This is a genomic window from Citromicrobium bathyomarinum (assembly GCF_038594485.1).
GTDB classification, from domain to species: Bacteria; Pseudomonadota; Alphaproteobacteria; order Sphingomonadales; family Sphingomonadaceae; genus Alteriqipengyuania; species Alteriqipengyuania bathyomarina_A.
Genome location: NZ_JBCFZG010000004.1, coordinates 781132 through 838802, shown reverse-complemented (window position 1 = coordinate 838802; position 57671 = coordinate 781132). Strand labels below are relative to the sequence as shown.

The following is a 57671-nucleotide window of genomic DNA, read 5'->3' as shown; positions in this document are numbered from 1 at the left end:
CGCGAGCGCGGTTCTTGCCGAGAACGAGGATTTCGCCGCCTCGGTCGACAATATCCTTGCTGCGGTAACGCCCCGCACGCGGGTGGTACTGCTCGATAACCCGAACAATCCAACCGGCACGCACCTGCCCGATTCGGAAGTCGAGCGGCTCCACGCGGGTCTGCCGTCTGGCGTGCTGCTGGTGCTCGATCAGGCCTATGCCGAATATCTCGACGATGCGGGCGCGCCGGGCCTCGCGCTCGCGGGCCGGGCAGACAACGTGCTGGTCACGCGGACCTTTTCCAAGATTTACGGAATCGCCTCGGCGCGGGTTGGCTGGGCGACGGGAGCGCCGCACCTGATCGACGCGCTCAACCGTATTCGCGGGCCGTTCAACGTATCGGGTGCGGGCCAGGCAGGCGCGCTGGCGGCAGTGCGCGATCAGGACTTCATCCGCCATTGCCGAGACGCAAACGCTCAAACCCGCGCGGCGTTCGTCGCGCGGCTTGAATCGCTGGGCAACCGGGGCGTGCGCGCCTTGCCGAGCGAGGCCAATTTCGTGCTTGCAACCTTCCCCGACCAGACAACCGCCGAACGGGTCCGCGATGCGATTGCCGATGCGGGCTACGCGGTCCGCCACCTGCCCGGCCAGGGCCTGGGTGAGGCCTTGCGCATCACCATCGGAGGCAAGGACGACATGGCCAGGGTCGGCGACGCGATCGAGGCAGCGCTAGGGGCCTAGCGGGTCGACGGCTGCAAGGCGTTGATCGCCTCGCGCACCCTCGCCTCGATCTGTTCACGCGGCAGGCCCTTCTCGATAGGGGGACCGAAACGGTACGTGATCTGCCCCGGCCGCTTCAGAAACCCGCGATAGAGCGGCCCGCTGTTCACCGCGACGGGCACCACCGGCAGGTCGAGCAGCTTGTACAGCCCCGCGAAGCCGGAGACGATCGGCCCTTCGTCACCATGCGGCGTGCGCGTTCCTTCGGGGAAGATCAGGAAGGGGCGCCTATCCGCCTTCGCGCCCTTTGCCGCGCGCATGAGGTCGCGCAGCGCCTTCGCGCCCTCGTCGCGCGCAACGGGGATGAGGCCGTACTTGCGCGCCGCCCCGCCCCACACAGGTATCTCGAACAATTCCTGCTTGGCGAAGATAACCGGCTCTACGAACACACAGGGCGCGTCGATCGCTTCGAAAAAGCTCTCGTGCCGCATGGCGTATAGTGCAGGCCCATCGATCGGGCCGCCCTGCTGGATGATCCTGATCCGCAGGAGATGGCGAACGCACCAGCGGTGCAGCGCGCTCCATCCGCCCGCCACCCTGCGCACGGCCCGCGCACCCTGGAAAGGGATGATCAGAAGCAGAACCAGCGTACCCAGATAGAAGACGCTGTAGAAAGCGAGGCTGCGCAGCAGGTTCATCTCAGGACAGCAGCGGCCCCACCGTGCGGCTCACCAGCCACTTGTGATATTCCACGAACAGCATCCACAGGCTCGGCTCGCTACGCACGGCATCCTTCACGATCCTGACATTGTCGGGCAATTCGCGGCGCAATTCGGTGGCGGCGCGGCGCATGTGCCAGTCGCTGGTGACGAGACGCAGGCTCTCGATGTCGTTCGCCTCCGCCCATTCGCGTGTTTCCTGCGCGTTACCGCGGGTGTCGGTCGCGGCGAAGCCGAGGGTGACGCAGCAGGCCATGATCTTCTCGGGCACGTTGAACTGCGCGGCGAATTCGGCGGGCTTCACCTCGGGATCGACCCCGGTGACGAGCAGGGTATCCGCACTGTCGGTCTGCACGACCTCCAGCCCTCGCTCGATCCGTCCGGCGGAACCTGTGGGCACGATCACCGCATCGGTGCGCTCCATCGGCGCAGGATCGGGCAACCATCCGGCGAACCAGACGAAGCCCAGCAGCCACGCGAGCACCACGACGAGACCCAGACGCCAGATCAAAGCATTTTCCTAACCGCGGCAAGAACGGTGAAACGCGCGGTTGCGACCGCAAGCACCACACCCAGAATAGGGATCAGCGCGATCAGTATCCAGTCCACCCAGTCCAGACCGGCGCTGGCGATCATCCCGCTGTCGAGCGCGGCGAACTGATAGCCGAGCCCCAGAATGGCCGCGAGGCCGAGGACCAGCCCGACTGCCCCGCCGAGGATCGAATCGAACAGCACCGCCCGCTGGAACAGCTGCGCGATCTGCCCGTCGGTGCCGCCCAGCAGGTGCACGATCGCAATCGTCTCGCGGTTGTTACCGAGCGCACTGCGCGCCGCGAGGAACACCGCCGCCGCGCTGGTGACGGCCAGCAGAAGGACCAGCGCCAGAGCCAGGTATTGCAGCGACCTCAAAGCGCTGAACACCGGTTGCAGCCAGGATGACTGCGCATCGATCCGCGCATCGGGGGCGACATCGGCAAGGCGATCGCGCAACCGCTCCATCGCTTCGGGGGTCGCCCGCCCGCCCAGCCGCACGTCGATCAGCGCGGGCACCGGCACGGTTTCGGCATCGCCTGCAGTGCCGAGCCAGGGTTCGAGCAGCGCGTCGAGTTCCTCCTGCGGGACCAGACGGCTCTGCGCGACCATGTCCATCGACTGCAACGCCTCCTGCGCCGCATTCGCCTGCTGCGCGCGTGTGGTGGGATCGGCGTCGAGTATCTGGACCGTCGCCCCGCCCGAGAGTTCAGACCGCGCACCGCCCGCCAGATTGCCCAGCGACAGACCTGCGCCAGCCGCCAGCACGGTCAGCGCGACCATGATTGCGAGTACCCACGGCATCGGCCCGGCCAGCCGCGCCTGCGGGATCAGTGCGCGCGCCTTGTCGCCATCGAAAGTGGATTGCCCTGCACGCGCAGCGTCGGAGAGCGGAGGCTGGCTCATTGCTGCCCCTCGCTGCTCGCGGGCTTGCGCGGCGGATAGCGCAGCGCGCCGGTCGGGTCCGCCAGCCGCCCCTTGTCCAGCCGCATGATCATCGAGCTGCGAACGTTCTGCAGCAGATGCACATCGTGGGTCGCGACGATCACCGTCGTGCCCAGCCGGTTGAGCGATTCGAACAGCCGCATCAGCTTGAGCGCCATGTCCGGGTCGACGTTGCCCGTCGGCTCGTCCGCCAGCAGGATGTCGGGCCGACCGATCACCGCGCGGGCGATGGCCACGCGCTGCTTCTCGCCGCCCGAAAGCGTCTCGGGCCGCGCTTCCGAACGGTGCGCCAGCCCCACCCATTCGAGCATGTCGGACACCGGCTGAACCAGCTCGCTCTCGTCCACCCCCGCGATCCGCAGCGGCAGCGCGACATTGTCGAATGCGGAGAGGTGATCGACCAGCCTGAAGTCCTGGAAGACCACGCCCAGCCGCCGCCGGAACCCCGGCAGACGCGAACGCGGCATGGTGATCACGTCGCTGCCGAACATGCGGATAATCCCGCGCGACGGGCGCTGCGCAAGATACAGCAGCTTGAGCAGGCTGGTCTTGCCCGCCCCGCTCGCGCCGGTCAGGAAATAGAAGCTGCCCGGCCACAGCGAAAAGCTGACGTCGGTCAGGATTTCCTTGCCGGTCCCGTAGCGCAGGCCGACATTGTCGAAGAAGGCGACTTCGCCGTCACCCCCCGACATTTTCATGCCCCGCCATCATGCTGCCTCACGCGCTACCGACCCGTCCCGTGGTTAACGAGGGGCGATATAGGGCGCATTGCGTGTGGACAAAAGGCGCAAATCCGGCCCGTCCACCACCGGGGCGCTTGCCTCGCAAGCCTTGCACGGCGTAATGACATACTCACCATGATCCTTGCCTGCCCCGCCTGTGACACCCGCTATGCCGTGCCCGACAGCGCCATTGGTGCAGAGGGGCGGACGGTGCGCTGCGCGCGCTGCCGCCATAGCTGGTTCCAGGAAGGAAGCGAACTCGATCTGGAGACGCTGGAGCAGGACGGTTCGGCCAAGGTCGAGACCGCCCAGCGCCAGCCATGGCACGACGTTCCGCCGATCGGTGCCAGCGACGACACCGAGGATGACACGGCAGGCCGGTCGCAATTCGCTGCCGAACCGCCGTTTCGGCCGCGTCGCAATCCGCTCAAGATGTGGGGCATGGCGGCCAGCCTGTTCGCGGTGATTTCGGTCGGTACGATCGGTGCGGTCAGCTATGCGGGCCTGCCCGACTGGGTGCCCGTCAGCCGTCCCACCTTTGCGATGAACGAGCCCGATCTTGTGCTCGAATTCCCGGCAAGCCAGCAGGACCGCCGCACGCTGCCCGACGGCAGCGAATATTTCGGCGTCGCGGGCGAGATCAAGAATGTCGGGCACGAGACCAAGGCGGTGCCGCCGGTGCTGATCGTGCTGTACGATTCGCGCAACCGGAAGGTCTACAACTGGGAAATCCTGCCACGGCAGGGCCGCCTCCAGCCGGGCGAGACGCTCAGCATCAACGAAGCGATCACAGACCTGCCGAAATCGGCCAAATTCGCCGAGATCGGCTGGAGCCCTTCCTGACCGAAACGCGGTCTGCGGATAGGTGTTGCAAAGGCGCTTGCGAGGCGCGTGCACCCCTGCTAGTGCGCCGCTTCCTCACGGGGTCCGGTCGTAAAGGCTGATCCCGGATGCAGCCCGGACATGCGGGCTTGTGTGCGGTCGTGGCGGAACTGGTAGACGCGCAACGTTGAGGTCGTTGTGGCCGCAAGGCCGTGGAAGTTCGAGTCTTCTCGACCGCACCAATACCCCTTTTTTCCCTCCCCGGCCCCGGGCTGGCGAAGTGTTTCCGGCGCGCTTGGCACTGCCGTGCGCCATTTCCATCCTCATTGGCGCCGGCAGCAGTCGGAGGCGGGTGGTATCGGTCGTCCTCTCATGCTGGGAACCGTGCCCGTTTCAGGCATTCGCATCCTGATCGCCGGACAGCGATCGGGGATCAAAAGGCGGCGCGCGGAACCCGCGCGCTCCGCGCCGTCCCTCAATTACGGGTGGTGCCAAAGGCCTTGCCGGCCCACTCATAGAGCGCAAAATCTTCTGGCCTGTCGGCATGAATCCGCGTGCGAAGCTCCGCGTCGAGCGTGATATGACGGGCGATCATCTCGCCGTCCGAGGGATGCGAGGGCGATTTCAGCTGTTCTCCGCTCCCGGCTACGCGCTGGTCGGTCCAGTCGGCGGGGATGCCGATTTCGCCGCATAGAAAATCGAGACTTTCGGACAGCCGATCGGTGAACCCGACATGCCAGCAGCGCTCCAGCAGAGCCCTGGCCGCCTCCATCCGAGTGCCATCGTCGGTCATCATTTCGGGCGGAAGGGTGCGGGATGCATAGAACCCGACGATCGAATTCATATCGTTGGTCAGGAATTCGTCTCGATACCATGACACGAAATCAGCTTGCGTCGTGCCCCTGCTCTTCCGAAAATTGTACAGGGACACGCACCTCTCTGCCGGATCGCGCAGGAAGGTGATGTAACGCACGTCGCGCTCCCCGGGGACGAGACGGTGCGCGCCATAATTGAGGCGATGCCCCGCAAGTACCACGGCTTTCGACCGCTCCTCTTCCGGACGATCTGCGAATTCTTCCAGTTCCCTGTCGGCCCGGTAGCGGCGGCCCCAGTTCGAAAATTCAACAAGCTGCTCGTCCCACGTCAGGTAGCGTTCGAGATGCGCCTTGAACGTCGTGCCCCCGGTCTTGGGCATGTGCAGAAAAACCCAGAGCGGACCCGTCATTGCGCCACTCCATAACCAAAGAAGTCGAACAGCTCGCCGTGCTCAGCGAAGGCGGCATTCAGCACGGCCAGCTCATCGGCGGTCAGCGCGCCGATCGAGTCCGCGTTCATGTTCCGCAATGGTTCGTCATAGAGACCCTTCACCGCCACGCGCTGCGCAAGATCGATCTTGCCGAGTTCGGGGACCAGACGAAGGATGCGCCGACTTGCCGACGCGGGGTTGGCACACATGTCTTCGTATCGCAGCATCGCACCCTCCGTATCCGGGCACCCAACGTTCTCGCGCTGGCGTTCGAAGCAGCCGATGATGTGACTCGCCACCACCTCGACAAGGTTTTCTCCTCGCGACAGCGCTTGCTGTGCCCCCCGGCGAAGAATGCCTCCGGCTATCGCCAGCGGATCCCGTACCAGGAAAACAAAGCGGGCAGCAGGCAGCGCGCTGGCCAGTTCCCGAGCGAGAAACAGGAAGGGTGGCGAGGACATAACGATCACGGAGGATCCGACATCGTCTGCCTCGGCCGCGCTCATCCAGGCCGCCCAGCTGCGCGGCCAGTCGTGCAATGCCGGATCGGCAACCCGGGCCAGCCTGTCTGCGCTCGCAGCCCATATCAGGCGCGTACCTGTGCTCCGGGTCGAAGGACCGGGGAAGCCGGGGATGTGCTGTGCCTCGCGCGACAGGTGCCAGCATCCGCTCGATGCAGCGATGGCATTGCGTAACAGGGTCGAACCCGAATTGTTGGGACCGAGCACGACCAGGCTGGTTCGGACAGCCGCAAAGGCCATGGCAGCGGGGTTCGGCGAACCCGTCATCCTGCGCTGGTCGCAAGTCTGGCAAGATGCGCCTCGGCAACCATCCGCTCAAAGGCACGGTGCCATTTCGCAAGGGCGAAGGCGAACACCGGATCCTCGATCGCCCGTTCAACGATCCGATCGGGCTTCCAGGGTTTGCGTGGACCGCTGAAGTGAAACATGCACACCTCCTCGACGCTTCTACCCTGCAACTGCTGCGCCGCGATGCGATGCCCGATCGGCAAATTGTAAAACGGGTCGACAAGCGTCGCCTGCCGCGCGAGCTGGCGATTGAGCACGAACTGATCGGTGTGGTCTGTCTCCAGGCCCACCCACGCGGCCGGGTCGAGCAGGTCGAGAAGATCGTCCACGATTGTCCCGCCGAGCAGTTCTCGCCCGATCAGCATCATTCCGGCGTTGAAACTCGCGAGTCCGTCCGGGTCACCGGCGGCAATCGGCGCAAAGCTGGTCCGATCGCGTCGTTGGCCGGTCAGGGTCGCTTTGTCAGGCGCGGCGATGAACGGCTCCGGACGCCGGAACAGTTCTTCGAAATCGCCCGAAACTACGGTGTCGCTATCGAGAAACAGGACCTTGTCGTATCCGGTCAGTGCGAAGCTCTCCAGCGAGCAGAAGCGAAGCCGCCGTGTGTGCAGGTCGGGCCGGGCCTCGCACAGGGCGTCGATCCTTCGCATCAATTCGTCGCAAGGAGCGCGAAATTGCGTTGGACCCGCCGCCCCGATCAATGTGCGTCGATCGTCCGAAAGATCGGTCGCAATCACCACAGTGTCGCCAGAAAACCAGCGGTTCGACTGGCGAAACGACGCCAGCGCAACCGCGCTGCCGAGGGCGAAATCGTCTGACGATACCGTGACGATAGCGAACTTGTCGCTCATTGCGGCGGTGTCTCCCGAAACGTCCTGCCAAGCGCGTAATCCGCCGCGTAATGGTGCTCTACCAGTTCTCGCAACTCTGCGTCGGGTGCGAAGCTGGGCGGATAAGGCGCTGCGTTGACCCGTGGGAGAAGCGGCGGCGGCAGGCCGACCCGTTCGAAGATTGCCGCAAGATCGGAACTCAGCTTGGAATGGAGACCCAAGACGTTCACCATCAACTGCCCCTCGGCGTCGCATACGAAACTGGCCTGCTCGGACAAGAGGACGTGCTCGCGCCTTTTGTCGTCCGCCAGCAAGCGCTTCATCGCATCGAGCGCATCGATGCCGTCCCAGGCTTTATCGCGGTTGAGCAGGAAGAATGCCGAGACAAACCTTTCGAGCGGGTCGCGAAAAATCGCGAAGCTTGTCATCTCCTCCCACATGCCGGGCAGCAGCGCCACGCTGATAGTGCGTGCAGGGATGTGCCCATGACCGATGGAAGCGATCTGGGGCACGGGACATAACCGGGTTTCGAAGCGCGTGCACTGTTCCCAATCCGTCGCCGCCAGATGCGGGCGCAAGGCCGCGCGGACCGCATGCGATCCGGTGCGAGGCACCGCCACGAAGATGAGCCTGCGGGCGAAAGAGACGATCAAGATACAGCCTGCCGGTCGTACCCGAAGCGGGCCATCATAGCGCCGTGATCGGACACGATCCTCTCGATCTGGGCCTCACTCAACTCGTCCCGCCATTTGTCAGCGCGCCCCATTCGAAAAAAGCTCCCTTCGGTCACTTTCTCGTGGAAGCCCTTTTCCGCTTCAATGCTGCGCAGCGCCTCGAACCCGGTAGCTTCGACTGCCCGTGCGATCATGGCCCGGTCGGCATCTTCCCCGGCAAATTCCAAGATCGAGGCAAATTGCCTTTCGGGATCACGGAGCAGATCTTCGTAACGCAAGGTCAGCCGTGGAATCTCTTCCTGATCCTGCCAACTGGCGGAGTGGCTGCTCCAGCTGCCTATCCTCTGCGGTATGACCGTGGCTATCGAATCCGGTCGCCAGTCGTGCATCGCCGCCTCGTCCGCCATCAAGTCTATCGCGTGATCGATCGTATTGTTGAGATGATGCGCATAGGACGCGGCCACGGCACAGGGGTGGCGCACGATATGCACCACGCCGCGAAACGCGTCTGCCGCGAATACCGCGTCACCAGCATTGTTCCGGTAAAAGCGATCATGCAGTTTTACATAGGCCGGACCTTCCAGTCCTTCTGACACGGCCCTGTGAAATCCAGGGCGCAGAGCATCTATCGCGTCCAGCCCGAGGTCGGCCGAAGAAATGCCCGTATGGTCGTCGAACTGCTGCCTGACGCTCAACATCGCGGGAGCCGCCAGACGGCCGAGATCGCTCAAGGGGGCGCCTGTCGCAAACGCCGTCAGGAGACAGCGTATCCACGTATTGCCGCTCTTGGGAAAGGACGCGAGCAACACCAGCGAGGGCTCCGACGATAGCGCCGTTCTCATGCGGTCTCGTCGACGCGTTCGCCCTCGACGACCGGTTCGAAGCCAAGCGCCTCTTCCAGTAGTGCCGCCAGGTCTGCCGCAGGAGCCCCCCGGGCGGGGCGCACCAGTCGCACCATATGCGATTGCGCTGCCATCGCCGATACCATCCGGAACTGCAGCTCGTTGAGACCGAAGCCGTTGAGAAATTTCTTGCGGAAACTGTAGCGGAGCAGCCAATTCATGCGCTCGGCGGGTTCAAGCGGCTCGATGCGGGTCTGCCCGTTGCCGGCGACATGCAGGATTACCACCACCGCAACCGGCAACCTCGCGTCGCACCAGTTTTCCGGCACGACATAATATTTTTCCAGATCCCGCTGTGCCCTTCGAAGGCCGCTGATATCGTGACCGAAATATTCGGCACTGTCGGCCCACAGTCGGGAAGCGGGGAAGCCCGACGTCGCCATGGGGCGGCCTGCGGCATCGAGAGAAATGGGCGTTACGTCGTCGCCCATCATGCGATAGCCCCGCTGGACGAACGCGTTGGTAAGCGTCGACTTGCCTACTCCAGACGTGCCGACCAGCAACATTGCGCCGCGCGAGGTCTCGATCGCGCCTGCGTGCATTGGGAGCGTACGACGCTGCTGGAGAAGCGCAGCCAGCGCCGAGCCCTGCACATGGGGCACGGCGTCGGCCGGAGTGCAGCCCTTCGCGGGCTCAACAAGAATTCGCCGCCCGTCCTCGATCCGAAAGCGGGCGACGTCCGGCACGTCCAGCACCATCAGTCCGGGGCGGGCGATCCAGTTACGAAACCGCATCGCCTCTGCATCTTCCGGATCGCTCAGATGTTCTGCCAGCCGGATTTCGACATCGACCTCGTTGGATCGGCCAGGCGCGAATACCGAAAGCTCGATCTCCGACGCGATCTCAAGGCCGAAGGCTCGATAGCGATGGACAGTCAACGGGTGATGCCCCTCTCGGCGGTTGACGGTTGGCTTTCAAACACCTCGAAAACCAGATGAATGCGGTCCTGCGTACCTTCGTTTCGCACCGAATGCCTGGCGATATTGTTCACTTCGTAGGCATGTCCGAGCGCGAGATGGCGCTCTTCTCCGCCCGAACTGAACAGGGCCCCGGGGTTTGTCTGCACCGGCACGTGTATCTTGTGGGTCAGCAGGTTGGATCCGGCCCCATCGCGATGGGGGTCGATGACGTGTCCAGCCGCAAGTCGGGCCAGCATCACCTTTGGAAATTCGGGAGAAACGAAAGCATACTCTTCAATGGCCCGATGCATGATCGGCAGCAGGACGGGCGACCATACATCCCACGCTGGCGTGGAATAGAAATCGAGCGGGTTTCGGTTTCGGGGCGTGAATCTGAAGACGAGATGTCTCGTGTGGTGGAACACCGCGAAGTCGTTTTCCTTGCGCGAATCTTCCACCTTCCAAGTATCCTCGGAAATGCGGGCAACCAGCGGGACGAGTGCCGCGATATCGACCGGCCCGAGATCCCGGTAAGACGACGGTTTGCGTACCGGGCGCAAGGCCTGGATCGGTTGTTCGGTCCTGTCCGCTTCCACGCCTGCTCGCATAGCCCTGGTCATGTCTCGTCCGGCCGATCCGTCGTGGAAGTGGGTTTGTCGGGAAATTTCAAGAATTCAAGAGCTACCCGCGCCTGCGACTGCCCCTGCAGGTAGTCCCGCTGCTGGCTCAACCAGGCGTTCAGCGCGTTCATGTCGATATAGTCGGATCGGTTCACCAGGTTGCCGCTTTCTTGCAAGTCGGCATGAAGTCTCTTGATGGCCCCCAACAGCGGATCGGACAAATCTTCGAGCCGGACCGGCTCGAATTTGCCGGCGTGACGCTTCACCGTATCCGGAAGAAGATCGTCCATCGCGGCGCGCATCAACCATCTTTTCTGACCATTGCGAACGAACAGATCGGTCGGAATGGAGTAGACGAATTCGAGCACGCGGCGGTCGAGCAAGGGATAGCGGTATTCAATCCCGTGGCGCGCACCGCTGGCAGCCCACGTATTCAGGCGCGACTGGATTGCACCCAAATCGAAGAGATCGTTCATCGTACGTCTTACGCTGCTCTTGCGCACCGTTCGCTGCGGCAAGAACTGCGCGCGGCGTCGCAAAGCGGCGCTCGCGAAGCCACTGGGGGGGCCATCCCCCTCCTGCCGCAGGGTCTCACCTGCCAGCGCCCACGCGACGAGCGCGAATTGCCGGACCTTCCCTATGACCGTCGCGCTATCTAGATCGCGCCATAACCTGATCCAGCGCCCCTTTGCGAGCAGCTCCGTCCTGTATCCACGCCCTTCGAACGAAGCCCCCTGATCGCCGCCCCACCCCGACAGGATGACGTCGACACCCAAGCGCTGCGCCGCAAGTTGCACCGGCAGTTCGTTCAACAGGTTGCGGGGGTCGGGATGGCGGGTGACATCGCGCCGCAAAAGATCGTGGAGGACATCGGCCTCGGGCAGAGCCGCATGAAGATCTATATCCAGCGTGCGCTTCACCGACTCGCTCCATGCGGGTTCGGCTTCCGGCGCGGCCTTCGCATCCCGCCGATGCCACGAAAATCCCACGGGCTCTGAGGCTTTGCATTCGCGCAACCGGGGCACAGCAATCGCCGCGATTGCAGTGGAGTCGAGGCCACCGCTCAGATGAAGTCCGATCCGCTGCGAACCGCGTAAGCGATCTTCCACTGCCGCTTCGACAAGTTTGCGCAGATGCAGCGCATAATCACCGGGCGTAGGCAGCCGGATGCGGCCGCGCGGCCCGGGCTTCCAGTATCGCCATTTGCGCAGCGGTGCGCGTCCCGCCATCATCGCGTGGCCCCACGGCAGATTGCGTATGCCGCGATGCCAGGTGCGTTCGACGGGGACATATCGACGCGCAAGCAACCGGGTCAGCACCACATCATCGTCCAGCCGGTCGTCCACTCCCGGCAGAGCCAGCAATATTGCCGGGTCGCTAGCGCACGCGATCCATCCCGCCCCCTCGGCATAGAAAAGCGGCCGCGCGCCCACATGATCTCGGGCGCAGAACATCTGACCGGAAGAAGGGTCGAAAACGACGAAGGCATAGTCGCCGAGCAGATGCTGCGGGCACGCCTCCCCCCATTTTCGCCACGCGGCGAGGATCAGTTCGGGATCGCTTGGCATGGCGGGGGAATCTGAGGAGCCGAGTTCCGCCAGCAAATCGTCTCGCGCATCGATCCGCGCATCGGCAAGAACGATGACATCATCGCTCTCGGCGATCCCGGAACCGCGAGGCGCGCTCTGCGCGAAAACGAAGTCTCCAGCAGCGCGCGCGTCGCCAAACGGGCCAAGCCCCGATTCACTCAGGGCTTGGGCGATTGTCGCAACGAGGTCGGGCGGGCGCGTTGGCCCTGGACCGAGAAAGCACATGAAGGGCTGCAGGCTTCGATCCTCCGGCAATCCGAGGCTGCCCGGCAGGTCTCGGCTAGATCACGCTCAGCCCTCGAAGAGGTCAGGAAACGACGTAAAAAAGATCATCCTGATCGTCGACATCCCCGATCCCACCACGCGTGTGCGTCAAGGGAACCACATTGCGGATTGCAGGTGCGGACCACTCCGCGCGTTTCGCACCCTTGCCTTCGTTAACAATCTTGCTGGACATGATTCGGGCTTCTTTTTTCGTGTCTTACTGCGCCACATTAACACAAACATGGTAGCACGCAAGAAGACAAAACGTCATGTGCTGCATTGCGCCTTCCTATCGATCTGCGATTGGCAGGAAGAGAAAAGCGGGCCCTTTCGCGAAACCAGTTTCGCCACGACGTTGAATTTAAGCGACAACCGCATACTCTTTTCGCCGTTCAAGACGGAGTACAGAAGTGTCTACAAGATCGTCGACACTCAATGCCCCACCATTCGTGCGCCACGCCGGGACCACGCTTCGCATGGCGGGAGCAGATCAAGCCTTCCCCACTCGACCTCGCGCGCAGCAACTCAGGCCGTCACGCATCGATCTTGAGGAGGCCAAGACCCTTCATTTCTTCGACGAAGCGGCTCGAGTCCGAACCGCACTGCGCCCTCTCCACCTCATACGCCTGGCAAAGCGCGTCACATAGCTCGCCAAAGGTCTTCGGCTGTTCCAGCAAATCCCAGATACGCGCAGCAGTCTTGTCGATTTCATAATAGGTGCCGGTGTCGATATTCATGATCATCACGCGGTCTTCGACCTGGCTCGAAAGCGCAGTTTCTTCCCGGGCAATAACGGCATCTTCGGCGACCATCGGTGGACTGACCCTAGCTAAGCGAAAAGAGGCCTCTGCTGTCACGGATTGAGAAAGCGCACAAGGCCTGCAATGACGCCGTCAGGGAAGCGCAGCAGGTTTTGCACTATGGGCGAATCGGATACCTCTGAATGGCCGGAGGGGGATGGCGATGATGTCGAGGGAGCAGCCACGATGCAATTCGATGCGCTGATTGCCCCGGTCGATCGAGACACCTTCATCGACCGGTATTTCAACAGGGACATGCTGTATCTCCCCGGTGAGGCGGATCGCTTTGCCGGCCTGCTCGACTGGTCCGATCTCGATTATCTGCTGGAACATAACCGGCTCGAACCGCCGCGCCTCAGGCTCAGCAGAGCAGGCAAGCTGATTGACCCCTCGCTTTATACCAGAGAACGGCGCGGCGCGCGCGATCTCGACGCGGGTGCGACCAACATGCTGTTGCGGCAGGGCGCGACGCTGGTGATCAGCTACGCCGAGGAATTGCTCCCATCCCTGCGGGCGCTTGCCGATGAAACCGAGCAGCTGTTCGGCGCGCATGTGAACATCAATATCTACGCCGGATGGGGAACCGATAACGGCTTTGCCCCGCACTTCGACCATCACGACGTACTGGTCTTGCAGGCACGCGGACGAAAGCGCTGGCGTGTGGCGGACGGAGACTACACCAGACCCACCACGCGCTACCGCAACAGCCCCTGCCCGCTACCTGAAAAGTTCGGGTTCGACACTATCCTCGAAAGCGGCGACGTCCTGTATCTCCCGCGCGGATGGTGGCACGAAGCGACACCACTGGGCGAAGAGAGCCTGCATATCACCGTCGCGATATCCTGCCCGGTCGCGCGCAACGTGCTCGACTGGCTTGCCCCGCGCATCGAACAGGCGGCGATCGGCAGCGCGGCGGTACCACCTCCCAGCCGTCCGGAGGCAAGGAAAGCCTACTTCGCCGACTTGCTGCGTGCCATCGAAGCGCAGTTCGATGGAGACATTTCCGAAGACTTCGCCCGCTCTCGCGAGGCGGAACGGCCCGCCGCGCCGCGTTTCAACCTTGCAGGCATGGGCGAAAGCCCTCCCACGATCGATCGCAACACGATCATCACTCTCGCCAGTGAGAGGCGCGTGGATGAGCGCCGCAAGGACGGGGCGATCGAATGCGTCATCGTTGGCGGGCGGGAGTGGCCGTGCCACCCGCCGTTCCTGCCCGCGCTTCGCCTGCTGCGCAGCTACCGTGGAACAAGCTTCGGCGAACTCGCTGCCACGCTGGCCGATCCTGCACAGGAGAAAGCCTTGCAAGGGTTCGTCCAGATGCTGGCAGCGGGTGGCGCTGTGTTTCTGGAGCCTGGCGAGTGACAGCGAACTGGTCGCGCCTGCAAACCTTCGCAAGGATGGAGCCGCGACGACGCGCGCTGGTGCTGGAGGCGATGGCCATGCTGGGGCTTGCGCGCGCGTGGCTGGTCCTGTCCCCCTTCCGCAATGTCGCCCGGACGCTGGGCTCGCCCACCTCCACCGATGAGCCGCAGCTCCAGCTCGAGAGTCGCGCCAGTCTCGCCGCAGCAAGGGACATCCGCTGGGCGATCGCACTGGCCGCCTCACGGGTGCCCTTCCGCGCGGTCTGCCTGCAGCAGGCGGTCGCCGCCAAGCTGATGCTGCGCCGTCGAGGCATTCCCGCAACCGTCCGGTTCGGCCTGGCACCCGCCATCGCCCCGGACACATTGCCACGCGCCCATGCCTGGGTCAGCGCGGGCAAGGTCAAGGTCGCCGGCTTCCCGATCGAGCCGGCCATGGTGGTCGTCGCCCGCTTCGACTAGCATGGCGCTTGTCAGGCGCATGGTCACCGGCGTACTGAATGAACGGGATTGATCGTTAAATGAGGGCGCGCAGCTGAGGCTGAGGCGATCATGCGGAGGGCATTGTGGATCGGTTGACTTTACGCCCGCCGGGCTTCGCGGGTTCGCCAGGCATTGCCTGGCGCAGGATCGTGCTGGCATCGATCCTGACGTTGATCGTAGCGCTCTATTTCTGGACCCAGTCGCGCTACCCGGCACTTGATACCAAAGCGATGATGGGTGGCGACACGCCCATTGCAGGCATCTCCTTCGATGTGATCGTAGAAATCCTCCCCACAGATGGCTGGCTGTGGGACGTCATCGGAAACACGCTGAACTGGGCCTATACCAACTGGAAGGGCATGACATTCGGATTCATGTTCGGCGCTTGCGCACTGACCTTGCTTAGCCAGATCCAGCGGCGCAGCTTCCGGCATCCCATTGCAAATGCCTCCCTCGGCGCTGCGATCGGCGCACCGCTGGGGGTTTGCGTGAACTGCGCCGCACCGATCGCGCGTGGTTTGCACGAAGCGGGATTGCGGCTGGAAACCACGCTCGCGGCAATGATCGCGTCACCAACGCTAAACGTCATCGTGGTCTCCATGTCCTTTGCGCTGCTGCCATTCTATATGGCGACGGCAAAACTGGTCGCGATGCTTCTGTTTATTGTATTGGGCATTCCCCTGATCGTGCGCTTTGCGGGCAAGGACGTGGCCACGCAGAGAGAAGCGCTCGAACTGACGCAAGCAGCGATCGGGCAGGAACGGCGCAAAGGATGGTTCCAGCGTCTTGAGACCATCCGGGAAATGGATCCGACCGCCCCCGCTGGTGAAGGATGGCTCGGTGCGTTGCGTTGGCTGGCTGAAAGCTTCGCCCGCAACCTCGTATTTATTGTGGTCGCCACCCTGCCGCTGATGTTGCTTGCGGGTACGCTTGGAGCAATCGCGATCACCTTTCTACCTTTCGATAGGATCGCTGATTGGATCGACTTCGGCGGGTACGGTTACAAGTTCGCGATGATCGTGCTGATCGCAGTAATCTGCATCTTCCTGCCCGTCCCGATGAGCTTCGATGTGGTGCTCGCCACCATCCTGATCGCGTCGGGTTGGCCCGCGATTCTCGTCATGCCGCTGCTGCTGTGCCTCGGGTCTTTTAGCGTCTATTCCTACCTCGTCATCGGGCGGGCAGTCTCTTGGCGGCTGTCCACGAGCGTAATGGCGGCTCTGGTCATGTTGGCCATCGCGACCACCGGGGTCGCCTGGCGCTTCGACGTGCAAAAACGTGAATCGGCCACCGCGAACAACATCGCCTATCTCAAGACCGGTCTGCAGCTTTACGATCCTCCCGCCGCAAAACCCGTCGGCGCGACGAAAGAGCAGATCGCCGCACTCAAGCGGGGGGTGCAATCGCCCCCGGCTCCGGCGGACCTGCTGGTCGATAACAGCGGCCCCGGCACCGTCACCGCCACCTTGCGGTCGCTGGGGTCGCATGGATCGACCGGCGGGGGGACGCCGTTCACGCGCCTGCCCGGCAGCGATATCGGGCTCGACCTTGCTCCTTCACTGTCGGGGCTCGAAGTGCTTGAACCCTATACGATGTACTGGGCTGCGGCGGCTGGCGACATCGATGGCGACGGATGGACCGATGTTGCGTTGGCCAATCCGCCGAGCAAGGGCGGCATTGCGCTGTTCGCCAACGTGGGCGGCCGGTTCCATCGCCAGATATTGCAGCTGGACCAGATCGATCGGCATTTCGTGAACGCGGTCGCGTTCGTCGATCTGAACAATGACGGGAAATCCGATCTCTTCGTCTCGACCTATTTCCATGGAGCCTGGGTCTTCTGGAATCGCGATGGCTTCTCCTCGGATGCGGCGACCGCGCTGGACAATGGCGATGCACCAATGGTCGGCGCGCCAGGTTTTGCCGACCTCGATGGCGACGGGAATCTGGATATTCTGGCGGCCAACTGGTCGACAGGGACCAATGGCAATAACCACCTGCCCTTCCTGCTTTCGTCGCGCGATCGCATCATGTGGAACGATGGCGATGAACGCTTCACCTCCCAACTGCTGGAAGGCCTGCCCGGGGAATCGCTGACCTCGCTGATCACCGATGTCGACGGTGACGGGCGCCCCGATCTTCTGATCGGGGACGACGTATCGACGTCCGACAAGGTCTATCTGAACAAGGGAAGTCGCAAGTTCACGCTCCTGCGCAAGCAGGACAAGCTCATTCCCTACCTGACCAATACCACGATGAGCCTCGACATGGGCGACGTCGACAATCGTGGTATGGACACGCTTTATGCCGTTCAGATCGCGTTCGAGCACAAGAAGGAACAGTTCAATCCCGATGTCACCTATTGCATCGACGACCTTTCGATGGAGATCGACAAGACTGCCTGTTTCGCCATCGTGAAAGATCGGTCGCAGGCCTATCGTTCGGCGAGCGCCCAGTATTCGGATTGCGACAAGATGGTCGATCCACGCTATCGGGCGATGTGTGCGGCGCTCAGCATGATCCGCCGGTCGGGCTACAAATCGGATCCCACTGCTTGCGATAACCTGCCCGCCCAATGGACCGATATCCGGGCGCAATGCCTGAGCGCCAACGGCCAGAGGGTGCCCAATGGCAAGAAGCTTATCGAGAAAGCCGGCTATGTCGGCGGGGTACGTGGACGAAACGTGCTGCTGCACCGTTCGTCTTCGGGCGGAGATTTTGTCGACCAGACTCGCTCCCGCAGCGTCGCGCAGCCGGGTTGGGCGTGGAACAGCAAGTTCGCTGATCTCGACCAGGATGGCTGGCAGGACATCTTCGTCGCGTCGGGCTTCCTGACGCATCGCAGCGTTCTGCCCTCGACCTATTACCGCAATTCCGGAAACGGCAATTTCGAGCGGGCCAGCAAGGAATTCGGCTTCGAAGACGAGATTCCCAGCACCAGCTATCTGCTGCTCGATTTCGATCGTGACGGGGATATGGACCTGATCCGCCCTTCGGCGATCAGCCAGCCGCTTGTGCATCGGGCGGACGGAATACGCGGCGGATCGCTCTGGGTTCGCCTCGACGATAGCATCGGCAACCGCAGCGGCGTGGGCGCAACCGTGCGCGTGCGGATCGGCAAGACCTGGCTCACCCGCGAAATTCGGCAGAGCGGCGGCTTCGCGTCGGCCGATCGGCCCGAAGCCCATTTCGGTCTAGGGGCTGCGCGCAAGGTCGATAGCGTGGAGGTGCTTTGGCGCGACGGGTCCAAAACCATGCTGAAGGGGCCGATCCCGGCCAATAGTGAATTGACCGTTCGCCGGGCGAAATAGGCGCTATACAACCACACTGCGCGTCGGGCTATTCGGCCCGGTTCGCAGCGGGATCGTCCAAGAGAAATTTAGCCAGAGCGCGATCCCTGACCACTTCCCCTGCGAGCGAGCGATCGCGCAGGCCCGACAGCAACTGCCATGCCCGCTTCATCAGCCAGTGGGGATAGCGCAGCCATAAGAGGCGATCTTCTATCCGCCCCCCGCTCGTCGCCACGATGCCGGCGCGCGACGGCATGAGAGCTCGCGCGAAGGCTTTGTCGATGCCGGCCAGACGACCGGCATCATCCCGGGCTTCGCGCACCATCTTGCGCTGGTGCACTGCCCTGGACGGCTGGACGAGCAAGCCCTCGGCATGGTCGACGAGGGTTTCTGCCACCAGCGGAAGATGCGCGCTGTCCAAGCCTAGCCGCTCTGTGTCGGCTCCATGCCGCTCAAGCAGTTGCAGCACGAGCGCGAGTGTGGGCAGCAAGCCGAATTGCTCGGCCCTCTCGTAGAGCTCGCCCAGCCGATCCACCCTCCTCTCGATCAGCATCGCGACGTCGGCGAGAAGCAACGGGCCGCAATCGAACAGCGACTTGGGGCCTGCGTGGAGGAGGAGGTGAAGAAATGTAGCACATGGAGCGCTGACTGGTATCGGGTGCCCCCCCAGCCGCACATGCTCCACACTATCGCGTACGAAGGCAGCCAGCGATGCGGTATCGATCGATGGCAAGGCAGCGAGATCGTGATGCAGTTCGACCGCGAGCCCACTCGCGGAGTGGATCAGCGCGGGCTGCTGATACCCCCGGTCAAGCGCCGTCTCCAGATCGCCCGGCAAAGCGTGGAAACCCAGAGCGGTCAGCGCGTCGCGCGCTGCCACGGACCGGTCGCGGGGGATCAGGATATCCAGATCGCGCATCGGGCGCACCGCAGGCTCGGCAGCGACACTCAGGCGCAGCGCCGCCCCCTTCAGGAAGACATGCGGAACATTCGCTTCGGACAGCGCACGGCTCGTGCGGACGATGCCGCCTTTCAGATCCAGCCAACGCACCTGCTGGGATGCAAAGGACTGCGCACATTCCTCGGAAAAAACCGGGGGGAATGAAGGGCCGATGCCCGAGCGCTGGCGTAGATGAAGCAGCGGTCGCAACCGATATTCGCGCGCAACCTGTGCAATCCAGTTCCATTCCGCCTGCGTCAGCTCCGACGCAGGCTCATCGTTCGAAGCGCAGAGCCAGCTGAAAAGCTGGCTATGGGCTCTTCTCGAAGCTTCGTCCATCCGCCTGTCAGGCATCGACGCTGCGGCGCGGCTGCACTGCCGCAGGCACGATCTTGCCCCCTTCCAGCCGCTCTATCCGGTCTGCGATCCCGCGCGTGTCGGCGCGATGCGAAACAAGCAGGATGGCTGGCCGATCGGACCACTGACGCAGCCTTTCGAAGATCTTGGCACCGCCGTCTTCATCGATAGCGCTGGTGGCTTCGTCGAGGATCAGCAGAGCATGGCGCCGGATCAGCCCGCGCGCCAGACAGATACGCTGCCGCTCGCCGCCGGAGAACGCCTGACCCCTTTCGCCCACCCGCGTATCCAGACCTTGCGGGCTGCGCGCCAGCAATTCCTGCGCGCCGGCCATTTCGAGTGCCGTCATCATCTCAGCGTCGGTCGCGTGGGGGGCGCACCATTGCAGGTTTTCGCGAAGGGTCGTGTCGAAGAGGAAGGGATCTTGCGGCAGATAGGCGAGGGAACGCCGCCACGCCTCCCAGTCGGCATCCGCTTGCAGAATGCGCCCCTGACCGATGATGGTCCCGTGAGCCGGAGGCATCAGCCCGGTAATGAGATCGAGCAGTGTCGTCTTGCCCGATCCCGAAGGAGCATCGAGTGCGACGATCTCGCCTCGATCGATGCTCAGGGAAGCACCCCGCAATATCCAGTCGTCCGCTTCGTAAGCGAACCAGAGATCCCGCGCTTCCAGCAAAGGTCCTGGCGGATCGTTACCAGGCGCGCTTTCGAGTGTGGCCGGCTCGACCCTGGGCTCCGGCCGATCGAGATCGGCTGTGAGCGAGCGGAGCGCATCGAGCGCTGCGAGCATGTTCGCAGTAGACTGCGACGTCTGCATCAGGGCGAGCGTAGGCCCTGAGATCCGCGTGAGGATCAGCGTAACGACGATCAGGCGCGGCAGATCGAGCGCAAGGCCGAAGTAGCCGATCAGCAGCATGGCGACCACCGCAAGCGCTGCGAAGCACTGGAAGGCCGCCCGCACCTTCGACTGCGATGCGACGAAATCGAGCTGCCACTTGCGGGCATCGCGCATCACACCGTCCATCTGATCGACGAACCTGCCCTGCGCGTCGGACAGGCGCGCTAGCTTCTGACCGGCCATGAAATTTCCGAGCACGTTGTGGACCTTGCGACCCGCGCTTGAATTGCGCCGCCCGAGCATCGCGGCGAGGCGCGAGATCGGAACGATGAAAACGCCTGCGAGCACCAGCAACGCCAGCGCGATACCCAGCATGATCGGCGCGATCACGGCGATGGCGACCAACTGCGCGAGGATCATGGTGATCTGGACCACTCCCATCAGGGTCTGCTGGGTGCCCGACGACAGCCGGCCGATGTCGACCATGATCGCATGCTCGATATCCGTCCGCCGCTTGCCCATCAGCGCCTGCCAGGGCGCGGCAGAAACCGCGATCATGGTGCGCCGGCGCCAGTGATCGACGAATTCGAGGCTCAATCGCCGCAGCATGATATCACGCTTCCATTGGAGGAAACTGCGCATGGTAATCAGCGCGAGGAAGGCAGCCGCCAGTGCGATCGACAGGGAAAACGGCGTTGTCAGACCGAAGGCCTCAAGCCCGCCCAGCACTTTCGCGGCAACGCCCGTGTCCGGCTTGCTGAGCAGAATTTGAAACAGCGGCACAAAGGCGACGAAGCCCAGCCCCTCCAGCGCGGCGGCCGCCCCGACCAGCGCCAGCGCCAGCCATAATCGCGTACCCGCGAACGCGCGCAGTTCGCGCAGGTAATACTGCAGGCCGCTCATACCAGTGTGGTGGATCGTTCACTTCGCAAGACAAAGCAAGCTTGGAAAGGGGGGCATTGGCGGCAATCGTCTGGGGCGTCCCTCCCGCCCGACATTGGTGAGGTCTGCTTTCAGACCGGCAGCGACCCGCGTAATGCCGCCATGTCCGACTCGACTTTGCAGGAGCAGCGTGATTGAATCCTCGTTCGAACAGGGGGAGATTTCATGCGCGATGTCCGAAACACAGGCGGCGTTTCGCGACGTCGCGCGCTGGGAATGGGTGTCGGCGCGTCATTGTCGTTCGGCAGTGGCAAGGCTCTGGCGCAGCAGGCCATCGGGCAACCGCTGATCGGCAATCCCGCGCTTCCCGAAGTGCCGCAGTCGCGGATGCGATGGGCGATCGTCGGGCTCGGCACCTTCGCGGTCGGGCAGGTCATTCCCGGGTTTGCCAGTGCCCGCCATTCGCGGATGACCGCCTTCGTGTCGGGCAATCGCGCCAAGGCCGAAGAACTGGGTTCGCGCTACGGCGTCTCGCAATTCTTCGGCTACAACAATTACGACGATATCGGCGATGCGGACGATATCGATTGCGTCTACATTGTCCTGCCGGTGGGCCTCCACGCCGAATACACGATCCGCGCGCTGGAAGCCGGGAAGCACGTGCTGTGCGAAAAGCCAATGGCCTCGACCAGCGCGGAATGCGAAGCGATGATCGCGGCGGCCAGGGCCAACGACCGCAGGCTGGGCGTCGCCTACCGCGTGCATTTCGAGCCGAACAATGTCCACGTGCGCGACCGCATCGCGAACGGCGATCTGGGCACGATGCGGTTCGTTTCGGGCGATCACGGGTTCGATGCCAACCCCGACTGGCCACCGCACAAATGGCGGCTGGAGAAGGAGCTCGGCGGCGGAGGCTCGATGTACGACATCGGCATCTACGGCCTCAACACGTCGCTGATGATGGTGCCGGACGATACGCCCGTTTCGGTCAGCGCAGTCTATTCGACGCCCGAGGGCGATCCACGTTTTACGGAGGTCGAGGGCGGGCTCGAATACCGGCTACGCATGGCCAGCGGGATCAGCCTCTCGGGCTCGTCATCCTATTGCTGGAACCCCTACGTATCGCGTCAGCGCTATTTCGGCAGCGAAGGCTCGATCGAGATGCAGCCCGCGACGACCTATTACGACAATACCATCCGGCTGGAGGAAGCGGGCAAGCCGCCAAGCGAATATATCGCGGGCAACCCGATCGACCAGTTCGCCGCGCAGCTCGACGGGTTCTCGCAAGCCGCGCGCAGTAGCACCGAGCATCGCACTCCCGGCGAGATGGGGCTGCGCGACATCCGCCTGATCGAGGCAATGTACCGCAGCGCCGATCAGGATGGTGCCGTCGTCAGGCTTTAGAGCCCGGTCCGTCAGGCGTGGAAGCTGGCGTCCTAGAACGCCAGTTCCATGCTCTTTCCGCGATAGGTGGCCGTCTGCCCCTCGGCCTGATCGAACACCGCACCAGCCTCGTCACCGGTGTGCAGCACCACGGCGATCTCGCGGCTGTCGGCCATGCCGGGGAAGCGCCCCTCCCTCGCCCCGATGGTGAGGCGACGGGCTGCATCGTCCCACGCCATCGGAATGCGGGCGAACTCGCCGCGCGCAAAGCCCATATCGGTGCCCTGGTCCTCGTAGAGCGAGAAAGCGCCATCGGCTCCGGCGAAGACATGCACGGTCAGCGGCCCTTCCGGGTTTTCGCCGGTCCACTCCACCACCGGCCCCATCGGCACGATCGACCCGGCGCGCACGAACAGCGGCATCCGCTCACGCGGTGCGGCGGCGGTGATCGTCTGCCCGCCCGCGAGCTTGTTACCGGTGGCGACATCGTACCAGTCGGCACCCGCAGGCAGGTAAACCTGCCGCTCGCGCGCCTCGAACTCGGTTACGGGAGCCACCAGCATCGCCGGACCGAACAGGTACTCGTCGTCGATCTCCCAGGTCGCACGGTCGGCCTGAAAATCCATCACCAGCGGACGCATGATCGTGCCCGCATCGAAATGCGCGTCGGCTGCGAGCGTGTAGATATAGGGCAGCAGGCGATAGCGCAGGCGATGGTAGTAGGTCAGCCCTTCGAGCATCGCAGGATCATCCTTCGCGATGATCGGCGTCTCGCGATACGGATATTCGCCATGGCTGCGGAACAGCGGGCTGAACGCGCCGAACTGGAACCAGCGCAGGTACAGCTCGCGAAATTCCGGCATCTCTGCGGGCACTTCGTCGGTATAGCGCTGCTCCACAGCGAAGCCGCCGATATCGTGCGTCCAGTTGGGAATGCCCGATAGCGAGATATTGGTGCCCGCGCTGATCTGGTCGCGCAGGTCATCCCACCGCGCCACCACATCGCCAGACCACAGCGCGGCAGAGGCACGCTGAATCCCACCGAAGCCACTGCGGGTGAGGATGAAGGGGCGCTGATCGGGCTGCACTTCGCGAAGTCCGTCCGCCACGCTGATCGCCTGCATCAGGCCGTAGCTGTTGAAGATCGCCGCACCCGGCGTGTCGGTCGCGGCGCTGTACATCTGTCGGGCGCGCTCTTCGATCGAGAGGTTGGAATGCCAGTCGGGCTCGGTCGCATCCATCCACCACGCATCGAAGCCCATCGGCACCAGCGATTTGCCGATCTGGTTGAAATATATCTCGCGCGCCTCTGCCGGATAGGGATCGTAGAAGGTGTTGGCGTAGCCCGCCCCCACCCAGTCCTTCTGCCCCGCTTCGAGCGGACGGCGATAGAGGTAGCCTTTCGCGTCCAGCTCCTTGGCGTTCTGCGTATCCGGATAGAACTTCGGCCAGACCGAAATCATCACCCGGCCGTCCATATCGTGGACCGCATCGACCATGCCCTCGGGGTCGGGGAAGCGCTTGGGATCGAAGCAGTTGCAGCCCCACTGGTCTTCGGGCCAGTAGAACCAGTCCTGTACGATCGCGTCGATCGGGATCTCCGCGTCGCGGTATATCTCCATGACATCGACCAGCTCGTCCTGCGTCTGGTAGCGCTGGCGCGACTGCCAGAAGCCATAGGCCCAGCGCGGCATCATCGATGCTTCGCCGGTCAGGCGGCGATAGCCCGCGACGAGCGCATCCATGTCGTCGCCGGGCACGACGTAATAGTCGATCGCCTTGCCCGCTTCGGAGGCGAAGCTGACCGAGTGGCGGTCTTCGCTGGGCAGCGGATCGGCGTGATACAGCGCGATGTAGCCCTGGTTGGGCTCCCACTCGACGCGCAGGTCGACCGGCTCTCCGGCGGTCAGCTCCAGCTCGAAATTATGATACCAGGGGTTCCAGTTCTGGCGCCAGCGGTCGAGCACCTTCTCGCCATTGGCGTAAACGGTGACGTAGCTCGACGAATAGAGCCGGAACTCGTGCTTCCCTGAGCTTTCCGGGGTATAGCTGCCGGTCCACACAACGCGCTGCGTCTGCACCGCATTGCCCTGCGTATTCTGGCCCGAGGTTGCGGCGACGGTGTCGGCCTTGGCCTCTTCGGGCCAGCGCTCCTGATCGTCGAGGAACTGGTAGTCGATCACCGGCTCGGTGCGTTCGAGCGCGAGGCGATCACCCAGATAATACTGCGCGCTCCAGTCGAGCGCGAGTTTCTCATACGGGTGCGGGTCGCCGACGCGCGTGATCGAGGCATTGTCCCACAGAATGCCATAGCCACGCGTCGACAGAAGGTAGGGGATCGCGGTCGCGATGTTGTGCTGGGCGAGTTCGACGTCCTCGCCATTATAGTTCATCTGACGGTTCTGCTGCTGGCCGAGACCGTAGAGCCCTTCGTCGGTCCCGCGATTGAACTGGACGCGCGTCTTGAACCATTGCTGCCCTTCGAGCGTGACCGGATCGATCCGCCGCGACCGGGCATATTCATCGAGCAGCAGCTTCCCCTCTGCATCGCGCACGGTCAGTTGACCGTCGGCCAGCGCAATCCTGGCGGAAGATTGCGGGGTGGTGAGCGTGACGGAAGCGTCGTCCACATCGACCTGTGGCGAACCATCGGCCTCGGCCACCACCATCGCGGTCGGCGGCGCGTCGGGCAGCACATTGGCCACGGTCACCCGGAACGTGCCGTCGGCGTAGGCGAGCACCCGCACCTTCTGCCCCGCGTCGGTGGTGACGATGGTGCCGTGCGGTACAACCTCTGCCTCTCCGGCCAAGGCTGGCGCTGCAATCGCGAGCGTTGCCGTTGCGAATGTGACGAGCCGCATGATCATTTTACCTTACTCCGTGTCGGGATCGCTGCGGGCGCAATCGAGCCCCGTCCCTCTCCATCGATGGTGACCGATGCGCGGCCACGAATATCGCCGGACGCACTGCCGACCATCAGTTCGATTTCTCCGGGTTCGCTCACCCATGCGCCATCGCGCGACCACAGCGCGAACTGGTCTGCCGAAAGGGTGAAGGAGGCCTTGGGGATCGCATGTTTCATCGCGGTCTCTTCGATCAGTGCTCGACCGGTGCCGCCGCCCCGCGCGGAGTGCGTATCCGTTCGACCAGATCGCCGATCTGTGCCGGAGGTGCGGCGGTGACGCGGCTGACCAGCAGGGCGACCGCGAAATTGATCAGCATGCCGATCACGCCGATCCCCTCGGGCGAGATGCCCAGCAGCCAGTTCTCCGGCACGTTCGCCGCCGGGTTCCACAGCTTGAACCAGGCGATGTAGAAGAAGGTGAAGCCAAGCCCGCTGACCATCCCTGCAATCGCGCCCTCGCGGTTCATCCGCTTTGTGAAGATGCCGAGGAAAATCGCCGGGAAGAGCGAGGAGGCAGCAAGGCCGAAGGCGAAGGCCACCACCTGCGCGACCCACCCCGGCGGATAAATCCCGAGCAGGCCCGCAACCACGATCGCCGCTGTCGCTGCCAGACGCGCGGCGAGCAGCTCGCCTTTCTCGGTGATGGTAGGCCGGAAGGTGCGCTTGAGCAGGTCGTGGCTGACCGCGCTGGAGATCACCAGCAACAGTCCCGCTGCGGTTGAAAGCGCTGCGGCAAGTCCGCCCGCCGCAACCAGTGCAATGACCCACCCGGGCAGGTTGGCGATTTCCGGATTGGCGAGCACCATGATGTCACGGTCGACATAAACCTCGTTGGCACCGTCTGCGGGAGCATTCGAAAGCACCCGCTCGCCATGCTTCCCGCGCTCACCGGTATAGGCGGGCGCGCCTTCGAAGGCATCGCCCGGAGCGATGTCCATTGCCCCGTCGCCGTCCTTGTCGCGCCATGCGATCAGGTCGTTGTTCTCCCAATTGCCGAACCAGCCGGGGGCGTCGGCATATTGTGTCTGATCGATCGTCTCGTTGAAATTGAGCCGGGCAAAGGCCGAGACGGCAGGAGCAGTGGTGTAAAGCAGAGCAATGAACACGAGCGCCCATCCGGCCGAGCGGCGCGCGTCCGAGACCTTCGGCACGGTAAAGAACCGCACGATCACATGTGGCAGCCCGGCAGTGCCGACCATCAACGCCGCGGTGATGCAGAACACGTCGATCGTCGATCGGGTGCTGGCGGTATAGGCGGCGAAGCCCATGTCGACGAGCGACGCGTCGAGCTTTTGCAGCACGTACATGCCCGAACCGTCGGCTACTTGCGATCCGAGCCCAAGCTGTGGGACCGGATTGCCGGTCACCAGCAACGAGATGAAAATCGCGGGCACGAGATAGGCGAAGATCAGCACGCAATATTGCGCCACCTGCGTGTAGGTCACACCCTTCATCCCGCCGAGCACCGCGTAGACGAACACGATGCCCATCCCGATAATGACGCCAAGATCCACCGGCACTTCGAGAAAGCGCGAAAAGACGATTCCGACACCGCGCATCTGGCCTGCAATATAGGTGAAGCTGACGAAGATCAGGCACACTACCGCGACGGTCCGCGCGACCTTCGAATAGTACCGCGTGCCGATGAAATCGGGCACGGTGAACTGGCCGAACTTGCGCAGATATGGTGCCAGCAGCAGCGCGAGGACGACATAGCCGCCGGTCCATCCCATCAGGTAGACGCTGCCATCGTATCCCATGAAGGCGATGAGGCCCGCCATCGACAGGAAGCTCGCCGCGCTCATCCAGTCGGCGGCGGTTGCCATGCCGTTGACCACGGGATGGACTCCCCCGCCTGCGACATAGAATTCGGAGGTCGAGCCAGCACGCGTCCACAACGCAATCCCGATATAGAGCGCGAAGCTTGCCCCGACGAAGAGGTAGATGAGCATCTGCGTGCTCATTCGGAAACGCCTTCGCCGGTGGGCTGCGATTCGTCGTCGTCGTCGAGCGCGTAGCGCCGCTCGAGCCGATGCATCGCCCAGCTGTAATAGAAGATCAGGACGATGAAGACGTAGATCGAGCCTTGCTGGGCGAACCAGAAACTCAGCGGATATCCGCCGATCATAAAGCGGTCGAGAAAGTCGCGGAGAAGGATTCCGGCGCCGAACGACACGGCGAACCAGATCGACATCAGGATTGCGAGCAGCTGCAAATTGGCGCGCCAATACGATTTGGTAGCGCTATCATCGCGATGAGCCATCGATTCACCCTCTCCCCAGAGCGCCTGCGATTTATATGATATCACTTGTGTCGCGCTCAACGCCACAGCCTAAGACGTGCGATCGCATTGGGCAACTCCCGATCGTCGCACCAACCTAGGGCAAATATGGTCCGTGGGAGAATTCCCCCTTGCCCGCAGAGGCAATTGAAGGGATGATAACGCTCCCATAGAGGCACCGTGGCACAAAGCCGCGCGAGGGAGAGGAAAGAATGACCGACTGGAAACGCTTGGCGAGTGGGCTCGCTCTGGCATTGGCAGCAACCGCATGCGCCACGGGGCCAGATGCAACCATCGGCCAATCGTCCGACGGCGCGTCGAAAATGCAAGACGGCAAGGCCGTTGCACATCCTGACATCTGGCCTGCCTACGAATACCCCGTAGTCCTTCCCAAGTCAGACACCACGATGGTGGCCGATCTCGTTGCCAGAATGACGCTCGAGGAAAAGATCGGCCAGCTTGTCCAGGCCGATCTGTGCTGCGTCACGCCCGAGGATGCGAAGAAGTATAACCTCGGCTCCATTCTCGTCGGCGGCAACAGCGGCCCCAACGGCAACGACCTCTCGCCCGCGCCCGACTGGCTGGCGGCAGCCGATGCGTTCTACAATGCTTCGGTCGACAAGTCCGACGGCGGCGTCGGTATTCCGATCATCTGGGGCGTGGACGCTGTGCACGGCCATGCCAACATCATCGGCGCGACAGTCTTCCCGCATAATATCGGCCTTGGCGCGATGCGCGACCCCGACCTGATCGAACAGATCGGCGCGGTTACCGCCAAGGAAATCCGCGTCACCGGGCAGGAATGGACCTTCGCCCCGACAGTCGCGGTGCCGCAGGACTTCCGCTGGGGCCGCGCCTACGAAGGCTACTCCTCCAATCCCGAGCTTGTCGCGTCCTACGTCGGCGCGATGGTGCGCGGCCTGCAGGGCCCGCCGAGCAACAACGACATTCTTGCCGGTCCGCACGTGATCGCCTCCACCAAGCATTTCCTTGCCGATGGCGGTACCGACGGCGGCGTCGACCAGGGCGATAGCTCGGTCACCGAAGAGGAGCTGCGCGACGTCCATGGCGCGCCCTACGGCCCGGCTATTGGCGAAGGCGTGGCGACCGTGATGGTCAGCTTCTCCAGCTGGCAGGGCAAGAAGATGACCGGCAACAAGTCGCTCGTGACCGGCGTCCTGAAAGACCGGATGGACTTCGGCGGCTTCGTCGTGTCGGACTGGAACGCGCACGGCCAGGTTGAAGGCTGCACCAACGAAAGCTGTCCGCAGGCGCTGATGGCGGGGGTCGACATGTACATGGCGCCCGACACCTGGAAGCCGATCTACACCGACCTGCTGAAGCGCGCGCGCAGTGGCGAAATCCCGATGGCCCGGATCGACGACGCAGTGACGCGCATCCTCGACGTCAAGGCGCGGCTCGGCCTGTTCCATGCCGGCAAGCCGTCCGACCGTTTGCTCGCGGGCGATTACGACCAGCTCGGCTCGCCCGAACACCGCGGCGTGGCGCGCGAGGCGGTGCGCAAGTCGCTCGTGCTGCTCAAGAACCAGGGTGTGCTGCCATTGAAGCCTGGTGGCCGGCTGCTTGTCGCAGGCGATGGGGCCAACGATCTTGCCCGCCAGTCGGGCGGATGGACGATCAGCTGGCAGGGCACGGGCATCGACAACAGCCACTTCCCCGGCGCAACCTCGATCTGGACAGGGCTCGAAGACGCAGTCGAGGCAGCGGGCGGCAGCGCGCAGCTTTCGCCCGACGGCAGCTTCACCCAGCGCCCCGATGCAGCAGTGGTCGTGTTCGGTGAGACGCCCTACGCTGAATTCCAGGGCGACCGCGCGACGCTGGCGCTCGATCCCGAACTCACCGGCCCTTACGAAACGATGCGCAAGCTCAAGGCGCAGGGCATTCCAGTGATCGCGCTGATGCTCACCGGGCGTCCGCTCTACGCCAATCCTGCGCTCAATTCCGCCGATGCCTTCGTGGTCGCGTGGCTGCCCGGCAGCGAGGGTGAAGGGGTTGCAGACGTGCTGGTGGGCGATGCCAGCGGCACCCCGCGTTTCGATTTCACCGGCAAACTGCCCGCCGCCTGGCCCCGCACTGCGGACATGAAGGACGGCGCGCTGTTCGATTACGGATACGGCCTGACTTACGCGAGCCCGAGCCGAGCATGGTCTGCCCTGCCCGAACTGGATACAAGCCAACTCGCGGGCGATAGCCGCCTGTGGTTCAGCGCCGGCGCGCCTGCTGCCCGCTGGTCGCTGCTGGTCAATGGCCAGAACACCGGCGAACAGACCCGCGTCACCACGGTGCCGGTAGAGGCCTTGGGCGGACGGGTCCGCGTCACTGCCGAGAACTTCATTGTCCAGGAAGGCGCACGCCGCATCTCGATCGACAATGGCACGGCCAGCGTGGCCCTGCGCAATTTCGAACCGGTCGATATCGCCAAGGAAACCAATGCCGACATCCTGTTGCTCGCGACGATGAAGGTGTGGGACGCGCCCGACAGCGCGATGCTCGGTTCGATCGGTCCGGACAGTGAGGGCTTCTCTTCGGTCAAGCTTCCGGAAGGCAACCGGTGGGTGCGCTACGGCATCCCGCTCAAATGCCTGCGCAACAAGGGCGCGGACGTGTCCGAACTGACCGAGCCGTTCGTGCTGACGACCACCGGCAAGACCGACTACGCAATCGGCGAAGTGCGGCTGGGCACCGATGCAGAGGTAATTCTGCCCTGCTCCTGATCTACGACGATTGAACGACGCGAGGTCCGCGTGACCTCGCATCGATTGCCATCCCCATCACGCGCCCTTCTCGCGTGATTCCAGCCCGCGCAACGACCGATGGTCATGCGCGGGCTGTTGCGTTGCTGGCGTGGAAACCCCCCATACTAACCCGGACGAGCTCTCCACCGAGAGGGTAAGGCCTGACTGCAGCGTGTGCGGCGCCCGCCACAAAACGCAACGCATGGCCCCGGTCCCCGACCGAGGCCATGCGATGTCATTCAGCGCTCGGCAGAGGGCGGGCCATCACCCGCCGCCCCTGCCGTTACTCAGTGCGTAGAAGCCGCTTCTGCTGCCCGGACCGTCTGCGCCCGACCCGCCGAGAAGGCGAACAGGCACAGCAGCGCGTAGCAGATACACGGGATGATGAAGGCGAAGGTGTAGTTCGTCTGACCCGAGAGAACGCCGACCGCGAATGGTATTGCTGCACCACCCACGATCCCGGTGCACAACAGCGCGGACGTCGCCTCTTCGCTCGCGCTCGACCGTTCGAGCGTAAGGGTGAAAATCACGGGGAACATGATCGAGTTGAACAGGCCGATCGCCAGCGCGACATAGCCTGCGGTCACGCCGCCGACGAAGAAGATATAGAGGCACATGGCGCAAGTGATGGCGGTGAAGAGCGCCAGCAGGCGGTTCGCCTTCACGAAATAGAGCAGGCCGCTGCCGATGAGCCGCCCGACGAATGCACCGCCCCAGTAGAAGCTTACCAGCGTGCCAGCCTTCTGGAGGCTGATGCCCCAGGTGTTCTCGCTGTTGAGGAAAAGCGCCATCTGCGTGCCAATGGCCACCTCTGCCCCGACGTAGAGGAAGATCGCGCATGCACCGAGCAGCGCCCAGCGCGAGGAGAATGCCTCGCCGATCAGCTGGGCGATGTTCTTGCCCGAACCGATCACGGGTGCCGCGCGCTGCACGGTCTTGCGGGCGAGGAAGAAGAACAGGAAAAGCAGGATCAGGAGCCCGCAAATCCAGAAATAGGCGCGGTCGATGCCTGCCAGCGCGTTGTTGCGCACCTCGTCGGTCAGCGCGACGCCGTCGACGACCTCGACACCCGACAGGAACAGGCTTGCCCCCAGTGCCGGGCCGATAATCGTACCGAAGCTGTTGAAGGTCTGCGCCAGCGTAAGGCGGAAGTGGCTCTTTGCCGGATCGCCAAGCGCCGCGGCCAGCGGATTGGCAGCGACCTGCAGGATGGTGATGCCACTCGCCAGCACGAACAGGCCAAGCAACACAAGGTTGTAATTGGCGATATTGGCCGCGCCGAGCATGATCAGGCACGCCACAACCATCATTGCGAGGGCCACGAGAATGGACGGAACCGCGCGCCATTTCGCGATGATCGCGGCCGCAGGAAAGCTGACCAAACCATAGGCGATGAAGAAGGCGGAGGCGGATAGCTGCGCCTGTGCATCGCTGAGCGTGAAGATGCCCTTCACCGCCGCGACCAGCGGGTCGATCAGGCTGGTGATGAAGCCCCATGCGAAGAACAGCGTAGTGACCGCAATAAACGCGGCGAGCGTGCCGGACCGACGACTCATTTCTTTCCCCTCAACCCCTCGGCGCTTTACCCGCCGTGCCTTATCATGTTAGCGCTACCCGACAGCGGTCACGTAGAGCCGACTAAGGGGAGATGCCGGATGAGACGTTCCATGACAATGGGATTATGCGCAATTTCGTTGATTGCGTGCAGCACCGCTGGACAAAGCGTTGCTGCCATTGAGAACGTTTCCACAGCTTCGTCGCTTCCTGTCGGCACCTGCATCAACATGGGCAACATGCTGGAGCCGGAAAAAGAGGGCGCGTGGGGCGGTGCCCTGATCGTTCCGGAGGACTTCGCGCGGATCAAGGCGGCGGGCTTCGACACCGTCCGCATTCCGGTGCGCTGGCACAACAAGACTCAGCAGCAGGCACCGTGGGCGGTCGATCCGGCGTGGATGGACCGCGTGCAGACCGTCGTCGACCAGGCGCTTGCCGCCGATCTCAACGTCATTCTCAACAGCCACCATTTCGACCCGATCTTCGAAGATCCGGCCGGGGTCGCCGAATGGCACGGCGCGGTCTGGAAGCAGATCGCCGAGCGTTTCGCGGACTATCCGGAGGATACGCTGTGGTTCGAACTCGAGAACGAGCCGCACGATAAACTCGACAATTCCAACCTGATCGAAACACTGGCCCCGTCCTACGACGCGGTCCGCGCAGTCAGTGCAACTCGTCCGGTGATTTACGGCGGTCAGAACTGGAGCGGGGTCGATTCGCTCGCCACCCTGCCCCTGCCCGACGATCCCAATGTCTATCCCACCTTCCATTATTACGAACCGTTCGCCTTCACGCATCAGGGCGCAGACTGGGCTGGGCCCGACATTCCTCCGCCGGGTCGCACCTTCCCGACGCAGGAAGATCGCGCAATGCTGGCGCGGGATGCAGCCAAGGTCGCCGCCTATATCGAGCGCACCGGCAAGGTCCCCTTCATGGGAGAAACCGGCGCGTACGACAAACATATCTCCACGCCCGACCGCGTTACCTATCACCGCACGGTTCGCGAGGCTTTCGCGTCGACAGGCATCGGCATGTGCGCCTGGGCCTACGCCAACACATTCCCCTTCTGGGATCGCCAGAGCGGCAAATGGCTGCCCGGCATGCGGGCCGCGATGGGCCTTCCCGAAGACGACTGACCAGCAAGGAGCCTGACATGCGTGCTCGCCACATACTTTCCGGCCTCGCCCTCCCCATGCTCATGCTCGCGGCCCCGCCCGCAGCAGCACAGATCCCGCCGGAATTGCAGGCCTTTGACGAACAGCTGCCCGGCGACCTGATCAACGACCCGCGCGATATCGTGTGGCCGACCCAGGGGACTGCGCTCGACGTGAAAGGCGTGCAGAGCGCCGATATCCCCGGTGGGGGTGCCGCGCGCAGTTACGAGGTGAAGACCAAGGGACCCGAACTCTGGTCCAGCCAGACCCACGTTCCGCTGCTCGCCCCGATCGAGCGCGGTGACACGGTCACCGTCGGCTTTTACGCCCGCACCGTCTCCGCCGACACGGCGGACGGCAAGGGGCTGCTAGGCGTGCGGGTGCAGGAAAACGCCCCACCCTATGGCGGCTTCGGCGAGAAGACCCTGTCGATCGGCCCCGATTGGGAGTGGTACGAAGTAACCGGCACCGCGAACCTGCCAATCAAGCAGAAAGACGCCACCATCGCATTGCAGTTCGGGGCCGCGAAGCAGACGATAGAGATCGGCCAGACGATTGTGGTCAAGGGTGCGGCCTCGATTCTCGGGGCCCCTAAGGCAGCGCAAGAAAAGCCGGTGGCAAACGACGAGCCGCTGATACCCGCACCGCTTGTCGGGGCTGGCACGCTTCTCAATCAGCCCGATATGCGCAACTGGCAGAATTCGGCGGTGGTCGGAACCATCGAGGCGCGCGAAGAGCCGGGCATCTGGCTCGGCCACGCGACGCGCTTCTCGCTTACCGAACTCGGCCAGAACGACTGGGATCTCGTCGCGGGCATTCCGATCGAGCAGGACATCGCAGCGGGTGACAAACTGCTGATCGCCATCGCCGCCAAAACGGTGAGCGCGCAAACTCCCGATGGGAATGGCCTGGTCGCCATGCGCATTCAGGACAACACGCCGCCCTACGACGGTTTTGCGGAAAACATCTTCAAGGTCGGCCAGAAATGGCAGCTGATCCGGATCAACACCGTCGCCCCGCGCGACATCCCCGCTGGCTCCGCTCAGGTGGCGCTGCATTTCGCCGCGGAGGTCCAGTCGATCGACATCGGTCCGGTCTACGTGTTCAAGACCGACTGATCAGCGTTCTCCCGCGACCGCGTAGGGGCCGACCACCAGCCCGGTGAACAGTCCCGCGTGGATCGAAGCGAGCGGTTCGACGTCGATCTGCGGCGACTGCTGCCAGTCATCTTCGTCGCGACGGCGCCAGCTCGCAGTGGCAGTGCCCCCGCGCAGCGCCAGGCGCAGCTGTGCCTCGTCGCCATCCCACGGGGTGCTGTAGATGACTGCGCCACGCTCCGCATCCTCCGGGTCCTTGCGCAGCCGAACGACGATCCGGTTTCCTTCGCCCGCATCTTCGATACCGACGGTCAGGAAGTGATCCTCGTCCATGAATGCAAGCAGGCCTGCGAAGTCGCCCTCGCCTTCGCTCGCCAGATCGACAAAGGTTGTGAAGTCGGCCGAATGATGACGCATCCGGCGACCCATGAAGGCAAACCTGTCGAGAGTGCCGGCCGCCTTTGTACCGGGCACGAGTTCCAGCTCTCCGCGCTCGAAATCGTGCGACATCTGCGATTCGCCGGTGGGGCTGCGCATCGTCATCCATTCGTCCGACAGCGACACCTGATCGAAGTCGTCTCGCCAGGATGCAAAATCCGCGCCCGGCGAAACGGGCAGATCGGGTGTGGCGACCAGCGGCGGCACGGCCTCGCCCGGGTCGAGGAAGCGCGGCCAGCCATCGACCCATTTGAGCGGTAGCAGGAAGGTTTCGCGACCCAGCAGGGTCGATTGCCCCGCGAAGGGGCGCGTTCCCAGGAACAGCCCCCACCAGCTACCGTCGTCGAGCTGCACCATGTCCGCATGGCCGGTCGCCTCGACCCTGTCGGGCCGATCGGGCGCGAGGTCGCGCTGGGTCAGGATCGGGTTGACCGGGCCGGGAACGTAAGGCCCGTCGATGGAGCGCGACCGGTAGATCGTCTGCGAGTGCTGGTCCGCCGTGCCGCCCTCGGCGGTGAGCAGGTAGTACCAGCCATCGATCTTGTATATGTGCGGACCCTCCGCCCAGATCGGATTTTTGGACGGATCGACACCGCCATCGACCAGCAGCGTCCGCTCGGGCTTCACCTGCATCGCCGCCTTGTCGAATTCCTGCAGCCACAGAGCGCGGTGCCCCTCGTAGCGCGGCGTGCCCGGAGGTGCGTCGTTGTAGACGATCCACGCGCGATCACCCTCGAAGTAGAGCGACGGGTCTATCCCGCCGAAATCGAGCCACGACGGATCGCTCCACGGCCCCTCAGGGCGATCGGCGGTGATCACGAAATTATCGCCGCATTCGATGCACGTGTTGACGATCCAGAAGCGGCCATCGTGATAGGAAATCGCCGGCGCGAACAGCCCGCGGTCGGTTGCCAGACCGCTGAAATCCATCTGGCCCGGCCGGTCGATTGCGTTGCCGATCAGGTTCCAGTGGACAAGGTCGCGACTGTGATAGATCGGCAAGCCCGGAAACCAGACGAAGGTCGAGTTAACCGCGTAGAAATCGTCGCCAACCCGCACGATCGAGGGGTCCGGCTGGAAACCCGGCAGCACCGGATTGCGATAGAAACCCTCGGGCGTCGGCGGCGTTTCGTCCAGCCCCTGATACTCGACATAGTCGAAAGTCGCGCGCGGTTGAGCCGCGATCGAGGCCGGATACAAGAGCGCCAAGCAGCCCATCACGGGCATCGACCACTGCTTCAAACGTATCGACACCCCGTCCACTCCCTTTATCCTTGCTCCCGCCAATCGGCGTCCATATGGTAGCGCTCCCACAGGAGAGGGCAAGAGCCACAACATGGCCTATGATCTGAAGGCAATTCTACCCGCGGATTTCGCGGAAGGTCGGTTTCTTGGGCGCGCTCTGGCGCCCGAAGGACCGGTGGTCATCGCCATTCGCGGTGGCGTCATTTACGATCTCACCTCGTCCGCCGCGTCGGTCGCCGGCGCGGTTGCGCGGCGCGAATTCGATGGCGGCGACGCCATCGGCCCGGTGGCCGACGGCCTGCCCGAAGGCTGGCAACTGCTCAGCCCGATCGACCTGCAATGCATCAAGGCCAGCGGCGTCACCTTTGCCGTCTCCGCCATCGAGCGAGTGATCGAGGAACGCGCACGGGGCGATGCGGGCAAGGCGGCAGAGATTCGCGCGGGGCTGGAAGGCAAGATCGGGTCTGGCATCCGCTCGGTCGTACCCGGATCGCCCGACGCACAGCAGCTGAAGGATGCGCTGATCGAACAGGGCATGTGGTCGCAGTATCTCGAGGTTGCGATCGGTCCGGACGCGGAGATTTTCTCCAAGTCGCCTGTGCTTTCCTCGGTCGGGCACGGCGCGCAGATCGGTGTGCGGTCGGATTCGAGCTGGAACAACCCGGAACCCGAGGTCGTGCTGGTGTCGGACGCTCACGGCGAAGTGGTCGGCGCGACGCTCGGCAACGACGTCAACCTGCGCGACTTCGAAGGACGCTCGGCGCTGCTGCTGTCGAAGGCGAAGGACAACACCGCATCCTGCGCGATCGGACCGTTCATCCGCCTGTTCGACGACGGCTTCACGATCGACGATGTGCGCAAGGCGGATGTTGAACTGACCATCGACGGCCCCGAAGGATACCGGCTGGAAGGGCGCAACCTGATGGCCGAGATCAGTCGCGATCCGCTCGATCTGGTCGCGCAATCGCTATCCGAGCATCATTACCCCGATGGGTTCGTGCTGTTCTGCGGTACGCTGTTCGCGCCCACGCAGGACCGCGACGAGCCCGGGGCAGGCTTCACCCACAAACTCGGCGATGTGGTGACGATCAAATCCGAACGGATCGGCACGCTGAGCAACACCGTGACGACATCGCGCGATGCCCCGGCGTGGACCATGGGCATCGGCGAATTCATACGCAATCTGGCCGGACGCGGCCTGGTCGAAAAGGTCTGAAGCATGGCGACCTCTCGACTAGATACAACGCATGCCAGACAGGAAGACGGCCACCGGATGAGAGAAGACAAGCTGGCACCGGACGACAAGACTGCGATCTATCCCAGCTTGCGCGGCAAGCGAGTGATCGTCAGCGGTGGCGCTTCGGGGATCGGCGAAGGGATTGTCGAAGGCTTCGTGCGGCAAGGTGCGGCAGTCGCTTTCGTCGATGTGCAGGAAGAATCGAGCAAGGCTCTGGTCGATCGGCTGTCTGATGCGCCGATCAAGCCGATCTACCAGCAGTGCGACATCACCGATTGCACCGATTACGGCGCGAAGATCGCCCATTTCGTCGATCAGCTTGGCGGCTGCGACGCCCTGATCAACAACGCCGCCAACGACGACCGCCACAAGGTCCTCGACGTGACGCCCGAGTATTGGGACGAGCGGATGTCCGTGAACCTCAAACACCAGTTCTTCGCCGCCAAGGCCGTAGTGCCGGCCATGCGCCAAGCGGGCGGCGGCAGCATCGTGAACCTCGGCTCGATCAGCTGGCATCTGGGCCTGGAAGACCTGTCGATCTACCAGACCGCCAAAGCCGCGATCGAGGGGCTGACCCGCAGCCTGGCGCGCGAGTTGGGTCGCGACAATATCCGCGTGAATACGATCGTCCCGGGCAATGTCAAAACGCCGCGGCAGATGAAATGGTACACCCCCGAAGGCGAAGCGGAGATCGTGGCCGCGCAGTGCCTCGACGGGCGGATCCAGCCTGCCGACATTGCGGCGATGGCCATGTTCCTCGTCTCGGACGACGCACGCTTTTGCACCTCGCACAATTACTGGGTGGATGCTGGATGGAGATAAAGGCCGATGTTCGCCGCGTGATCGACGCGCAGAGCCAGCTTGGCGAAGGCGTGCTGTGGGATGCGCAGCGCCAGGTCGTCTGGTTCGTCGATATCAAGCGACACCGGCTGTGGCACTATGACCCGGATACGGGCAGCAATTGCTTCACCGAGGCGCCCGGGCAGATCGGCTGGGCACTCCCTGCGGAGGGCGGACTGCTGCTGTGCGGGCTGCAGGACGGGCTTTACACCTTCGACCCCGAACTCCAGACCTTCACCAAACTGATGAGCGTGCCCGGCGAACCGGCGGGCAACCGCCTCAACGATGCCTGCACCGATCCGTGGGGCCGCGTGTGGTTCGGCTCGATGGACGACAGCGAAGGCTCGGCTTCGGGCAGGTTCTACGTGTTCGACCGGGGCGAGATTCGCGCCGCCGGGCCCAGCGGAATTGCCATCACCAACGGCCCCGCCGTGAACCGCGCGGGCGACCGCATCTATTTCACCGACACCACCGCGCAGAAGATCATGGTCGCAGACCTGTCTCGCGATGGCGTTGGCGAGGCGCGGCCCTATGTCGATACGGGCGCGCTGTTCCCCGACGCGTATCCCGATGGGCCGGTGGTCGATGCGGAGGATCACGTCTGGACCGGCCTCTATGTCGGCAGCAGCGTGGCCCGCTTCTCACCCTCGGGTGAGCTGGTCGCGACGATCGCCATGCCCGCGCGCGACATCACCAAGATGGCCTTCGGCGGCCCTGAATTCGCGACTGGCTACGTCACCACTGCGACCAAGAACATGGAGCCCGGAGACATGGAGAAGTACCCTTACGCAGGCGGATTGCTGGCGTTCGATGCGCCGGTCAAAGGCTTCGCCCAGCCGCTGGTGAAACTGTCGTGAGGCGCGCACTCGCGCTCGTCGCGCTTCTCGCCAGCGCCAGCGCCCCAGCCCTCGCCGCACCCCAGCCCGGTGCCGCCTATGGCGATGGCATGGTCCTGCAGCGCGGCGAGCCCATTCTGATCTCGGGCAGCGCCGCCCCCGGCAGCACGGTCGAGGGGATGCTTGGCACCGACACGGCGCGCGCCATGGCGGGCAGCGACGGAAGCTTCACACTCTCATTCCCCGCACGCGATGCCACCCTCGATGGAATATCGCTGACCTTGCGTGATTCGACCGGCGAAACCGTGCTCCACGACATCCTGATCGGCGATGTCTACCTGTGCTCGGGCCAGTCGAACATGGAGCTGACAGTCAACCGGGCGCTCAACACCTGGAACGAACTGCGCCTCTCCCCCGACGACGGGATCAGGTTGCTCAAGATTCCCAATACGACCGCGCCCGTACCGCAAACCAAGTTCTCCGAACCCGTCGCCTGGCACGCCGCCGACGCCGACAGCGTCGCCGAGTTTTCCGCCGCCTGCTACTACATGGGCAAGCAGCTGCGCGCCGATCATCGCGACGTGCCCCTGGGGCTCATCCATTCCAACTGGGGCGGCAGCGCCGCACGCGCATGGTTCACGCCCGAAAGCGTGGCGAACATGTATGGCGACGAGGCGCTGGCGCAGCTGCGGCTCTACCAGCGCGACCCGCTGGCTGCGGCGCAGGCCTTCGTGCCGCAGTGGTACGACTGGTGGCGCGCCAACGATAAGGGCCGCGAACCGTGGGCCGACAGTTCGATGCTCGACTGGAAGCCGATCCCCAAATTCTCCTTCTGGAACGAATGGACCGGCACCGGGCTCGATACCAACCCACAAGCCAACGTCTGGCTGCGCCAGACCATCGACCTGACCGCGCAACAGGCTGCGGGCGAAGGCGCTCTGGCAATCGGCGCGATCGACGATCTCGACCTGACATGGGTCAACGGACATCCGGTCGGCTACACCTTCGGCTGGGGCGTGGAGCGCACCTATCGCGTCCCCGCTGAGTACTTGCACGAGGGCGAGAACGAGATCCTGATCGCCGCCAACAACATGTGGGACACCGGCGGTTTCTTCGCCGGACCGGATCGCCTGTCGTTCACTCCGGCCGGTGGCAGCGCAATCCCGCTGGGTGCCGACTGGGAGTACTCGATCGGCACCGTCGCCGGGGTACCACCGCGCGCGCCCTGGGATGCCAATGCCGGCCTCGGCGTGATGCACAACTACATGATCGCTCCGCTGGGTCCGATGCGGCTGAAGGGCGTCGCATGGTATCAGGGCGAGGCGGATGTCGGCCAGCCCGACTACGACGCCAAGCTGCGCGAGCTGTTCGCGGGCTGGCGGCGCCAGTTCGGCCCGCAGACGCGGATGCTCGTGGTCCAGCTGGCCGATTTCGGCGCACGGCACAGCGAACCGACGGCGTCGGGCTGGGCGCAGTTGCGGCAGGATCAGCTCGATGGCGTCGCGGCGGACAGCAACGCCGCACTGGTCACCGCGATCGATATCGGCGAGCCGAACGATATCCACCCGGCGAACAAGAACGATCTGGGCAAGCGCCTCGCCTACGCGGCCGAGGGCAAGGCGATGCCGATGCCCAGGAGCGCTTCGTTCTCGGGCGACAATATCCTCGTGACGTTCACGGGGGTAGAAGGCGATCTCCAGGCGCTCGGCGGGCCCTACCCGCTCGGCGTCGAAGTCTGCGGCAATACGCAGGAAAGCTGCCGCTGGGCGGTGCCGACACTTGATGGACAGCGGATGGTGATCGGCGTGAACGATGGCCAGCCTGTCTCGCGTGTGCGCTATGCATGGTCCGACGCGCCGATCGTCAATCTGTACGATGCGCGCGAGATCCCAGTCCCCGGTTTCGAACTGCCGGTGACCAAGTGACCATCTGCCGCCGCGGATTTCTCGCAGGGAGTGCCGCGCTGGCCGGAGCGGCGCTGCTCCCTGCCTGCGCAACCATGCCCCAAGGGCGCAGCAGCTTCGTCCAACGCAGGGGCACCGCGCTCATGCGCGGGGAAACGCCCTACCGCATCGTCGGCGCGAACATGTGGTACGCCGCCTGGCTCGGCGCCGATGCACCCTACGGCAATCGTCCGCGCCTGATCCGCGAGCTCGACCGACTGCAGGCGATGGGCGTCAACAACCTGCGCATCATGGCCTCCGGAGAAGAGGGGCCGCTCAAGAATTCGATCAGGCCGGGCTTCACCGGACCGAACGGAACGCCCAATGCGGCGCAGTTCGAGGGGCTCGATTTCGCCATGGCGGAGATCGGCAGGCGCGGGATGACGGCGGTCCTCGTCCTGTCCAATTTCTGGGAATGGTCGGGCGGTCTGCAGACGCTGCTGTGGCGCGCCACGGGGCAGTACATGGACATGGGCGACCCCGCGCACCCGTGGCCTGCCTTTGCCGATGCTACCGCCGCATTCTACGCCAATGAACAGGCGCGCACGCTCTACAATGCCCACCTGCGCCGGATGGTGACGCGCACCAATTCGGTGACCGGGATGCCCTACGCGCAAGACCGGGCGGTGATGAGCTGGCAACTCGCCAACGAACCGCGCCCCGGTGGCAGCGACGCGGCGATCGCGCGCAACGCGGATGCCTATTACGACTGGATCGACGATACCGCCGCGCTGATCCGCTCGCTCGATCCCAATCATCTCGTCAGCCTCGGCCATGAGGGGACGCAGGGCGCGAACGGCCAGGAAGACGTGGTGCTGCGCGCGCACCGGAACATCGACTACCTGACCGCGCATATCTGGCCGCTCAACTGGAGCTGGGTTGCGGGCGACGATCTTGCGGGCACCTGGCCCAGCGGCAAGAGCAAGACCGCCGCCTATCTCGATGTGCACGAGCGGCTGGCGACCACCCTCGGCAAACCGCTGCTGGTCGAGGAATTCGGCTTCCCGCGCGATGGGGAGACCTATTCGCCCGACACCAGCACCGAGTTCCGCCAGCGGTTCTACCGCACGATCTACGACGCGGTCGAAGCGAGCTGGGCCGCCGGAGGCCCGCTGATGGGCTCCAACTTCTGGGCGTGGAACGGCGAAGCACGGGCACAGCACCCCGACGCGCATTTCCGCGACGGCGACCTCGCCTACATGGGCGATCCGCCGCACGAGCCGCAGGGCTGGTACGGCAATTTCGATAGCGACGAAGGCATGCTCGCGCTGGTCCGCGCGCATGCGGAGACCGGCGGGCTTACCTGACACACTGATCGGGGGTTCACCGAAAACTCCGCCCAACCCGAATAACGAGCTTTTCCAGAGACCTGCGGGATTATACACGCGGCGAAGTGTCACCTTCCGCGCGCGTGTCACCTCCACAACCAAGACCTTCCGCCCACCGAGGCTGCTTATCCAACGAATTCAAAGACCGGATGAAGGATGGCAGCGAGGCGCGAAGTAGGAAATCTGTTTTGCAGCAGTAGCTGCCTTTTCCAGCTCGCGTGATCGACGAGGACTGGCGGCCTGAACGCGCACCCGCTCCTCAGTGATTGTGCCGCGGCAGCTTTCTCGACGTGCCGCGGTACTTGAGCGCGAAGTCCATCACCCCGCCCTCGCCCAGCTGTCCGGTCTTCTCGCGGAATAGCTCTTCCCAAGGCGTGTTGTGCGTGGGCGTTTCGGGAATACTTTCTTCGGCCAGCCGCCGCTCGATCTCCGCCTCGTCGACAGCTGCGTTGCAGGTGCCTTCGTTCAGGTCGACACGGATGATGTCGCCCGTGCGCAGCCAGGCGAGCCCGCCTCCCACGGCGCTTTCCGGCGAGATGTTGAGGATCGAGGGGCTGTCGCTGGTGCCCGACTGGCGGCCATCGCCCAGCGTCGGCAACCACTGCGTGCCCGCGCGGATCAGCGCGTCGGGCGGCTGCATGTTGACCACCTCGGCGCTGCCCGGCCAGCCGATCACGCCCGATCCGCGGATGACGAGAATGCAATCTTCGTCGATGTCGAGGTCGGGGTCGTTGATCCGGTGGTGGTAATCGTCCGACCCGTCGAACACGATCGCGCGCGCTTCGAACACGCCCTCTTCGCCCGGACGCGAGAGGTAGCGGGCGCGGAATTCGTCGGAGATGACCGACGTCTTGAGGATGCCGAAGTCGAACAGGTTGCCCGACAGCACAAGGAAGCCCGCCTTCTCCATCAGCGGATCGGCAAAGGGTCGGATCATCTCGCGATCCTTCGTTTCCCGGCCCGCGAGGTTCTCCGCCATCGTGCGGCCCGTGCAGGTCAGGACATCGCCGTGCAGCTTGCCCGCCTGCAGCAATTCCCACAGCACGGCGGGCACGCCGCCCGCACGGTGGAAGCGTTCGCCCAGATATTTCCCCGCAGGCTGCATGTTGAGCAGCAGCGGCAAGTCGTAGCCGTGATCCTGCCACACGCCGGGTTCCAGCCGCACACCCGCATGTGCGGCCATCGCCTGGATATGCGGCTGCGCGTTGGACGATCCGCCGAGCACGCTGACCGCGGCCACGGCGTTGAGGAACGCCTCGCGCGTCAGGATGTCGGAGGGTTTCAGATCCTCTCGCACCATCTCCACGATCCGCTGCCCGGTGCGATAGGCGACCTGCCCACGCTCGCGATAGGGCGCAGGGATCGCGGCACAGCCCGTGAGGCTGAGGCCGAGCGTTTCGGCGACGGCGTTCATCGTGCTCGCCGTGCCCATCGAATTGCAATGGCCCGCGCTGGGCGCGCTGGAGGTCGCGCGGTTGAGGAATTCTTCCTCGTCGATCTCGCCCGCAGCCAGCTTGCGGCGGCTGCGCCAGATCACCGTGCCGCTGCCGACCAGCTCGCCATCGTGCCAGCCGTCGAGCATCGGCCCACCGCTCAGCACGATGGCAGGAATGTCGACCGTCGATGCCGCCATGATCTGGCTCGGCGTGGTCTTGTCGCAGCCGGTGGTCAGCACGACGCCGTCGATCGGATAGCCGTTGAGTAGCTCGACCAGACCGAGATAGAGCAGGTTGCGATCGAGCGCGGCGGTGGGACGGCGGCAATTTTCGAAGATCGGGTGGACCGGAAACTCGATCGGAATACCGCCCGCATCGCGGATGCCGTCGCGCGTGCGCTTCGCCAGTTCGATATGGATGCGGTTGCAGGGGCTGAGATCGCTACCCGATTGCGCAATGCCGATGATCGGCTTGCCGCTGCGCAGTTCCTCGGGCGTGACGCCGTAGTTCATGAACCGCTCGAGATAGAGTGCGGTCATGTCCATCCGCTCGACATTGTCGAACCAGTCGCGGCTGCGCAGCCGCCGCTCCGGCGTATCGTTGCTCATTTGGGTTTGGCCCCGTTCGACGATGACCGCACCAGGCTGGGCGCGGCGTCGGATTCCCTGCGGACCAGCGTATAGGGCAGGTGCGTCTGGTCGACCTTCAGCCGCTCGCCGGAACGGCGCGCGCGCGTAATCCGCGCGATGGCGGTCACGGCCCACGCGGTCATCTCGCGGATCGGCTGGCGGATGGTCGTAAGTTCGGGCCAGATCGTACTCGCCATCGCGGTATCGTCGAAACCGCACACGGTGATGTCGTTGGGCACGTCGAGGTGGTTGCGATGGCACACCGCCACGGTTGCCGCAGCCATATCGTCGTTCGAGGCGAAGATCGCGGTCGGGCGCGGGTCGAGCGCGAGCAGCTTTTCGGCCCCCGCCATGCCCGAGCGGTAGGTGAAGCGCCCCTGCACGATCAGTTCGTCGAGCGGTTCGAGCCCGGCATCCTCGATCGCTGCGCGATAGCCGTTGAGCCGCCGTCCGCTGGCGACCTGTTCGGGATTGCCGATGATGAAGCCGATCCGCTTGTGCCCCAGATCGATGATGTGCTTCGTCATGTCGTAGGCGGCCTGGAAATCGTCGATCATCACCGCGCCATGCGTACCGGTCGCCTTGCCGGGGCCGACCGCGATGGCGATCGCATCGAGTTCGCTGACGAGGTCGAGCAGGCTCTGGTCATCGCATAGCGGCGGCGGCAGGATGAAGCCGCGAATTCCCCCTTCGGCCAGTTTGCGGACCAGCGGACGGGCCTGCACGGCGTCGTCGCAGCTCTGCACTTCGAGGTGGATGTCGTTGCGCGCAGCTTCCTCCAGCGCGCCCATCAGGAATTCGCTGAGGTAGGAAGCGGACGGGTTGTCGAACATCAGCGCGATACGAAGCTGTTCACCACCCGCAAGGCTTCGCGCCGCGCGGTTGGGCGAATATTTGAGCTTCTTGACTGCGGCGAGCACCTGTTCGCGCGTCTCTTCGCGGACGTTGCCCTCGCCGTTGATGACGCGGCTGACCGTCATCGGGGAACACCCCGCCTCGCGCGCGACGTCGCCGATCGTCGGTGCCGAATTGCCGCGCCGCGAGCCGCGCTTGCGCGTGGCCTTCTTGTCAGGGTCCCTCACATCCATGGCGAAGTCCATAGACCCGCGCGCGCGATGGCAGCAAGAGCCCTCATTTCCCCGGTGCCTCGGGAAATTCGAGCGATCGGTAATAGTCCAAATCGTGCTCGGGCACGCGCACCCCGTCGGGCAGCGGCAGGCCGTTGAGCGACCGCCAGTAGGCAATCGACGCATCGCGCCACCAGCGCGCTTCGCGTTGCTGAATGGCAAGGCTTTCCGAAACGGCGCGGTGACGCGCGGGATCGACATAAGGCGCGAGCTGCGCCCAGGTTTGCGCCATCGCATCCACCTCGGCCACGCCTGCATCGTAGCGCGCGATCATGGCGTCCCACAGCGTCCGCCCATCCTGCATTCGATGATCCCACTCCAGGTGATGGAACCACAGCAGATAGCGCTCGTCCATCGTCGCCGGATCGGCCCATTGCCTGGCAATTTCAGGCGCGTATTGGGCGAGCGCGTCCGAACCGTAAGCCGTCCGGTCGAAGCCGATCCCCTCACTGTCGGCCGCGTGGTAATAACAGGGGTTCCACTCGGGCCGCGCGAGGTCGCACACCCACGGGCCCGGCCCGTAATGGTGGCCGGTCGCCATCTGGTGCGCGAGGCCGAGCGGGGTCATGTAATCTGCCACCGCTTCCCGGCTGCCGAGCATCATCGGGACGACCTTGCCGAGAAAGGTCTCGTCGCGGCTGAAGGTCTGCGCCGCCCACTCGCGCGCGATCTGCTGGGGCGAGAGTGACGGGTCCCACGCCAGCCGACCGAAGGCGTACCAGTTTGCCTGGTCGAAATGCGTGCCCGTCCAGTTGCGATCCGAGCCCGTATTGGCGACCCCCGCCATCCCCACCGGAGCGATCACATGCGCGACAGTGCCCGCGCGCCCGGTCTGCGCATCGAGCACTTCGCTCCACATCGGAGCAAGATACGCGATGCCACTCGCCTGCCCCAGATACTCGCGCGTGATCTGCGCTTCGAGCATCAGCCTGGTATTCGGCATCGCGCCGAAGATCGGGTGGAACGGCTCGCGCGGCTGGAAGTCGATTGCGCCATTCTTGACCTGTACGATCACGTTGTTGGCGAACTGCCCGTCGAGGGGCACGAATTCCTCGTAGGCCTGCTTTGCCCGGTCGGTCTCGTCCTCAGCCGAATAGACAAAGGCGCGCCAGATCACCGTGCCCCGGTCCCCGATAGCGGCGGCGAGCATGTTCGCCCCGTCGGCATGGGTACGCCCATAGTCCTGCGGGCCGGGCTGGCCTTCGCTATTCGCCTTGACCAGGAACCCGCCGAAGTCCGGAATCTGGGCGTAGATCTCGTCCGCCTTGTCCCGCCACCAGGCACGCACCGCGGGATCGAGCGGGTCGGCCGTATCGAGCCCGCCGATATCCTTAGGCGCAGAGAACCGCGCCGAGATATACAAGCGGACGCCGTAGGGCCGCCACGCGTCGGCCAGCCTCTTGAGCTTGGGCAGGTAGCGCTTCGTCAGAAAGAGGGGGCTCGCGTTGACGTTGTTGACCACCGCTCCGTTGATCCCGATCGAGGCATTGGCGCGTGCGTAGTCGATCATCTCGGGATCGAGTTTTTCGGGCAGGTGCCACCAGTCGAAGATCGAGCGCCCGGCATAGCCGCGTTCGACATGGCCATCGGGATTGTCCCAGTGGTTAAGCAGTCGCAGCGGCATTGCGGGTCGGTAGGTCCGGGCCATTTCCGGCAAGGGGCGGTCGCTCGCGAGATGACGCAGCAGCGCGAAAGCCCCGTAGAGCAGACCGATATCCTCGCGTGCCACGATGACCGTTCCTGCGTGCGGGTCTGCCGCAATGGCGAAGGAGCCTTCGGGCGCGCCGACGAGACTGTCGGCAAGCCATCCCTCCCCATCGCTGAGGTCGGCGATCCTCGTCAGCGTAATGGACTTCCTGCCGCGATCATCGCCGAGCATCCGGCCTAGGCCACGCTCAAGTTCATCGAGAGCCGCGCCCACGGTGCCGTCTGCCTCGCCCCGAATCGCGACCGGTCCGGTGACCTCGCGCACCTGTTCTGCCCGCGAGGGCTCTAGCGGCGCGTAACGCAGCCACAAATCGTAGCCGTCCTCCGCCGAGGCGGGGCTGACGGCCAGCGCCGCGCATAGCAGCGCGGTCAGCACTGCGCCTATCCGGTTGACAACCTCTCGCACCCTCATCATGGTAGCGCTACCACATAGCACCGCCCAGTCAAGAAGGGCGGTCGAGGGAGAGAGACCACCAATGCGTATTATGCTCCGCGCCAGCCTTGCCGCCGGCGCCGCCCTGATGGCGCTTACCGCCCCCGTCGCAGCCCCCGCCATGGCCCAGCAGGTGAACGTCGAACGCCCGATGGCGGACGCGCCCTATTGGGATTCCTCGCGGCCTGTCGACGAGCGTGTCGAGGATCTGCTGCAGCGCATGACGCTGGAGGAAAAGGTCGCGCAGATCCTTACCGTCTGGGATTCGAAAGCCGACATCCAGGGCGAAGGCGACGTCTTCGATCCCGCCAAGGCGAGCAAGGTCTATCCCAACGGCATCGGCCAGATCGCCCGCCCGTCCGACCGGCAGGGGCCATCCTCGCCGCGCGTCGTCCCCCGGCGCAGCATCGAAGACAGCATCCAGTACGTCATTGACGCTCAGAAATGGGCGATGGAGAACACCCGCCTCGGCATCCCCGTGCTGTTCCACGAGGAATCGCTGCATGGCCTCGCCGCCAAGGACGCAACCGCATTCCCGCAGGCGATCGGTCTCGCGAGTACCTGGGACCCCGCGCTAATCCGTGAGATCAATGCGCTGATCGCCGAGGAAACGCGCGCGCGCGGCGTGCACTCCGTGCTCTCTCCCGTCGTGGACGTCGCCCGCGATCCGCGCTGGGGCCGCATCGAGGAAACCTTCGGCGAAGACCCCTATCTGGTCGGCGAAATGGGCGTCGCCGCGGTCGAAGGGCTGAGCGGTGTCGGCACCGACCCGAAGCTCGGCAAAGGCAAGGTCCTCGCGACGCTGAAGCACATGACCGGCCACGGCCAGCCAGAAAGCGGCACCAATGTGGGCCCCGCGCAGATCAGCGAGCGCACACTGCGCGAGATGTTCTTCCCGCCGTTCGAACAGGTCGTCACCCGCACCCCGATCGAGGCGGTGATGGCGAGCTATAACGAGATCGACGGCATCCCCTCGCACTCGAATGCATGGCTGCTGAAGGATATCCTGCGCGGCGAGTGGGGCTTCAAGGGCGCGGTGGTCAGCGATTACTACGCGATCGAGGACATGGCCCGGCTGCACAAGATCGTGCCCGACTACAAGGCCGCCGGAGAACTCGCGATCAACTCGGGCGTCGATGTCGATCTGCCCGAAGGCCACGGGTTCGAACAGCTCGCGGCGAGCGTGCGCGAAGGCAAGGTGTCGATGGACACGCTCGACACCGCCGTGCGCCGTTTCCTGCGGATGAAGTTCAACGCCGGACTGTTCGACGATCCCTGGCCCGATCTCGCCAAGGCGAAGACCTCCAACGGGCCCGAGGGCGTCGCGCTGGCGCGCAAGGCGGCCGAGGAATCGCTCGTCCTGCTTAAGAACGATGGCGTGCTGCCGCTCGCCCTCCCCGCTGCGGGTGCGGCTAAGCCCACCATCGCGGTGATCGGGCCGAATGCGGACGTCGCGCGGCTGGGTGGCTACTATGGCGAGCCGCGCAAGAGCGTCACCCCGCTGGAAGGCATCCGCGCACTGGTCGGCGACCGCGCCAAGATCGTCCACTCGCTCGGCGTCGAGATCACCAAGGGCGACGACGACTGGTGGGACGATCCGGTCGAGCTGGGCGATCCTGCCGAGAACCGCAAGCGCATCGCCGCAGCGGTCGAGGCGGCACGCAGCGCGGACACGATCCTGCTGTTCATCGGCGATACCGAGAAGACCAGCCGCGAAGGCTGGGCAGACAGCCACCTCGGCGACCGCACCTCGCTCGACCTGGTGGGCGAGCAGAATGAACTCTTCACGGAGCTGAAAAAGCTCGGCAAGCCGATTGTCGCCGTCCTCATGAACGGTCGCCCGCCGAGCTATCCGACGCTGGCGGAGGAGGCCGATGCCATCCTCGAAACATGGTATGCAGGCGAACAGCAGGGCACGGCGATTGCCGATGCGCTATTCGGCAAGGTCAATCCCGGCGGCAAGCTGCCGGTGACCGTGGCGCGCAATGTCGGCCAGCTGCCCAACTTCTACAACTACAAGCCGAGCGCACGGCGCGGCTACCTGTTCGACGAAGTGACGCCGCTCTACCCGTTCGGTTTCGGGCTCAGCTACACCAATTTCGAGATGTCGGCGCCGACACTTTCGGCTTCGACGATCAAGGCGGGCGATCCGGTGACCGTCACCACCACCGTCACAAATACCGGCGACGTTGCGGGCGACGAGGTGGTGCAGGTCTATCTGCGCGACGAGATCAGCTCGGTAACGCGGCCGGTCAAGGAGCTGTCGGGCTTCCAGCGCGTGACGCTACAACCGGGCGAGAGCCGCGCGGTCTCCATTGCGATCGAGCCGCGCTCGCTGATGATGTGGAACCGCGACATGGAGCGGGTGATCGAACCGGGTGACTTCACCATCATGGTCGGCCCCAATTCGCAGGACCTGCAGGACGTCACGCTGACGGTCGTACCGTGACCATCGGCAAGCGCGATCCTGCTGCCCTCTCCCCTTCAGGGGAGAGGGAGGAGCCCCGCAGGGGCGGAGGGAGAGGGGCGGGCGACACTCGATCCCCTCTCCCAACCCTCTCCCCTGAAGGGGAGAGGGCTTCAGGTTTGAATGTCAGGCGCCGCACCGCCCTCAAATTCTTCGCGGGCGGGAGCCTGTCGACGTTGGCGGTGGCACAGAACCCGGCAGCAGCGCTCGCGCAGTCCGGCCCGCTCTACCAGAACGCGAACGCGCCCATTGCGGCGCGCGTCGCGGACCTGCTGGCGCGGATGACGCTGGCGGAGAAGGTCGCGCAGATCCGCACTGCCTGGCAGGGCAAGGCCGACATGATCGACGGACTTGCCTTCGACCCAGAGAAGGCGAGCGCGGCGTTCCCCGACGGGATCGGCCACGTCACGCGCCCCAGCGACAAGCGCGGCGTGCCCGGGATCAGCGGCGCGGCGGGCGGTACGGCGGCGCGCTGGCGGACGCCCGCGCAGACGGTCGCCTTCATCAACGCGCTCCAGAAATGGGCGCTGGAAGACACCCGCCTCGGCATCCCCGTGCTGCTGCACGAAGAATCGCTGCACGGCTACATGGCGACCGACGCGACCATGTTCCCGCAGGCGATTGCGCTTGCCGGGACTTTCGACACCGACCTGATGCGCCGGGTGCAGTCGGTAACCGCGCGAGAGGTCCGCGCGCGCGGCGTGCCGCTGGTGCTCAGCCCGGTGGTCGATATCGTGCGCGATCCGCGCTGGGGCCGGATCGAGGAAACCTGGGGCGAAGATCCGTACCTGTGCGCCGAGATGGGCGTTGCCGCCGTCGAGGGGCTGCAAGGCCCCGGCAAGTTCGAGAAGCTGGCCGACGGCAAGGTGTTCGCCACGCTCAAACACATGACCGGGCACGGGCAGCCCGAGTCCGGCAACAACGTTTCCCCCGCCCAGCTTTCCGAACGCGATCTGCGCGAGAACTTCTTCCCGCCCTTCCGCGAGGTCGTTCGGCGGACCAGCATCGGCGCGGTGATGCCGAGCTATAACGAGATCGACGGCATCCCGAGCCACGCGAACACCTGGCTGCTGGGGCAGGTGCTGCGCGGCGAGTGGGGCTTCGATGGCGTGATCGTAAGCGATTACGGCGGCGTCCACGAGCTGGCGACGCTGCACCACGTCGCCGCCGACACGGAAGATGCGGCGCATCAGGCGCTCCGCGCAGGCGTCGACAGCGAACTGCCCGATGGCATGGCCTATGCCACGCTGCCCGAGGCGGTGGAGGCCGGGCGCGTTCCGGTCGAGCTGATCGACCGGGCATGCGCACGGATGCTCGCCATCAAGTTTCGCGCAGGCCTGTTCGAGAACCCCTATGGCGATGCCGCGCTGGCGCAAAGCATCACCGGCAATGCCGAGGCGCGCGCGCTGGCGCTGGAGGCGGCGCGCAAGGGGCTTTGCCTGCTGACCAACAAGGACGCCGCCCTCCCCCTCGACACCGGCACCATGGGCCGGGTCGCGGTGATCGGGCCGAACCATGCGATTGCGCGGCTGGGTGGCTATTCCTCCGTGCCGAAACAGACCGTCAGCCTGATCGAGGGGCTGCGACAGATCGCGCCCGGTGCGGACTTCGTAACCGCGCAAGGCGTGTTCATCACCACCAGCGAGGATCGCTCGCAGGACCTGATCGAACTCGCGGATCGCGCCGAGAACCTGCGCCTGATCGCCGAGGCTGTGGAGGTGGCCAAGAGCGCCGACACCATCATTCTCGCGATCGGCGACACCGAACAGACCAGCCGCGAAGGCTTCGCCACAAACCATCTCGGCGACCGCACCGATCTCGACATCCTCGGCGAGCAGAACGAGCTGGTCGATGCGCTCGCCGCGCTTGGCAAGCCGCTGGTCGTGTGCGCGATCAATGGCCGCCCGCCGAGCTGGCCCAACGTGATCGACAAGGCCGATGCCGTGCTCGAATGCTGGTACGCTGGGCAGGAAGGCGGCACCGCGATGGCCGAGGCGCTGCTGGGCAAGGTCAATCCGGGAGCGAAACTGCCGGTGACGGTGGTGCGCAATGCAGGCCAGGTGCCTTCGTTCTACAACCACAAGCCCAGCGCACGGCGCGGCTACCTGTTCGACGACAAGGCTCCGCTGTTCCCCTTCGGCCACGGCCTCAGCTACACCAGCTTCGCCATTTCCGAACCGCGCCCGGCGAAGGCGCGCTTTGCGCGGGACGAGCCGGTGGTGGTCGAGGCTCAGGTTCGCAACACGGGGGCGATGGCGGGCGACGAGGTCGTCCAGCTGTATCTCACGCGCAGCGATGTATCGGTCACGCAGCCGGTCCTCGAACTCAAGGGGTTCGAACGGATCACGCTCGCCCCCGGTGAAGCCAGGACCGTGCGTTTCACCATCGAACCGCGCCGGCTCGCGATCTGGAACCGCGCAATGGAAGAGGTCAACGAACCGGGGCCGCTGGTGCTCTCGGTCGGCAACAGCAGCGCAAAGCTGAAGAGCATCGAAGTGGAGATCGTATGAGCATGGACGGGTTCAGCATGAGCCGTCGGGCGGCGCTTGCCGGGATGGCGGCGATGCCCCTGATCGGCTGCAGGGGAATGGCAGGCGGCCTCGCCGCTCCGGCATCCGCCGTTCCATCGCCGCTGAACAGTCCTGCAACACCCAGCCTGAATGCGCTTGCGATAAGGGGCGGTCGCCGCTTCGGCAGCGCCATTGCTTCCACGCCCGGTTTCAGCGGCGCAGGTTCGATCCAGAACCCTGCCTATACGCAGATCGTGAAGGCGGAGTGCGGCATCGTCGTGCCCGAGAACGAGATGAAGTGGCAGGCGGTGCGCCCCGCGCCCGACAGGTTCGACTTCAGCCGTATGGACCAGATCGTCGCGTGGGCGCAGGCAAACGACCTCGCGATGCGTGGCCACACCTTGCTGTGGCATCGCCCGCAGTGGTTCCCCGACTGGCTCAACACCTTCGATTTTGGCGCGAACCCGGTGCGCGAGGCCGAGCGGCTGCTGACCGAACATATCCGCGCCGTGACCGATCGCTATCGCGGGGTCATAACCAGCTACGACGTCGTCAACGAAGCGATCGACCACGATCGGCACGACACGATCGAGACCAGCCTCAGCCGCGCGATGGGCAGCCCGGAGGCGGTCATAGACCTCGCGTTCCACACCGCCCGCGAACAGCTGCCCCAAGGCCAACTGGTGTATAACGACTACATGAGCTGGGAGCCGCAGCACGCGAAGCACTGCGACGACGTGCTGCGGCTGCTCGAAGGCTTCCGCAAGCGCGGTACCCCGGTCGATGCGCTGGGTATCCAGTCGCATATCGAGATGTTCGACATCGATCCTGCAACGGGCGTGGGGCCTTACGACGAAGCCGGCTGGCGCCGCTTCCTCGATGAGGTGGTCGGCATGGGCTATCGCCTGCTGATCACCGAGTTCGACGTGAAGGACCGGGCGCTACCCGCCGATATCGCGTCGCGCGATGCGAAGGTGGCCGAATTTGCCGAGCGCTATTTCGATGTGATGCTCGATTACGATGCCCATCTCGACGACATTCTCGCCTGGGGGATGGTGAACAAGTTCAACTGGCTGCAGGGTTTCGCCGATGCGAAGCGCGAAGACGGGCTCGAAGTGCGCGGTACGCCATACGATTCCAGCTATCGCGCAACCCCGTTGCGGACGGCCATCGCGGATTCCCTGACCACCTACTGATCGCTGAAGTTCGACGGCTTCGGGCGACGCCACGTGCGGCGCCCGATGTCGCACGTCCGCACGCCTTCAGGCGGGCATTCGCTACCCGCGCGACCAGCTCGCGACAAAAAGAAAGGGCCACCGTGCGCGATGCACGGCGGCCCTTAGAGATTCCAGCTTGGGGAGCTAGAAGTTGCCGCGGATGATGAACGAGAACCTGCGGTCGTTCATGAAGTAGGAACGCGGTGCCAGCACGTCGGGATCGCCGGTGTAGGCCTGCGAGGTCTTGGTCACCTCGTTCAGCAGGTTCACACCCTGCACCCCGACCCGGATGCCACCCGGAATCTTCAGCGCATCGCTGAGATTGAAGAACACCGAAGCGTCCAGCTGGCCGGTCGGCTCGTTGAAGATCGAGTAGTACGGGTAGATCACGTCCGATGCCGTCAGCAGGAAGCGCGAACGCCAGTTGTAGGCTGCACGGAGCGAGATCGGACCCTTCTCGTAGAAGCCCGCGATATTGTAGTTATGCTTGGACAGCTGCTCGAGCGGCAGGTTGCCCGGCGGCACGGTCGAAGGATCGACTGCCTCGCCACCGTTCAGGAACGTGTTCGGCAGGCCCTGGCTGTCGATGTAGGTGTAGTTCGCCTGCACCCCCAGCCCGTCGAGCGGTGCCGGAAGGAAATCGAAGGTCTGCTGGTAAGCAACTTCGAAGCCCTTCACCTTGCCGTGGCCATCGTAGTTCGCCGGGCCGCGCACCGTCACCGTCCGGGTATCCCCGGCAGCGTTGGAAATCGTTTCCTGGCGGACCTGCTGATAGAAGAAGTTCTCGATGTCCTTGTAGAAGCCGTTGAGGGTCAACGAACCCACGCGGGCGAAGTACCATTCGAGACTTGCGTCGAACTGCCACGCCGTCGCCGGCAACAGCGTCGGGTCACCCGCAGACGCCAGGTAGTTGCCCTCTGTATCGAGGGTAGGTGTGAAGTAGTTGCGGATGTAGCTGTTTTCCGGCCGCGAGAGGACCTTCGATCCGGCGAGACGCAGGATCAGGTCGTCGGTCAGGCCGAACTTCAGGTTCATGCTGGGTAGCAGGTAGTCGTAGCTGTTGGTGCCCTGCGTGTAGGTCAGGCTGCCATCGGCAAAGTTCTGCAAAGCCTGGTAGGCTGTTTCACCGATCGTACAGATCCCGCCGGGGACGACGGTCCCGCCACCCAGTTCCGGCGGACGGTTGCGCGGAGCGCACCGTTCGGAGAACGGCAGGGTAATCCCGAGATCGTCCCGGCTGCCCGGACCGCGCGAACTTGCGGAACGCACGTCGGTCTTCACCCAGCGCAGGCCGGCATTACCCGAGAAACGGACATTGCCGAACATCTCGTCGCTGCCGAAGCTGACCATGCCGTAAAGCGCATAGTCGTCCTGATCGATCGTCTGGATTTCGCTGGGCAGGAAACGCGTTCCGGCGACCGCCTGTGGGCGGGCCGCCAGCGGCTGCCAGTCGAGCGACGCGCCAAGCGCAGTCGCCTGATCCTGGATGGTCCGGATGAAGGCAACCGAGCCGTCGTAGTCGTTGATCAGGTCGCCACCGTAGTAGAACGCTCCCGGGGGAGCCATGGTCTCGCCGCGGAAGAAGTTCGGGAATTCGTAGCGGACCATTGCCGACGGATCGGTATCGTCGAAGTTGACCGGGCGGCTGCCGTTCCACACTTCGGACAGGTTGCCCCAGTTGTAGGTGGAGTAACGGACGTCCTGCTGGCGCCCCTGGAAACGGGCCCCGACCTTCGCCCGGCGAATGAAGGAATCTTCGTCGAATTCGTAGTCGAGGTCGGCCGAGAAGGCGAACTGTTCACCCTTGCTGTCTTCGGCGTGATCCATCGCGGCGCGCCAGAACTGGAACCGGGGATCGCTGAAATATTCCGCGTCGGTTGCGTCGTTCAGGATCGGCCGCGTGGCATTGTCTTCCAGATAGTCGCCGCCGGAAGACCAGGTGTAAGCCAGGAACTGCGGCTTGTGCGGGATCGACACCGGATACTCGCCCGAGATATCCAGTTCCTGATCGGCGAACATCGATCCGAAGAGGCTGAAGTCGAGGTTCTGCTTGTGCGACCGCGCGTATTGCGCGTCGAGTTCCAGCGTCGCACGATCCGAAAATTCGTGCCGCAGGTTGAGGCTGTAATCGGTGTTGGTGACTTCGTCCGACACCTGCCTGCGGGCGAGCGAGAACTGCGAGCCGCCGATCGGGACATAGGGCGATGCACCCGGGTCCCCACGCCAGCCGTTGGACGCATCGACGATGTAGCCCGACTGGAACAGGCCATCATCGTTATACATGAAGTCGGTGAACTGGCCGACCGGGCACTGCGCGCGCGGCGGGGTTTCGTCGTCCGGGTTAACCGCGCCGTTGCTGTCGATCACGCTCGGGCCGTTGGCATTCTGCAGACAGCCGATAGGATAGGTGTTGTACTCGGTCAGGTCGGGTGCGGTTTCGTAGGTGTATTCGCCCCAGTCGTTGGTCGTGTGCGACCGGATGAACTCCGCCGTCAGCAAGGTGCGCTGATCGATCGATTCGAACTGCGCGGAAACGGCGATACCGTCGCGCTTGCGGTCGAAGTTCTGGGTGCGGAACTGGCCGCCGATCGGTGCGACGCGGTAGTCGGCATAGTCGGCAAAACCGTCTGCGCCCGGGCTACCGAAGTTGCCGCAGGCCGCGTTGCCGGGGGGCAGCGTCATCGTATCGGTGTTCGAGGGCAGCGGATTGCGGCAGACGAAGCGGTCGGTGGTGTTGGCCGTGCGGACCAGCGTACCGTCGCGGGTCTGGTAGTTGGCGACCTGCAAGCCGTCGGCCCGGCTCTTGATCTGGGAGTACGATCCGCTGGCGAGGATGCCGAAGCGGCCGATTTCGGTATCCCAGGTGTTGCTGACCAGCAGCGATCCGGTCGGCGTCCATTCCTTCTGGAAGTCGCCGTAGTTCGCTTCGCCGCTGAAGCCGATGTGGAATCCGGGGCGATCGAACGGCTTGCGGGTGTTGAGGTTGACCGTACCGGCCAGCCCGCCCTCGATCATCTCCGCGGTCGCGTTCTTGTTGATGATGACAGAGCCGAGCAGTTCGGAAGGAACGTCGGCAAAGTTCAGCGCCTGGCCGCCGACACCGGCGGCAAAGGCGGTGCGGCCGTTAAATTCGGAACGCACAAAATTGAGGCCGCGGACGGTGACGCCCGATCCTTCGACCGAGAAGTGGTCGGGGTCGTTCGAACCGGCGAAACGGTTGATGGCGATGCCCGGAACGCGCTGCAGCGCTTCGGTCACGGAGCGATCGGGCAGCGCGCCGATATCCTCGGCGGTGATGGCATCGACGACCGTATCGGCGTCGCGCTTGATGTCCTGTGCGTTCGCCAGCGACTGGCGGATCCCGCTGACGACGATCACGTTTTCTTCGACGACGGTCGGCTCGGCACCCTGCTCGGGCTCACCTGCCTCTTCGATTTCGGTCGTCTGCTGACGATCCTGTGCGAGAGCGGCCTGGCTGGTCAGCAGACCGCCAAGAACGAACGACGAGGCACCCGCCCGCAACAAAACCCGAAATGTGTCGAAGCCACAGTCCGTCGAACTGCTAGTGCGCAATTTAGCCATCCGGCCACCTCTCCCATGTTAGCGCTACCACAAAACGGTGCAGCGCGTGTTGTTTTTATCGGGGGCAAGTCATATCGGCAGTATTCGGCCTATGCAATACGCCGCAGCATCATTAGCCTGCACAGTGTTGCAAACAGGAAACAGCAGGCGAGCGGTGCATGGCGGAACCTAGAGATATCGTTACCTCGAACCGGATCGAAAAGGTCGTGGTCGTGGGCGGTGGCACCGCCGGATGGATGGCCGCTGCTGCGCTCTCCCGCTTTTTTGCCGACGGCAAGCGCACCATTACGCTGATCGAATCGAGCGAGATTGGCACCGTCGGCGTCGGCGAAGCGACCATCCCGCCGAT

44 protein-coding genes and 1 tRNA gene (2 of these 45 only partly in view) are annotated in these 57671 nt (G+C 64.2%); 19 read left to right on the top strand and 26 right to left on the bottom strand.

From position 1 onward, the window contains the following. Positions 1–721, top strand: the 3' portion of a protein-coding gene (locus AAG591_RS09560; protein ID WP_342530971.1) for a pyridoxal phosphate-dependent aminotransferase. It extends 371 nt beyond the left edge of the window; 721 of the gene's 1092 nt are visible here — the last part of the coding sequence; its start codon lies off the left edge, out of view; it ends in the stop codon at positions 719–721. On the opposite strand, the gene AAG591_RS09555 is transcribed toward AAG591_RS09560, so the two are convergent. Genes AAG591_RS09555 through ftsE form a run of 4 tightly spaced genes read right to left on the bottom strand, consistent with a single transcriptional unit; the run spans position 718 to position 3587 of the window. After that, a complete protein-coding gene (locus AAG591_RS09555; protein WP_342530969.1) occupies positions 718–1398 on the bottom strand; it encodes a lysophospholipid acyltransferase family protein in 681 nt (226 codons plus the stop codon). The genes AAG591_RS09560 and AAG591_RS09555 overlap by 4 nt on opposite strands. Position 1399: 1 nt before the next feature. After that, positions 1400–1930, bottom strand: coding sequence for a YdcF family protein (locus tag AAG591_RS09550; protein ID WP_342530968.1), 531 nt, complete (start codon positions 1928–1930; stop codon positions 1400–1402). After that, the gene (locus tag AAG591_RS09545) at positions 1927–2856 is read right to left on the bottom strand and encodes a cell division protein FtsX (RefSeq protein WP_342530967.1); all 930 of its coding nucleotides are present in this window, start codon (positions 2854–2856) and stop codon (positions 1927–1929) included. Before AAG591_RS09545 ends, AAG591_RS09550 begins: the two co-directional genes overlap by 4 nt. Next, the gene (gene ftsE, locus AAG591_RS09540) at positions 2853–3587 is read right to left on the bottom strand and encodes a cell division ATP-binding protein FtsE (protein WP_342531255.1); all 735 of its coding nucleotides are present in this window, start codon (positions 3585–3587) and stop codon (positions 2853–2855) included. The genes AAG591_RS09545 and ftsE overlap by 4 nt, the downstream gene beginning before the upstream one ends. Before the next feature lie 165 nt (positions 3588–3752). Here ftsE and AAG591_RS09535 point away from each other — a divergent pair, with 165 nt between their 5' ends. Beyond that, positions 3753–4460 (top strand): zinc-ribbon domain-containing protein, encoded by a 708-nt coding sequence (locus AAG591_RS09535; protein WP_342530965.1) that lies wholly within the window; start codon positions 3753–3755, stop codon positions 4458–4460. A gap of 134 nt (positions 4461–4594) precedes the next feature. Continuing rightward, a tRNA-Leu gene (locus AAG591_RS09530) sits at positions 4595–4681 on the top strand. A 233-nt stretch (positions 4682–4914) separates the two neighbouring features. Here the strand turns inward: AAG591_RS09530 and AAG591_RS09525 are convergent. The 10 genes from AAG591_RS09525 to AAG591_RS09480 all read right to left on the bottom strand — a co-directional run bounded on the left by AAG591_RS09525 (position 4915) and on the right by AAG591_RS09480 (position 13084). Then, positions 4915–5664: a sulfotransferase family 2 domain-containing protein gene (locus AAG591_RS09525; RefSeq protein ID WP_342530964.1), complete on the bottom strand. Its 750-nt coding sequence runs from the start codon at positions 5662–5664 to the stop codon at positions 4915–4917. After that, complete coding sequence (locus AAG591_RS09520; protein WP_342530963.1) at positions 5661–6473, bottom strand: sulfotransferase; 813 nt, start codon at positions 6471–6473, stop codon at positions 5661–5663. Before AAG591_RS09520 ends, AAG591_RS09525 begins: the two co-directional genes overlap by 4 nt. Then, a complete protein-coding gene (locus tag AAG591_RS09515; protein WP_342530962.1) occupies positions 6470–7345 on the bottom strand; it encodes a glycosyltransferase in 876 nt (291 codons plus the stop codon). The genes AAG591_RS09520 and AAG591_RS09515 overlap by 4 nt, the downstream gene beginning before the upstream one ends. Then, a complete protein-coding gene (locus AAG591_RS09510) occupies positions 7342–7902 on the bottom strand; it encodes a sulfotransferase family 2 domain-containing protein (RefSeq protein WP_342530960.1) in 561 nt (186 codons plus the stop codon). The genes AAG591_RS09515 and AAG591_RS09510 overlap by 4 nt, the downstream gene beginning before the upstream one ends. 71 nt (positions 7903–7973) lie before the next feature. Continuing rightward, positions 7974–8840: a sulfotransferase domain-containing protein gene (locus AAG591_RS09505; RefSeq protein WP_342530959.1), complete on the bottom strand. Its 867-nt coding sequence runs from the start codon at positions 8838–8840 to the stop codon at positions 7974–7976. Continuing rightward, positions 8837–9778 carry a hypothetical protein gene (locus tag AAG591_RS09500; RefSeq protein WP_342530958.1) on the bottom strand — a complete coding sequence of 314 codons (942 nt, stop codon included), beginning with the start codon at positions 9776–9778 and terminating at the stop codon, positions 8837–8839. The genes AAG591_RS09505 and AAG591_RS09500 overlap by 4 nt, the downstream gene beginning before the upstream one ends. Further along, positions 9775–10419 (bottom strand): aspartyl/asparaginyl beta-hydroxylase domain-containing protein, encoded by a 645-nt coding sequence (locus AAG591_RS09495; protein ID WP_342530956.1) that lies wholly within the window; start codon positions 10417–10419, stop codon positions 9775–9777. Before AAG591_RS09495 ends, AAG591_RS09500 begins: the two co-directional genes overlap by 4 nt. Beyond that, positions 10416–12233, bottom strand: a complete 1818-nt coding sequence (locus tag AAG591_RS09490) for an asparagine synthetase B family protein (RefSeq protein WP_342530955.1) — start codon at positions 12231–12233, stop codon at positions 10416–10418. Before AAG591_RS09490 ends, AAG591_RS09495 begins: the two co-directional genes overlap by 4 nt. Before the next feature lie 82 nt (positions 12234–12315). Next, positions 12316–12465 carry a hypothetical protein gene (locus tag AAG591_RS09485; RefSeq protein ID WP_342530954.1) on the bottom strand — a complete coding sequence of 50 codons (150 nt, stop codon included), beginning with the start codon at positions 12463–12465 and terminating at the stop codon, positions 12316–12318. A 340-nt stretch (positions 12466–12805) separates the two neighbouring features. Further along, positions 12806–13084 (bottom strand): PqqD family protein, encoded by a 279-nt coding sequence (locus tag AAG591_RS09480; RefSeq protein ID WP_342530953.1) that lies wholly within the window; start codon positions 13082–13084, stop codon positions 12806–12808. A gap of 108 nt (positions 13085–13192) precedes the next feature. Between AAG591_RS09480 and AAG591_RS09475 the strand changes: the two genes are divergently transcribed. From AAG591_RS09475 to AAG591_RS09465, 3 genes are all read left to right on the top strand, one after another. Then, a complete protein-coding gene (locus AAG591_RS09475; RefSeq protein WP_342530952.1) occupies positions 13193–14434 on the top strand; it encodes a cupin domain-containing protein in 1242 nt (413 codons plus the stop codon). Further along, positions 14431–14892 carry a lasso peptide biosynthesis B2 protein gene (locus tag AAG591_RS09470; RefSeq protein ID WP_342530950.1) on the top strand — a complete coding sequence of 154 codons (462 nt, stop codon included), beginning with the start codon at positions 14431–14433 and terminating at the stop codon, positions 14890–14892. The genes AAG591_RS09475 and AAG591_RS09470 overlap by 4 nt, the downstream gene beginning before the upstream one ends. A gap of 104 nt (positions 14893–14996) precedes the next feature. After that, a complete protein-coding gene (locus tag AAG591_RS09465; protein ID WP_342530949.1) occupies positions 14997–18221 on the top strand; it encodes an FG-GAP-like repeat-containing protein in 3225 nt (1074 codons plus the stop codon). 28 nt (positions 18222–18249) lie between these two features. Here AAG591_RS09465 and AAG591_RS09460 read toward each other — a convergent pair whose 3' ends face one another. After that, complete coding sequence (locus AAG591_RS09460) at positions 18250–19479, bottom strand: nucleotidyltransferase family protein (RefSeq protein WP_342530948.1); 1230 nt, start codon at positions 19477–19479, stop codon at positions 18250–18252. 7 nt (positions 19480–19486) lie between these two features. Then, positions 19487–21238, bottom strand: coding sequence for an ABC transporter ATP-binding protein (locus AAG591_RS09455; protein ID WP_342530947.1), 1752 nt, complete (start codon positions 21236–21238; stop codon positions 19487–19489). A 204-nt stretch (positions 21239–21442) separates the two neighbouring features. Between AAG591_RS09455 and AAG591_RS09450 the strand changes: the two genes are divergently transcribed. Beyond that, positions 21443–22621 (top strand): Gfo/Idh/MocA family protein, encoded by a 1179-nt coding sequence (locus AAG591_RS09450; RefSeq protein ID WP_342530946.1) that lies wholly within the window; start codon positions 21443–21445, stop codon positions 22619–22621. 32 nt (positions 22622–22653) lie between these two features. Here AAG591_RS09450 and AAG591_RS09445 read toward each other — a convergent pair whose 3' ends face one another. Genes AAG591_RS09445 through AAG591_RS09430 form a run of 4 tightly spaced genes read right to left on the bottom strand, consistent with a single transcriptional unit; the run spans position 22654 to position 27768 of the window. Beyond that, the gene (locus AAG591_RS09445) at positions 22654–25467 is read right to left on the bottom strand and encodes a glycoside hydrolase family 31 protein (protein ID WP_342530945.1); all 2814 of its coding nucleotides are present in this window, start codon (positions 25465–25467) and stop codon (positions 22654–22656) included. After that, entirely contained in the window at positions 25464–25682 is a 219-nt protein-coding gene (locus AAG591_RS09440; RefSeq protein WP_342530944.1) for a fibronectin type III-like domain-contianing protein, read from the bottom strand. Before AAG591_RS09440 ends, AAG591_RS09445 begins: the two co-directional genes overlap by 4 nt. A 14-nt stretch (positions 25683–25696) precedes the next feature. Next, the gene (locus tag AAG591_RS09435) at positions 25697–27469 is read right to left on the bottom strand and encodes a sodium:solute symporter family protein (RefSeq protein ID WP_342530942.1); all 1773 of its coding nucleotides are present in this window, start codon (positions 27467–27469) and stop codon (positions 25697–25699) included. Next, positions 27466–27768, bottom strand: a complete 303-nt coding sequence (locus AAG591_RS09430) for a DUF4212 domain-containing protein (protein WP_342530941.1) — start codon at positions 27766–27768, stop codon at positions 27466–27468. The genes AAG591_RS09435 and AAG591_RS09430 overlap by 4 nt, the downstream gene beginning before the upstream one ends. A 230-nt stretch (positions 27769–27998) precedes the next feature. On the opposite strand from AAG591_RS09430, the gene AAG591_RS09425 reads away from it, so the two are divergent. Next, positions 27999–30521: a glycoside hydrolase family 3 protein gene (locus tag AAG591_RS09425; RefSeq protein WP_342530940.1), complete on the top strand. Its 2523-nt coding sequence runs from the start codon at positions 27999–28001 to the stop codon at positions 30519–30521. Between the two features lie 308 nt (positions 30522–30829). On the opposite strand, the gene gluP is transcribed toward AAG591_RS09425, so the two are convergent. Further along, a complete protein-coding gene (gluP, locus tag AAG591_RS09420; RefSeq protein ID WP_342530939.1) occupies positions 30830–32098 on the bottom strand; it encodes a glucose/galactose MFS transporter in 1269 nt (422 codons plus the stop codon). Between the two features lie 99 nt (positions 32099–32197). Between gluP and AAG591_RS09415 the strand changes: the two genes are divergently transcribed. Next, on the top strand, positions 32198–33232 hold the full coding sequence (locus AAG591_RS09415; RefSeq protein ID WP_342530938.1) for a glycoside hydrolase family 5 protein: 1035 nt from the start codon (positions 32198–32200) through the stop codon (positions 33230–33232). Positions 33233–33249: 17 nt separating this feature from the next. Beyond that, entirely contained in the window at positions 33250–34368 is a 1119-nt protein-coding gene (locus AAG591_RS09410) for a hypothetical protein (RefSeq protein ID WP_342530937.1), read from the top strand. On the opposite strand, the gene AAG591_RS09405 is transcribed toward AAG591_RS09410, so the two are convergent. After that, positions 34369–36039, bottom strand: a complete 1671-nt coding sequence (locus tag AAG591_RS09405; protein WP_342530936.1) for a glycoside hydrolase family 43 protein — start codon at positions 36037–36039, stop codon at positions 34369–34371. It abuts the gene before it with no gap. Between the two features lie 82 nt (positions 36040–36121). On the opposite strand from AAG591_RS09405, the gene AAG591_RS09400 reads away from it, so the two are divergent. The 5 genes from AAG591_RS09400 to AAG591_RS09380 all read left to right on the top strand — a co-directional run bounded on the left by AAG591_RS09400 (position 36122) and on the right by AAG591_RS09380 (position 42193). Next, positions 36122–37246 (top strand): fumarylacetoacetate hydrolase family protein, encoded by a 1125-nt coding sequence (locus AAG591_RS09400; protein ID WP_342530935.1) that lies wholly within the window; start codon positions 36122–36124, stop codon positions 37244–37246. Between the two features lie 57 nt (positions 37247–37303). Next, positions 37304–38089: a D-xylose 1-dehydrogenase gene (gene xylB, locus AAG591_RS09395; protein WP_342530933.1), complete on the top strand. Its 786-nt coding sequence runs from the start codon at positions 37304–37306 to the stop codon at positions 38087–38089. Then, positions 38080–38964 carry an SMP-30/gluconolactonase/LRE family protein gene (locus AAG591_RS09390; RefSeq protein WP_342530932.1) on the top strand — a complete coding sequence of 295 codons (885 nt, stop codon included), beginning with the start codon at positions 38080–38082 and terminating at the stop codon, positions 38962–38964. The genes xylB and AAG591_RS09390 overlap by 10 nt, the downstream gene beginning before the upstream one ends. Next, positions 38961–40868, top strand: coding sequence for a sialate O-acetylesterase (locus AAG591_RS09385; protein WP_342530931.1), 1908 nt, complete (start codon positions 38961–38963; stop codon positions 40866–40868). The genes AAG591_RS09390 and AAG591_RS09385 overlap by 4 nt, the downstream gene beginning before the upstream one ends. Positions 40869–40942: 74 nt before the next feature. Next, the gene (locus AAG591_RS09380; protein WP_342530930.1) at positions 40943–42193 is read left to right on the top strand and encodes a glycoside hydrolase 5 family protein; all 1251 of its coding nucleotides are present in this window, start codon (positions 40943–40945) and stop codon (positions 42191–42193) included. A gap of 280 nt (positions 42194–42473) precedes the next feature. Here AAG591_RS09380 and AAG591_RS09375 read toward each other — a convergent pair whose 3' ends face one another. The 3 genes from AAG591_RS09375 to AAG591_RS09365 are packed head-to-tail and all read right to left on the bottom strand — an operon-like array spanning position 42474 to position 47528. After that, entirely contained in the window at positions 42474–44258 is a 1785-nt protein-coding gene (locus AAG591_RS09375) for an IlvD/Edd family dehydratase (RefSeq protein WP_342530928.1), read from the bottom strand. Then, positions 44255–45379, bottom strand: a complete 1125-nt coding sequence (locus AAG591_RS09370) for a LacI family DNA-binding transcriptional regulator (protein ID WP_342530927.1) — start codon at positions 45377–45379, stop codon at positions 44255–44257. Before AAG591_RS09370 ends, AAG591_RS09375 begins: the two co-directional genes overlap by 4 nt. A gap of 31 nt (positions 45380–45410) precedes the next feature. Beyond that, positions 45411–47528, bottom strand: coding sequence for an alpha-glucuronidase family glycosyl hydrolase (locus tag AAG591_RS09365; protein ID WP_425341645.1), 2118 nt, complete (start codon positions 47526–47528; stop codon positions 45411–45413). Between the two features lie 61 nt (positions 47529–47589). On the opposite strand from AAG591_RS09365, the gene AAG591_RS09360 reads away from it, so the two are divergent. The 3 genes from AAG591_RS09360 (at position 47590) to AAG591_RS09350 (ending at position 53719) form a co-directional block, all read left to right on the top strand. Beyond that, the gene (locus AAG591_RS09360) at positions 47590–49995 is read left to right on the top strand and encodes a glycoside hydrolase family 3 N-terminal domain-containing protein (protein WP_342530925.1); all 2406 of its coding nucleotides are present in this window, start codon (positions 47590–47592) and stop codon (positions 49993–49995) included. 185 nt (positions 49996–50180) lie between these two features. Next, positions 50181–52523 carry a glycoside hydrolase family 3 N-terminal domain-containing protein gene (locus tag AAG591_RS09355; protein WP_342531253.1) on the top strand — a complete coding sequence of 781 codons (2343 nt, stop codon included), beginning with the start codon at positions 50181–50183 and terminating at the stop codon, positions 52521–52523. A gap of 17 nt (positions 52524–52540) precedes the next feature. Then, a complete protein-coding gene (locus AAG591_RS09350; RefSeq protein WP_342530924.1) occupies positions 52541–53719 on the top strand; it encodes an endo-1,4-beta-xylanase in 1179 nt (392 codons plus the stop codon). 165 nt (positions 53720–53884) lie between these two features. On the opposite strand, the gene AAG591_RS09345 is transcribed toward AAG591_RS09350, so the two are convergent. Further along, positions 53885–57262 carry a TonB-dependent receptor gene (locus AAG591_RS09345; protein WP_342530922.1) on the bottom strand — a complete coding sequence of 1126 codons (3378 nt, stop codon included), beginning with the start codon at positions 57260–57262 and terminating at the stop codon, positions 53885–53887. Between the two features lie 218 nt (positions 57263–57480). Between AAG591_RS09345 and AAG591_RS09340 the strand changes: the two genes are divergently transcribed. Continuing rightward, a protein-coding gene (locus AAG591_RS09340; RefSeq protein ID WP_342530921.1) for a tryptophan halogenase family protein crosses the window boundary here: on the top strand, positions 57481–57671 show its beginning. The gene runs 1387 nt beyond the window's last position; only the first 191 of its 1578 coding nucleotides appear in the window; it begins with the start codon at positions 57481–57483; its stop codon lies beyond the right edge, outside the window.

Bases quoted from the DNA above. Each gene is read 5' to 3' on its own strand.
- AAG591_RS09415 (WP_342530938.1), top strand. From the start codon at position 32,198: ATGAGACGTTCCATGACAATGGGATTATGCGCAATTTCGTTGATTGCG.
- AAG591_RS09545 (WP_342530967.1), bottom strand. From the start codon at position 2,856: ATGAGCCAGCCTCCGCTCTCCGACGCTGCGCGTGCAGGGCAATCCACT.
- AAG591_RS09380 (WP_342530930.1), top strand. From the start codon at position 40,943: ATGCCCCAAGGGCGCAGCAGCTTCGTCCAACGCAGGGGCACCGCGCTC.
- AAG591_RS09505 (WP_342530959.1), bottom strand. From the start codon at position 8,840: ATGAGAACGGCGCTATCGTCGGAGCCCTCGCTGGTGTTGCTCGCGTCC.
- AAG591_RS09425 (WP_342530940.1), top strand. From the start codon at position 27,999: ATGACCGACTGGAAACGCTTGGCGAGTGGGCTCGCTCTGGCATTGGCA.
- AAG591_RS09390 (WP_342530932.1), top strand. From the start codon at position 38,080: ATGGAGATAAAGGCCGATGTTCGCCGCGTGATCGACGCGCAGAGCCAG.
- ftsE (WP_342531255.1), bottom strand. From the start codon at position 3,587: ATGTCGGGGGGTGACGGCGAAGTCGCCTTCTTCGACAATGTCGGCCTG.
- AAG591_RS09410 (WP_342530937.1), top strand. From the start codon at position 33,250: ATGCGTGCTCGCCACATACTTTCCGGCCTCGCCCTCCCCATGCTCATG.
- AAG591_RS09515 (WP_342530962.1), bottom strand. From the start codon at position 7,345: ATGAGCGACAAGTTCGCTATCGTCACGGTATCGTCAGACGATTTCGCC.
- xylB (WP_342530933.1), top strand. From the start codon at position 37,304: ATGAGAGAAGACAAGCTGGCACCGGACGACAAGACTGCGATCTATCCC.
- AAG591_RS09400 (WP_342530935.1), top strand. From the start codon at position 36,122: ATGGCCTATGATCTGAAGGCAATTCTACCCGCGGATTTCGCGGAAGGT.
- AAG591_RS09450 (WP_342530946.1), top strand. From the start codon at position 21,443: ATGCGCGATGTCCGAAACACAGGCGGCGTTTCGCGACGTCGCGCGCTG.
- AAG591_RS09350 (WP_342530924.1), top strand. From the start codon at position 52,541: ATGAGCCGTCGGGCGGCGCTTGCCGGGATGGCGGCGATGCCCCTGATC.
- AAG591_RS09460 (WP_342530948.1), bottom strand. From the start codon at position 19,479: ATGGACGAAGCTTCGAGAAGAGCCCATAGCCAGCTTTTCAGCTGGCTC.
- AAG591_RS09480 (WP_342530953.1), bottom strand. From the start codon at position 13,084: ATGGTCGCCGAAGATGCCGTTATTGCCCGGGAAGAAACTGCGCTTTCG.
- AAG591_RS09455 (WP_342530947.1), bottom strand. From the start codon at position 21,238: ATGAGCGGCCTGCAGTATTACCTGCGCGAACTGCGCGCGTTCGCGGGT.
- AAG591_RS09435 (WP_342530942.1), bottom strand. From the start codon at position 27,469: ATGAGCACGCAGATGCTCATCTACCTCTTCGTCGGGGCAAGCTTCGCG.
- AAG591_RS09525 (WP_342530964.1), bottom strand. From the start codon at position 5,664: ATGACGGGTCCGCTCTGGGTTTTTCTGCACATGCCCAAGACCGGGGGC.
- AAG591_RS09485 (WP_342530954.1), bottom strand. From the start codon at position 12,465: ATGTCCAGCAAGATTGTTAACGAAGGCAAGGGTGCGAAACGCGCGGAG.
- AAG591_RS09445 (WP_342530945.1), bottom strand. From the start codon at position 25,467: ATGATCATGCGGCTCGTCACATTCGCAACGGCAACGCTCGCGATTGCA.
- AAG591_RS09360 (WP_342530925.1), top strand. From the start codon at position 47,590: ATGCGTATTATGCTCCGCGCCAGCCTTGCCGCCGGCGCCGCCCTGATG.
- AAG591_RS09430 (WP_342530941.1), bottom strand. From the start codon at position 27,768: ATGGCTCATCGCGATGATAGCGCTACCAAATCGTATTGGCGCGCCAAT.
- AAG591_RS09490 (WP_342530955.1), bottom strand. From the start codon at position 12,233: ATGTGCTTTCTCGGTCCAGGGCCAACGCGCCCGCCCGACCTCGTTGCG.
- AAG591_RS09440 (WP_342530944.1), bottom strand. From the start codon at position 25,682: ATGAAACATGCGATCCCCAAGGCCTCCTTCACCCTTTCGGCAGACCAG.
- AAG591_RS09365 (WP_425341645.1), bottom strand. From the start codon at position 47,528: ATGATGAGGGTGCGAGAGGTTGTCAACCGGATAGGCGCAGTGCTGACC.
- AAG591_RS09520 (WP_342530963.1), bottom strand. From the start codon at position 6,473: ATGACGGGTTCGCCGAACCCCGCTGCCATGGCCTTTGCGGCTGTCCGA.
- AAG591_RS09495 (WP_342530956.1), bottom strand. From the start codon at position 10,419: ATGACCAGGGCTATGCGAGCAGGCGTGGAAGCGGACAGGACCGAACAA.
- AAG591_RS09375 (WP_342530928.1), bottom strand. From the start codon at position 44,258: ATGAGCAACGATACGCCGGAGCGGCGGCTGCGCAGCCGCGACTGGTTC.
- AAG591_RS09370 (WP_342530927.1), bottom strand. From the start codon at position 45,379: ATGGACTTCGCCATGGATGTGAGGGACCCTGACAAGAAGGCCACGCGC.
- AAG591_RS09555 (WP_342530969.1), bottom strand. From the start codon at position 1,398: ATGAACCTGCTGCGCAGCCTCGCTTTCTACAGCGTCTTCTATCTGGGT.
- AAG591_RS09535 (WP_342530965.1), top strand. From the start codon at position 3,753: ATGATCCTTGCCTGCCCCGCCTGTGACACCCGCTATGCCGTGCCCGAC.
- gluP (WP_342530939.1), bottom strand. From the start codon at position 32,098: ATGAGTCGTCGGTCCGGCACGCTCGCCGCGTTTATTGCGGTCACTACG.
- AAG591_RS09475 (WP_342530952.1), top strand. From the start codon at position 13,193: ATGGGCGAATCGGATACCTCTGAATGGCCGGAGGGGGATGGCGATGAT.